The sequence below is a fragment of the Chryseobacterium rhizosphaerae genome (assembly GCF_003385455.1).
Lineage (GTDB): Bacteria > Bacteroidota > Bacteroidia > Flavobacteriales > Weeksellaceae > Chryseobacterium > Chryseobacterium rhizosphaerae.
The window spans coordinates 1-57,671 of record NZ_QNUF01000029.1; the positions used below are offsets into that span (position 1 = coordinate 1).

Annotated in this window: 42 protein-coding genes (1 of these 42 running past the window's edge); 28 read left to right on the forward strand and 14 right to left on the reverse strand. The window is 38.4% G+C overall.

The window, feature by feature from the left end; translation table 11 throughout:
• Positions 1–743: 743 nt before the first annotated feature.
• From DRF57_RS19450 to DRF57_RS19510, 13 genes are all read right to left on the reverse strand, one after another.
• Positions 744–1,565: an alpha/beta fold hydrolase gene (locus DRF57_RS19450; RefSeq protein ID WP_115920349.1), complete on the reverse strand. Its 822-nt coding sequence runs from the start codon at positions 1,563–1,565 to the stop codon at positions 744–746.
• A gap of 359 nt (positions 1,566–1,924) precedes the next feature.
• Entirely contained in the window at positions 1,925–2,443 is a 519-nt protein-coding gene (locus DRF57_RS19455; protein WP_115920351.1) for a DsbA family protein, read from the reverse strand.
• Positions 2,444–2,446: 3 nt separating this feature from the next.
• Positions 2,447–2,908: a redoxin domain-containing protein gene (locus DRF57_RS19460; protein WP_115920353.1), complete on the reverse strand. Its 462-nt coding sequence runs from the start codon at positions 2,906–2,908 to the stop codon at positions 2,447–2,449.
• Positions 2,909–2,912: 4 nt separating this feature from the next.
• Positions 2,913–3,614, reverse strand: a complete 702-nt coding sequence (locus DRF57_RS19465) for a YoaK family protein (RefSeq protein WP_115920355.1) — start codon at positions 3,612–3,614, stop codon at positions 2,913–2,915.
• A gap of 25 nt (positions 3,615–3,639) precedes the next feature.
• Positions 3,640–4,683, reverse strand: coding sequence for a cupin domain-containing protein (locus DRF57_RS19470; protein WP_115920357.1), 1,044 nt, complete (start codon positions 4,681–4,683; stop codon positions 3,640–3,642).
• A 350-nt stretch (positions 4,684–5,033) separates the two neighbouring features.
• Complete coding sequence (locus DRF57_RS19475; protein ID WP_115920359.1) at positions 5,034–5,684, reverse strand: YoaK family protein; 651 nt, start codon at positions 5,682–5,684, stop codon at positions 5,034–5,036.
• A gap of 20 nt (positions 5,685–5,704) precedes the next feature.
• Positions 5,705–6,673, reverse strand: coding sequence for an NAD(P)H-quinone oxidoreductase (locus DRF57_RS19480; RefSeq protein WP_115920361.1), 969 nt, complete (start codon positions 6,671–6,673; stop codon positions 5,705–5,707).
• A 27-nt stretch (positions 6,674–6,700) separates the two neighbouring features.
• Entirely contained in the window at positions 6,701–7,129 is a 429-nt protein-coding gene (locus tag DRF57_RS19485) for a lipocalin-like domain-containing protein (RefSeq protein ID WP_115920363.1), read from the reverse strand.
• 52 nt (positions 7,130–7,181) lie between these two features.
• Complete coding sequence (locus DRF57_RS19490; RefSeq protein ID WP_228450251.1) at positions 7,182–7,709, reverse strand: SRPBCC family protein; 528 nt, start codon at positions 7,707–7,709, stop codon at positions 7,182–7,184.
• A gap of 493 nt (positions 7,710–8,202) precedes the next feature.
• Positions 8,203–8,754, reverse strand: a complete 552-nt coding sequence (locus DRF57_RS19495) for an antibiotic biosynthesis monooxygenase (protein ID WP_167449390.1) — start codon at positions 8,752–8,754, stop codon at positions 8,203–8,205.
• Positions 8,755–8,764: 10 nt separating this feature from the next.
• Entirely contained in the window at positions 8,765–10,960 is a 2,196-nt protein-coding gene (locus DRF57_RS19500; RefSeq protein ID WP_115920369.1) for a hybrid sensor histidine kinase/response regulator, read from the reverse strand.
• A gap of 305 nt (positions 10,961–11,265) precedes the next feature.
• Positions 11,266–11,961 carry a LytR/AlgR family response regulator transcription factor gene (locus tag DRF57_RS19505; protein ID WP_115920371.1) on the reverse strand — a complete coding sequence of 232 codons (696 nt, stop codon included), beginning with the start codon at positions 11,959–11,961 and terminating at the stop codon, positions 11,266–11,268.
• Between the two features lie 54 nt (positions 11,962–12,015).
• Positions 12,016–12,492 (reverse strand): Dps family protein, encoded by a 477-nt coding sequence (locus DRF57_RS19510; RefSeq protein ID WP_115920373.1) that lies wholly within the window; start codon positions 12,490–12,492, stop codon positions 12,016–12,018.
• Positions 12,493–13,367: 875 nt separating this feature from the next.
• Here DRF57_RS19510 and DRF57_RS19515 point away from each other — a divergent pair.
• Both DRF57_RS19515 and DRF57_RS19520 read left to right on the forward strand, forming a co-directional pair.
• Positions 13,368–13,559, forward strand: a complete 192-nt coding sequence (locus DRF57_RS19515; protein ID WP_115920375.1) for a cold-shock protein — start codon at positions 13,368–13,370, stop codon at positions 13,557–13,559.
• A gap of 179 nt (positions 13,560–13,738) precedes the next feature.
• Positions 13,739–14,362: a hypothetical protein gene (locus DRF57_RS19520; RefSeq protein WP_115920377.1), complete on the forward strand. Its 624-nt coding sequence runs from the start codon at positions 13,739–13,741 to the stop codon at positions 14,360–14,362.
• Positions 14,363–14,444: 82 nt separating this feature from the next.
• Here the strand turns inward: DRF57_RS19520 and DRF57_RS19525 are convergent, their stop codons facing one another.
• Entirely contained in the window at positions 14,445–15,398 is a 954-nt protein-coding gene (locus DRF57_RS19525; RefSeq protein ID WP_115920379.1) for a PDDEXK nuclease domain-containing protein, read from the reverse strand.
• A 719-nt stretch (positions 15,399–16,117) separates the two neighbouring features.
• Between DRF57_RS19525 and DRF57_RS19535 the strand changes: the two genes are divergently transcribed.
• The 26 genes from DRF57_RS19535 to araA form a co-directional block, all read left to right on the forward strand.
• Positions 16,118–16,384 carry a hypothetical protein gene (locus DRF57_RS19535; RefSeq protein WP_123863360.1) on the forward strand — a complete coding sequence of 89 codons (267 nt, stop codon included), beginning with the start codon at positions 16,118–16,120 and terminating at the stop codon, positions 16,382–16,384.
• 327 nt (positions 16,385–16,711) lie between these two features.
• Positions 16,712–18,031 (forward strand): aspartate kinase, encoded by a 1,320-nt coding sequence (locus tag DRF57_RS19540; protein WP_115920383.1) that lies wholly within the window; start codon positions 16,712–16,714, stop codon positions 18,029–18,031.
• A gap of 1,429 nt (positions 18,032–19,460) precedes the next feature.
• On the forward strand, positions 19,461–20,186 hold the full coding sequence (locus DRF57_RS19550; RefSeq protein ID WP_115920387.1) for an NUDIX hydrolase: 726 nt from the start codon (positions 19,461–19,463) through the stop codon (positions 20,184–20,186).
• Between the two features lie 16 nt (positions 20,187–20,202).
• On the forward strand, positions 20,203–21,687 hold the full coding sequence (locus DRF57_RS19555; protein ID WP_115920389.1) for a xylulokinase: 1,485 nt from the start codon (positions 20,203–20,205) through the stop codon (positions 21,685–21,687).
• A gap of 105 nt (positions 21,688–21,792) precedes the next feature.
• A complete protein-coding gene (gene xylA, locus DRF57_RS19560) occupies positions 21,793–23,121 on the forward strand; it encodes a xylose isomerase (RefSeq protein ID WP_115920391.1) in 1,329 nt (442 codons plus the stop codon).
• 94 nt (positions 23,122–23,215) lie between these two features.
• Positions 23,216–26,101, forward strand: coding sequence for a SusC/RagA family TonB-linked outer membrane protein (locus DRF57_RS19565; protein ID WP_115920393.1), 2,886 nt, complete (start codon positions 23,216–23,218; stop codon positions 26,099–26,101).
• A 12-nt stretch (positions 26,102–26,113) separates the two neighbouring features.
• Complete coding sequence (locus tag DRF57_RS19570) at positions 26,114–28,072, forward strand: RagB/SusD family nutrient uptake outer membrane protein (protein WP_115920395.1); 1,959 nt, start codon at positions 26,114–26,116, stop codon at positions 28,070–28,072.
• 79 nt (positions 28,073–28,151) lie between these two features.
• Positions 28,152–29,327: a mannonate dehydratase gene (uxuA, locus tag DRF57_RS19575; RefSeq protein ID WP_115920397.1), complete on the forward strand. Its 1,176-nt coding sequence runs from the start codon at positions 28,152–28,154 to the stop codon at positions 29,325–29,327.
• Between the two features lie 31 nt (positions 29,328–29,358).
• Positions 29,359–30,174 (forward strand): SDR family oxidoreductase, encoded by an 816-nt coding sequence (locus DRF57_RS19580; protein WP_115920399.1) that lies wholly within the window; start codon positions 29,359–29,361, stop codon positions 30,172–30,174.
• A gap of 133 nt (positions 30,175–30,307) precedes the next feature.
• Entirely contained in the window at positions 30,308–31,726 is a 1,419-nt protein-coding gene (gene uxaC / locus DRF57_RS19585; RefSeq protein WP_115920401.1) for a glucuronate isomerase, read from the forward strand.
• A complete protein-coding gene (locus DRF57_RS19590; protein ID WP_228450253.1) occupies positions 31,716–32,729 on the forward strand; it encodes a sugar kinase in 1,014 nt (337 codons plus the stop codon). Before uxaC ends, DRF57_RS19590 begins: the two co-directional genes overlap by 11 nt.
• Entirely contained in the window at positions 32,726–33,361 is a 636-nt protein-coding gene (locus tag DRF57_RS19595) for a bifunctional 4-hydroxy-2-oxoglutarate aldolase/2-dehydro-3-deoxy-phosphogluconate aldolase (protein ID WP_115920403.1), read from the forward strand. Before DRF57_RS19590 ends, DRF57_RS19595 begins: the two co-directional genes overlap by 4 nt.
• Positions 33,362–34,636, forward strand: a complete 1,275-nt coding sequence (locus DRF57_RS19600; protein WP_115920405.1) for an MFS transporter — start codon at positions 33,362–33,364, stop codon at positions 34,634–34,636.
• A 55-nt stretch (positions 34,637–34,691) separates the two neighbouring features.
• Positions 34,692–36,410 (forward strand): glycoside hydrolase family 43 protein, encoded by a 1,719-nt coding sequence (locus DRF57_RS19605; RefSeq protein ID WP_115920407.1) that lies wholly within the window; start codon positions 34,692–34,694, stop codon positions 36,408–36,410.
• Positions 36,411–36,531: 121 nt separating this feature from the next.
• A complete protein-coding gene (locus tag DRF57_RS19610; protein WP_174772357.1) occupies positions 36,532–38,139 on the forward strand; it encodes a glycoside hydrolase family 43 protein in 1,608 nt (535 codons plus the stop codon).
• Positions 38,140–38,255: 116 nt separating this feature from the next.
• Positions 38,256–39,128: an alpha/beta hydrolase gene (locus DRF57_RS19615; protein WP_115920411.1), complete on the forward strand. Its 873-nt coding sequence runs from the start codon at positions 38,256–38,258 to the stop codon at positions 39,126–39,128.
• Positions 39,129–39,154: 26 nt separating this feature from the next.
• Positions 39,155–40,531: a glycoside hydrolase family 43 protein gene (locus DRF57_RS19620; RefSeq protein WP_115920413.1), complete on the forward strand. Its 1,377-nt coding sequence runs from the start codon at positions 39,155–39,157 to the stop codon at positions 40,529–40,531.
• A 2-nt stretch (positions 40,532–40,533) separates the two neighbouring features.
• Entirely contained in the window at positions 40,534–42,471 is a 1,938-nt protein-coding gene (locus DRF57_RS19625; protein ID WP_115920415.1) for a glycoside hydrolase family 97 protein, read from the forward strand.
• A gap of 235 nt (positions 42,472–42,706) precedes the next feature.
• On the forward strand, positions 42,707–43,927 hold the full coding sequence (locus DRF57_RS19630) for an SGNH/GDSL hydrolase family protein (protein WP_115920417.1): 1,221 nt from the start codon (positions 42,707–42,709) through the stop codon (positions 43,925–43,927).
• A 17-nt stretch (positions 43,928–43,944) separates the two neighbouring features.
• Entirely contained in the window at positions 43,945–46,470 is a 2,526-nt protein-coding gene (locus tag DRF57_RS19635; protein ID WP_115920419.1) for a glycosyl hydrolase 115 family protein, read from the forward strand.
• 262 nt (positions 46,471–46,732) lie between these two features.
• Positions 46,733–49,471, forward strand: a complete 2,739-nt coding sequence (locus tag DRF57_RS19640) for a T9SS type A sorting domain-containing protein (RefSeq protein ID WP_115920421.1) — start codon at positions 46,733–46,735, stop codon at positions 49,469–49,471.
• Between the two features lie 131 nt (positions 49,472–49,602).
• Positions 49,603–52,236 (forward strand): beta-glucosidase, encoded by a 2,634-nt coding sequence (locus DRF57_RS19645; protein WP_115920423.1) that lies wholly within the window; start codon positions 49,603–49,605, stop codon positions 52,234–52,236.
• A gap of 52 nt (positions 52,237–52,288) precedes the next feature.
• Positions 52,289–54,277, forward strand: a complete 1,989-nt coding sequence (locus DRF57_RS19650) for an alpha-L-arabinofuranosidase C-terminal domain-containing protein (protein ID WP_115920425.1) — start codon at positions 52,289–52,291, stop codon at positions 54,275–54,277.
• A 128-nt stretch (positions 54,278–54,405) separates the two neighbouring features.
• Positions 54,406–56,106: a ribulokinase gene (locus tag DRF57_RS19655; protein WP_115920427.1), complete on the forward strand. Its 1,701-nt coding sequence runs from the start codon at positions 54,406–54,408 to the stop codon at positions 56,104–56,106.
• A 26-nt stretch (positions 56,107–56,132) separates the two neighbouring features.
• On the forward strand, positions 56,133–56,843 hold the full coding sequence (locus DRF57_RS19660) for an L-ribulose-5-phosphate 4-epimerase (RefSeq protein WP_002978734.1): 711 nt from the start codon (positions 56,133–56,135) through the stop codon (positions 56,841–56,843).
• A gap of 39 nt (positions 56,844–56,882) precedes the next feature.
• Positions 56,883–57,671 carry the 5' portion of an L-arabinose isomerase gene (gene araA / locus DRF57_RS19665; protein ID WP_115920429.1) on the forward strand. It continues 708 nt past the right edge of the window, so 789 of the gene's 1,497 nt are visible here — the first part of the coding sequence; the start codon lies at positions 56,883–56,885; the stop codon falls past the right edge of the window.

Sequence of the window (57,671 nt, forward strand, 5' to 3'; positions counted from 1 at the left end):
TATAAAAAATTTACATAGAAATTATTATCTATTAAATTAGAGACGTTTTCATAGTGTTGTTGAGATATGGTAAAAGAACCATTGATATCAATATAATGTTCTATTGAAGACCTGAATACATTATATGACGATGAAGATAAGAAGCTTATCAAAGCAAAAGCATGAGATAGGAAGGACAATTGATAATTCTATTGACCGAAGTTTAAATGCACATCAGTTTTTTTCAATGGAAAAAATTGATAATGATAATTATTTCCTTATTAAGAACAGATGTAAAGTTTATCTAAAGAATTATGCTTCGCAATTACGGGAGCAAAAAAGGTCAAACCATAAAATATTAGGTTGTAAAAGTTTGATATATATATTCTTATATGTAAAAAAAAGAGACAACTATCAATAGTTGTCTCATTCAGTGACTCGACAGGATGTTATCCAAGCTCTTTTATTATTGACATTGAAAAGATATTAGAAATAGGTGCTTGATTAATAGGTTTTTGTGTATCCTAGCAGACTTTGTAGGATGTTTGATGCGAAGCGATCACATAGTGAATTTGGCAACCATCAAAATTTATAATGAAATGAGACCCCATTTTTCAAACCATAATTTAACTCCAAATCAAATGCATAATCAATCAGAAATCAGGATGAAAACCTATAAAAGCAAAAAGAAATTTGCTCTGGTTTAATTATTTATTTTTGTCCTTTGATGTATATCGGATTTTCAGGACTAGTCATATTCCCGATTAACCTTCAATAAATTCCAAAAGATCTTTATTAATCGTTGCAGCTTCGGTAGTTGGCATTCCGTGAGGAAAACCAGAATATGTTTTTAAAGTTCCGTTTTTCAACAATTTTATAGATTTCAACGCGGCATTTTGATAAGGTACAATCTGGTCATCCTCACCGTGAAGGACCAGAACCGGAATATCAACATTTTTCAAATCTTCTGTAAAATCAGTCTCAGAAAACGCTTTGATCCCGTCATAATGAGCTACAATTCCGCCCATCATTCCTTGTCTCCACCAGTTTCTCTGTACGCCTTCTTTCACGTCTGCACCTTCTCTGTTATAGCCGTAGAATGGGAAAGTCAAGTCGATGTAAAACTGTTGTCTGTTGTTCAAAGTCTGGTCTCTGATGCCATCAAAAACAGACATCGGAACACCATCAGGATTGCTGTCGCTTGCTACCATAATTGGTGGCACTGCACTTATTAAAACTGCTTTTTTAGCTCTTCCGGTCGCATATTTATTCACATAACGAATTACTTCGCCGCCACCAGTTGAGTGACCGATGTGAACTACATCTTTCAAATCTAAGAATTCTACCAATTCAGCTGCGTCAGAAGCGTATTGCTCAATGGTGTGATTGTAAATATCCTGACTAGAACGGCCATGACCTCTTCTGTCGTGCGTCACCACTCTGTAACCTCTTTGCAGAAAGAAAATCACCTGTGCATCCCAATCGTCTGATGATAAAGGCCATCCGTGGTGAAACATCAAAACTGGTCCTTCGCCTTGGTCTTTGTAAAAAATCTCTGTTCCGTCTTTTAATTTAAGTGTGCTCATTGTTTTAATTTTTTAATGTTGTGATTAATTTATTTTAATATTTTGTTGTCTTAATTCTTCAGCAAATGTAGGATGGTTCAATCCATTTCTCGTTAATCTAGTTTAATATCGTACATTTTTGATAATTTTATTTTGGGCAGCTTTATCCACCTTCCGTTCCCGCTTTTTTTGTCATTGCGAACAAAGTGAAGCAATCTGTAGAACTTTTGCACAATCGCCATGACAAAAAAGAGCTCCACTCAAGCCGGGCTGCAGATTCGGTGTAAAATAAGGTTCAACCTCAAAAGAAAACTTAAGTGTTCCTATCTGCGTTCTGATGGAAACTTATATTTACTTAAGTGTTAAAAGCTTCCTTGGTTTCAGTTTCCAGTATTCTCCCTCAAAAGCTCAAACAAATCTTTTGCGCCACCATCAAATTTCTTCCCATTCACAAAGAAAGAAGGTGTACCGTTCACGCCGCTTATGATGCCGCTTTCGAAGTCTGAATCAACTTTCTCAGCCAACGCAGTATCTTCCAAATCCTTTTCAAATTGAGGAATATTCAGTTTTAATTTCTCTGCCAATCTCATCAGCAAGTTATTATTCAAATCTTGCTGATTTTCATAAATCGCATCGTGCATTTCCCAGAATTTCCCTTGCAGATTGGCTGCTTCCGTTGCTATGGCTGCTGGCCTCGCATACTGATGCATCTCAGATAATGGGAAGTTTCGGAAAACGAATTTGATCTGACTTCCAAATTCTTTTATTAACTCTTTCAGAACCGGATAAGCAGCGCCACAGTATGGACATTGGTAATCGCCGTATTCTACGATAACTAAATCGGCTTCTGAGTTGCCTTGTGCGTGGTCAGCCTGGCTGACGTTTGGTTTTAGTGACATAATTTATTTTGTGTTAAGAGTTTCTAAAGCCTCTAGAATTCCTTCTGCGCCAGGGTTGATGGCTGTTGGTGACAGATAACTCCATTCGATAATGCCATCTTTGTTGATGACGAATAAGGCACGTTTACATTCGCCTTCTTCGTCATCATAAGCACCATATTTTTTTGCGATTTCTCCTTTAGCTTCAAAGTCTGCGAGTAAGGGAAAATGTAAATTTCTTGACTGTGAGAATGCAAGATGACACCATTTGCTGTCGACAGAAATTCCGAAAATTTCTGCATCATATTTTTTGAAAAATTTCAAAGTTTCATTATACAACGCCATCTGGTCGCTGCAAACCGGACTCCAGTCTGCGGGATAAAAAGCGAGGATGACATTCTTCCCTTTGAATTCTGATAATGTAATTTTCTGGTCTGGCGTTGCGTACAATGTGAAATCTGGGGCAACATCATTTTTCTGTAACATAATATTAGTTTTTAGGGTTAATTTTTGAAATCAATATTCCGCAAATCATTAGTAACAATGCAGGAATCATCAAAGTCCATTTTCCAAAATAATCGAGTAGGAAAGGAGCGATAAATGAACCGGATAAAAATCCTATCCACAAAAACAAAAGATGAATGGCGTTAGATTGATATTCTGCTTTTTCCGCCTTATCATTAGTCATACTTAGCATTGCGGTATTTCTTGCCAAACTGTTCAAAGTTCCTGTCACGAAGTCTGTGTTCACCTTTTGGTTTCCGACGGAAGTTACAATCGTGTTCATCATTCCCATTGAAAATCCGACAATTGTGATGGATGATAGTGTATTGATATTAAAGAAATAAGCAATAATGGTGTACAAAATCAGAATTCCGGAAACCAAGTAAAATATCAATCTTTGGTTCTTTATTCTCCTCGATAATGACAAACAGGTTCCTGCGTAAATTCCTGATATAAAACTACCTATGACAGTAATTGATGTGATAACGATTTCCAATTTATCTGTTGAAAGCGACGCTCCCAGTGAAGTTGTATTTCCGCTCATAAACGAAACGTAGGTTTTCCATTGAATCAGTCCTGTTGCATCAATATAACCCGCAATCAAAGCTAAAAATATCGCCAATCTCTCTTGCATCTTAATCGAATGAGATGAAACGGAAATGTTTGTTTTGATGACAGAATTATCCATTATTTCGAGAGATTTAGTTTTAATCTTATTTAGGTTGAATGAAAACTTTCTCAGTCGGGAATTTTTCAATTTCACCTTCTTTCAAACCGAAATTAGTAATAACAACATCCTTTGGATTTCCAGCCAGCCATTCGCTCAAATCAATCGATTCATATTTTCCGCTGTTGAAACCTATCAGAATTCGACAAACCGTGTCGCCTGTATTTTTGATGTAATGTCCGGCTCCCATTGGAACGTAACCCACGTCTCCTGCATTAAATCGCTCTGTAACACAGGTAGATTCGGCCAAGAAAACTGACATTTCTGCTTGCCCAGAAATAAAATATTGCCATTCGTCTGCATTCGGATGCCAGTGCATTTCTCTCAAAGCGCCCGGCTGAAGTTCCAATATAGAACCCGACATTGTACTGCTGATAGGGAATTCCTTACTCGTTACCAATCTCTGTAAACCTCCACCTGGAACAATTCTTGGCTGTTGAGAATGCAAAGGATAACGATGGAAGCTCGTTAATTCTATATCTGATTCATCAGGTCTTGCAGCTGCAACAAATGACATTTCATCTGGAACAACTCCCGCTGCGAAGTAGGCTTCTTTCTGAGGTAAAGCGACTACTTCTTCTAAAGTTAAACCTAGATTCTGAGCCACAATTTCTGGAGGTACAGATGAAACAAAATCAGTAACACTGAACGTATGGTCTTCGGAAAAATTACCGTTATCAAAAATCAAAATGAAATGACATTCTTCTGTTCCTGTCGCCTGAATCGAGTGACCGTAACCTTTTGGAAAATACCAAACGTCGCCTGGCTCAAAATTATCTGTATAACTATGTCCATCCGGATGAATGATCGTGGTACGAACCGTTCCGGAAATCACATATGCCCATTCTGCGGCGTTAGCGTGCCAGTGTAATTCTCTCATACTTCCCGGTTGCAATCTCATAGAAACACCTGCAATGCCTATAGAAGCTGGGAAATCTTTTACGGAAGCACCTCTTGTAGTTCCGCCGTCGTTGGTTCTTGGTTCTTTTTTTTCTAATTCGTATTTGAAACTTAATGATGCAGTATTCATAATGATAAGTTTTTGTGATTAATGATAATTTGTCTTTATTTCTACTGTAAAGCTACCCAGGAATCAAAGGATTTCGAAGTGGTTTTCGGTGAATGGGCAAAATGAGTCGACGGGAAATTGAAAGGAGTAGTTGATGAATTGTTAGGATGCCGCGAATGCACGAGTTTTTTTTAAATCAAAATATACTTTCAATAAATTAATTCGTGCATTCCTTGCCGTTATCAGATGAAAAGAGACAGATTCGATATTCATCTTTTTACTTTAAAGAACGATATTATTTAAAATAATTTAAAAAAAACAAACCCTTCCCAATTTGACTTGAGAAGGATGATTATTTAAATTAGAAAAATTTATTGCAAGGATAGATATGTTTTTTTTGAAGGTACCGTGTAGTAAACAGAAATCAAAACACCTGGAATCAACATTGAAACCAATCCGAACCAATCCGAAATCAAATTGCCAAAGATGCATCCAATCAAAAAACCTGTCAGAAGCACCAATGATTTCTTTATTTCTACTAACTTTTCAAGGGTATGTTTTGTAGAGATGTATGAGAAAAAATCAAGAATGGCTTTGGTCACATTGCCCGTCATTACCGTCGTTGGGGCAAAGGCGGAATTGGTGTATAAACGGGTCGCCGTATTTTGGATACCCATCGAAAAAACAATCAGCATCAGCATAGAATGGTACACAAATCCTGTTGCAATCTGATTTTGTTTTAATAAAAAAGCGATACAACCTGCACCAATCAAAAATATGCCAATGGATTCAAATATTCCTTTTTCATTCTTATAAAGGCTATCTATTTTTCTGGTTAAGATGACCGCCAGTATGAAAACGGGAAAGACTGATGAGATTGATAAAATCATGCAATTGCGGACGGTTCGATAATTTGTACGCAAAAACCACAAAATTTCCTGTAATATGAAGGTACTTGTGTCCACAAAACCTGCACTGAAATTCATAATTAGAGACGAATAGAAGACAGTATCTCTTTTCATTGATTATCAGTTTAATTTTTTTATCTCACAAGAATAACCTTTCCTGTATGCGAACCGTCTTCAAGCAATCGATGTGCTTCTGCAGCCTCTGAAAAAGGAAACTTTTTATAAATAACAGGTCTGAACTTTTTAGATTCAATCAAAGGCCAGACATTTTTCTGAATCTCTTTGGCCAATTGTTTTTTGAATTCATATTCCCGGCTTCTCAAAGTACTTCCTGTGACAGTAAGGCGCTTGGTCATCACTTTCCAGATGTCCAAATCTACACGACTACCACTTACCGCATTGATGTGAACCAATCTTCCCTCAGGTTTTAGAATATTAATGTTTTTGGCCAAATAATCACCGCCAATCATATCCAAAATGACGTCGACACCTTCATCTTGAAGTTGAGTTTCAAAATTCTGAGTTTTATAATTAATGTAAGAATCTGCGCCAAGTTCAAGACATTTCTGGCCTTTTTCATCGGAACCAACCGTAACAATTACTTTTGAACCCAAAGCGTGAGCAATCTGAATTCCCGTGATTCCAATCCCGCTGTTTCCACCGTGGAGCAAAAGGGTTTCTCCACGTTGAAGATTTCCTCTCTGAAAAACATTAGACCAAACCGTAAAAACCGTTTCCGGTAAGCTTGCCGCCTCAGCAAAATTTAAACCTGAAGGAATTGGTAAACATTGACCTTGTCTCACAGAGACATATTCTGCGTAACCGCCACCTGCAAGAAGTGCACAAACTCTGTCTCCAATGGTAAAATCGACGACAGCAGGTCCGCATTTTACAATGGTTCCTGCAACTTCCAAACCTGGAATTTCTGAAATAACACCTGCAGGAGAAGGATAATTGCCTTCTCGCTGGAAAACATCCGAACGGTTGAGTCCGGCGGCTTTCACTTCGATTAAAACTTCATCCCCGGATATTTCGGGAGTAGGATATTCTTGTAATTTCAATACTTCTGGAGCACCATATTTTTTGATAATGATTGCTTTCATTTTTTTTAATTTTAATTTAGATTAATTTCAAACTCTCTTCCATGTCAATTTATGAATCACCAACCTTGAATTGCTGGTGAATGGTTTCTCACTTTCAATATCCAGAAAACCATCTTTAAAGATAACGATTCTATTCTGCGTTTGTCCCGTCCAGTTTGGGAAAAGCGAGATGTACATCGTGTGGCTCACCAACTGTTTTTCATCGTCCGTTTTGAATGGCCCCGAATACGCAAGATAGGTTGAACCTTCTTGCGTGGCATTGGTCCAATGTTCTTGATGAAAGTTTTCCCGGTGCGTATCCATAATTTGTGCCGACATATAACCGTCTGGATTGTAAATAATCAAACCTTTCGGATGTTCACCCATCGGATGGGTAATTTCTCCACCGTTGACAGGAACTTCGATGAGTTCTACCAAGGTCCAGGTTCCTACAAGTTTTTCAAAAAGTGTTTCCATAATTTTAAAATGAAATGGGCGTACCGAAATACGTCCATTATATTTTTTTGAATTAGAAAGGTTGATTGTATTTTCCTGTCAACGCTTTGTTTTCGATGCTTTTCGCAAAGTTGGGAGTTTCTTCGTGGTTGTGGGCGTCAGAAGCGGCTTGTCTGGAAGCTGCTGCATCAACAAGATTCACGTTGTGTTCTTTTAAATACTCGAACATTTCAGGAGTGGCTGTTGCGTGGATTTCGTTGGTGTACAATGTCGTGTTATCATCGATTTTTGTGGCTTTCAGTTCCCATAAAACCTGAACCTTTGTACGTCCGCCTTTGGTGATAGAATCTGAAATCGATAACATTCTACAGTAATCCGGACGGTGTTCTACCGCCACATAATGCTGAACCATTAAAGCATCTCCGATTGTTTCGACGTTTAAAGAAACTGGCTCGCCATCATAAGTAGTAGAAATCGCCGCGCCAATGTGCTGCGTTGAGCATCTTTGATATTCAGCATCAGGAAGATTTAATAACCAATCTGCGATGTTTACTTTTTCTATTGGGGCATTGATAATGGCTGTAACTGTAGAGTGAGACAATGCGTTTTCTGGTGTTTGAATAATTTCCATAATGTTTAAAGTTTAATTGTTTGTATATGTTAATTTGATGATGTAAAGCTACATTCAACAAATTTCAAAATCAATTGGTGTTCGATGAACAGGCAAAAGCACTCGGTGGAAAGGATGATATAAAGACTAAGTAAACTAAGTTTTTTAATAAAAGTGAAAGTCATTTGATTATAAAACCTTTGATTTGCGACCAAAGTAAGAGTTGTTTTGTTTCCCGTAAACCGTGTGATACTTCCGCCAAAGTTTTGTAGGTTACAAAAAGGTAGTCGGGAACAATAATAAAAGTATTTTGTTTTCAAACAGGCTGTTTTGAAGAAAAGCAAACTGTGTTTTGGTTTAAGTAAGTTGTTAAGGGAGAATGCAAGTGAGTTTTAGTTTAAACAGACTGTTTGAAGAAAGTTTAAAAATATAAAATCCATCCCAGTTTGCTTGAGATGGATTCTATTTTAAATCAGATTTTCTTTCATTGATAAAGCCATTTTCTAATCAGCTTCGTATAATTCGGCATCACCACATAAATCACCAGAAAAACCAGACAGCCCGTACTTACCAATGTATCAAAATACCTATTGGCAGGAATATTCATTAATCGTAAGGAGGGCAATAACAGCAATTGCATCAGCAATGATAAAGGATAAATGGCAGACCAGGTTGCTAAATATTGTTTCCATCGAACGGGAACTTTGTTGTCTGTTTTTTCTCCATAAAAAAGAAAATCCAGTCCCGATTTGATCTCATAATTATCTTCTTTTGTGAATAACGGATGGGCTTTGTCAATCAATTTTCTTCTGGTATCAGATTCCATCCAATTTCTGAGATTTTCAATCGTATCAAATCGGATAATCACAGTGTAAACAAAAGTCAGATTCGGAATCGGGCGAACGATTTGCCAATTGATAAAACCTTTGGCTCTTTTGGAAACGGGCAGAATTTCATCCAGCCATTTTTCATACTCGGATTGTTTGCCGTCGAGAACATGATGGGTAATAACCACAGATGCACCTTGAGTTTCCATAATTTTTGATTTATAGCTGTTTGAGAAATTGTTTCGCCTCGTCAATTGAAAAATTGAGAATGTTTTTTACTTGTTCTAAATCATTTTGCACTTTCTTATTTTTTTCTTTCGACATTTCAAGTGCTGTGAGATTTTCCTCCAAAACAGGTAAAAGTCCCATTATCGCCACACTTGATTTCAGGTCGTGTGCTCTAAGTTTTACAGTGGTAAAATCCCAGTTTTCGCAAGCGGTTGAAAGATCCTCCAAATGTGGAGGTATATTATCAATAAATTGTTTGGTAACGGTTTGTTCGAAACTTTTATTGCCACCACTTATCAATTGCATATAGGTTAAATCAATATATTTAAATGCTATAGGAGTTATTTCTGGTGATTCTGTTTTCTGCAATCCGAAATTGGTTATTAGTTTAAATAATTCTTCTTCATTTATCGGTTTGGAAATATATTCGTTCATTCCACTGCTCATACATCTTTCGCGTTCACCAGCCAAAGCATGTGCGGTCATTGCAATGATTGGCGTGTTTAGTTTCAGTTCTTCACGGATTGTTTGCGTGGCAACATAACCGTCCATTTGTGGCATTTGGATGTCCATTAAAACCAAATCACAGTCATTGTTTTTGAGAAATTCTACTGCTTCCAAACCGTTGTTTTTGGTATCAAAATCGATATTCCATTGAGATAGAATATGTTTCATCAGACTTTGATTGATAGCGTTGTCATCAACGATTAACACTTTCAAAGGCGCCTTTGTTTTATCTTTAAAATGATCTGTATCAATTTTAGGAATCACATTAAGCTGTTCTTTTGCAATCGTATAAGGAATATAAAAATGGAAAGTCGTGCCTTTCCCTTGTTCACTGACAACTTCAATATCGCCATTTTGCAACTGAATCAGGTTTTTTACAATCGATAATCCAAGTCCGGTTCCTCCATAATTTCTCGTTGTAGAATCTTCTCCCTGATTGAATCTTTCAAAGACTTCACTCAGTTTTTCTTTATCGATTCCGATTCCTGTATCTGAAACTTTGAAACCGATAACAATTTTGCTATCTGATTGTTGTTTATTATAAATTTCTATATTAATTGTTCCATGAGGCGTAAATTTGATGGCATTTCCGATGAGGTTGACCAAAATTTGTGTCAATCTCGTGGCGTCACCATTTAAAGTATCTGGTATCGAAGTATCGATTTTGCTGGAAATCGTTAAGCCTTTTTCTTTGGCTCTTTCCACAAAAAATGTTTCGACAGAATTTACCAATCCATTGATGCTGAATATGCCTTTGGTAATGCGCATCATTCCAGCTTCGATTTTTGATAAGTCTAAAATATCATTAATAATTGCCATCAGATTTTCCCCAGAACGTTGAATTGATGAAACAAATTCTTTGGAAGTTTCATCTAAAGGTCTTTTCTGCAAAAGATTGGTGAAGCCTAAAATTCCGCTTAAAGGCGTTCTGATTTCGTGACTCATATTGGCTAGAAAATTTTCTTTAGTTTGTGCGGCAACCGACGCTTTTTTCTCTGCAACATCCAATTCCTGAATTAACAATCTCTGACGTTTGAACTGACGAAGAATGTGATAACCGACAATTGAACCGCTTAAAATCAAAAGAATCAATAAGGAAATATCATACAATCTTGCTTTTTGTCCCATTGCTTCAGTCTCTTTACTGAGGCTAACCATATGAAGTTTTCTGCTTTCGTAGATTTTAGCAGTGATGGAGGTGATTTCGTTCGAAATTTTTCGAGCTCTTGGATTGGCAATGGAAGTGTTGTCGTCCATATTTCCAAGGGTGTGATAACGGAGCAATAATTTATCCTTCGTTGTCTTCTTTTCCATTGCAAGAACGCTCAATCTGTGAATCAATTTTTCTTCAACGCCGTCTGAATTATCTTTCGAAAGTGAATCGAGGAAGTTTTCTATCTGATTGATTTTTTGGTCGATTCCTTCGAGATGAGTTGTGTCATTGGTCGCAATAGAAGCTCGGATTCTACTTTCAACGCCCAAAATGTCGCGGTCGATTTCACGTAAATGATTGCTGGAACGTAATTCGTTGAGAAGTCGGTTGTTGTTTTGAATGAGTCCTTTGGTATTTTTAGCCGAATTGATTTGAACAGCTATCAATAGGAGAGAGCCCGCAATAAACGTGAGGATAATGAAGTAACTAAACCGTCTGTTTCCCATTACTGAGGATATTTTTTTCATAAGTGTTTGTACTTATTTTGAATTGTTGAAAACGACTTTACAATTTATAAAAAAACACTCCGTCAAAAATTCTTCGAATTTTCGTCACCAGTGCCTTAATATTTTTTATTTATTTAATTCGGCAAATCTCGTTCATCGATTTCCAAAGGAGGGGAATTTGTGCACATCTACCAACATCGAATTACTGCAGCCCGACTTGAGTGGAGATTTTTTTTTTGCTTGTTCTGAGGATCTATTTAATCTGAAATCGTGTGCAAAAAAGATTGGGAGCGGAAGATGGAAATAACTGCCCAATTAATATTCAATTAGAAAACATTCATTCTCGCATTGAGTGCCTTTCTGTAAGCGTCTGCAACGGGAATAAATTTTCCGTTTATCATAATTCCGCCGTCCTGAAGCGTATCTATCTTGCCAAGAGAAACGATGTAAGAGCGATGAACTCTTATGAAATGGTTTTTTGGGAGACGCTCTTCTGCTGTTTTCATCTTGCCGTGAATGGCAAACATTTTTTCCCTAGTGTAGAATTTTACATAATCGCCCATCGCCTCCGCATAAAAAATATCATCCAGCTTCAAACGTCTTGTGATATTGGAATCTCTCACGAAAAGGAACTCATCTTTGGTGACTTCCACATCTTCTTTTCTGCTTTCCAGAATCGATTGTGCTTTGCTCACAGCTTGTAAAAATCTTGCAGGCATCACTGGTTTCAGGATGTAATCTGCGATATTCAGTTCGAAAGCTTCGAGTGCGTAATCCTTATTTGAAGATGTGAAAATAATGATAATGTCTTTCCCTGAAAGGTTTTTGGTGAGTTCTATTCCGGTCATTTCCGGCATTTCGATATCCAAAAATATCAAATCTACCTGATTGTTTTGCAAATGATTGTAAGCTTCAATAGCGTTGGAATATTCGTTGACAATCGTCAAATTCGGAACTTGTTTTGCCAAGTGTGCGAGAGTGGTTCTTGCGATATCGTTGTCATCAACAATCAAGGCTTTCATAGGGATAGTTTATTATGGTTGACACAAATATAATTATTCCTTTTCTTATTTTCTTTAATTTCTGAAGTAAGAACGAATCATCCAGGCCATTTCTTCGTGCGTTTCTATAAGGCTTGTGATGAAGTCGCTGGAGCCGTAATCTTTGTATTTTTCAGCAAAAGGCGTAACATTTCCTCTTAGAAAATCGATGATGCTTTCGTGGTCTTTTAATAAATCCTTCATAAAGCCCAATCCGTCATTGGTTCTCTCGCTGTATTCTGTAAGATGTGTCAATTCTAGATAGATTTTCATTGTAGCAGGTGCATAATGTCCGATTTTTCGTAGACGTTCTGCCACGCTGTCAATCAGTTCATCTAATTGTTTATATTGCTCTTTAAAGAAAATGTGATTGGCGTGGAAGTTATCGCCAGTCACATTCCAATGGGCGTTTCTTGTTTTGATGTAAAGTACGGTTTCGTCTGCCAAAAATTTTGCCAATTGTTCCGCCACAGCTTCTGTGTTTTGCTTTGTAAGTCCGATGTTTGTTTTCATAATAATAGAATTTTAATTGTTATTTTTAATGATATAAAGTTCGGTAGGAGGGATGTTGTTTTTAGAATTTTTTCGTTGAATGGGCAAAATCAGTAGTTAAATTTGGGATAGAAAATATTTTGGTGAGAATATACTAAAATGTACCTATAACTATATCATAACCAAAATTTATGCTTAGAAGATTTTCAAGTCATCAGAAAAAAGTAAAAAAGTGCGCCAACTAAAGACAGTTGGCACAATTTGGTAAACTTGTGATCTCTACTAGCTAAGTAAAATTGCTAAAGCAGGTAAACAAAATAACTGCTATTTTTTTAACAGCATGGGGCTGTCTACTTATAACGTTCAGTAGTCGGTTTTAAATAATTCCACTAATTTGATAGGATAGTTATATATGTCAGTACAAGCTAGTTTTTTATTCAATTGACTCTCCATTTAAGCACGGACTCATGCAGAATTATTCAGTCTCTTACATTTTGTAATTATTTAAGTCTTATGTATTCAAATGTATGAAGATACTTGGAATTATAAAGAATGGAAAGACACTCCCTATTCTTCCATTCAAGAAAAGTTAATTTGAATTTTAATAGCTGAGTGAGAAATATAATTGCACAGGTCAATTATTTAACATATATTTGTAGAATAATAAGGCAACTGCATAATATCAGATTTTAATTTAATCTTACGTGTAATGTCAGCCGCTCAATTTTGTCATTAATATTTTAGGTGTTCTACCTTTTAAGAAGTTCGATTTTCACTCTTAAACTTTATTCATCCAATTTTTTCTCTCAAAAATTATTATTGTTTTGATTTACATCAGGACACAAGGATAATTGATCCTTTAAAACAGAATACAATAATTTTATAATACATATACAATGCAACAAGGAACAGTGAAATTCTTTAACGATGCCAAAGGATTTGGTTTTATTACTCCATCAACAGGTGGTCAAGACGTTTTCGTACATACTTCAGGTTTAGTAGATAACATTCGCGAAAATGATGTCGTAACATTCGATTTACAAAATGGAAACAAAGGTGTTAATGCAGTTAACGTTAAAATAGCGTAACTTCAATTAATAACTATATACGTTATTGAGAGAGCAAATAATTTATTTGCTCTCTTTTTTATTTTAAACTTCTCAGTACATAATTATTTCTGCCTCAGTTCAAATACGTTAAATAGTCCTGCCTCTGGTCCATCTAAAATTTATATACAATACCGTCCCATCTTTTAATATCACATCTTATGGAACAATTAATTATCATAGGTTTGTTAATCACTATCATCCTAATTTTGTGGGATAAGAAGTTTTCAAACTACCATCCTGAGGAAAAAAATGCCGAAACTCAGCTCGAATTACCCTCTATTATTGGAGAAACAAAGAAAGAAGAGAGAAAACCAGTGCCATCTGATGCTGATCAAGGTCAGAAAGAATCTATCGTAACAAATGCAAATAATTTTGATTCAGAAACTAAGGAGGAAGTATTTGAACATATTGCTTCAAGGAAAGAACTTGGCGGCATACTGGTCAAAAATAATGATTGGGATGACGAGGAAGAAGACTGGCAATATCAGGATGATTCTAAAATTGAAAGCTGGTTTGCTACAGGGGTTACCTTCCAGGAATTGAGTACTGCGGGTCAGCTGCTTCAACAGGATTTGCTGGAGCCTGACTTAGAACAGCAAGCAGTCGATATTATTCAAAAAATTCAGGGAACCGAGCTTTTTGATCTTTTAGAGAATTCATTAAGAGATGCTTCAAAAAGAATTGCCAGTTTGTTAAGCTCGAGCATTTCGAATGATGACGAGATCGTTTCTTCTAAGCGAAGTAATTCTTCGGACAGTTTCGATATTAGGGAGTTTGTTTAGGCAAATTCCCTTTTTCAATATTTTTTTAAGACTCAGATCCTACAATCCAAGCCTTGAATTGGACGATATTATATTTAGAGATTTATCTTGTATGGTCAAACAACTCATGCAATTTCTTCTGCAGAACTTTTTTGTCCGGAAGCTGGGTCTTGTATTCAGAGACCATGGTTGGAGACAGACTTCTGCTAAGCGCATATTCTACCACCTCACTATCTTTGTCTTTACAGAGCAGTACGCCAATGCTTGGGTTTTCATTCTGACGTTTGACATCCCGGTCGAGAGCCTCCAAATAAAAGTTGAGCTGTCCTAAATGCTCCGGCTTGAATTTATCAGCTTTCAGTTCAAATGCGACCAGGCATTGCAGGCCTCTGTGGAAGAATAATAGATCAATATAAAAATCAGAATTTCCCACTTGCACTTTGTACTCCTCGCTGATAAAAAGAAAATCTCTACCTAATTCCAGTATGAAATTCTTCATCTGCTGTATCAGTCCTTTTTGGAGATCATTTTCATTAAATGTTTCAGGTAAATTCAAAAAGTCAAAGACATAGCTGTCTTTAAAGGTATTGGCAATGTCTGCGTTGGTTTCTCTCAACAGTGTTGAGAGTTTTGAATTTCCGATCATGGTTCTCTCAAAAAGGCTGCTGGAAATTTGCCTCTCAAGTTCCCTAAAACTGTAATTTTCCTGCTTTGTGAGTTTGATGTAAAATTCTTGTTCTTCAATTGTTTTGCAACGTGAAAATATAGCCAGATTATGGGACCAGCTGATTTCTCTCAACAGTGTTGAGATTTTTGGAAACTCCTTGTAGGTTTCATAAAACTGCTTCATTCTCCAAAGGTTTTTATCCGAAAATCCTTTGATGTCAGGTTCATTGGTCTGGATATATAGAGATAATTCTTTGACCACAGATTGTCCCCATTCACTTAGCTCCATCTTTCTACTGATATATTCACCAATATTCCAATATAAGGTGATCAATTCTGTATTGATTGTTTTGTTTTTTTTGAAATTCCATACAAATTTACAATTAATTATAAACGAATGCTGACACGTGTCTTGTTAGTTTAAAGTCAAAAGATTCCTGATGATGCCATTAGCCTAAAATAATTCCAAGGCTCAGACACCTTTGTCTCATAGTTCCGCAAAGTGCGGCACACCATAACAAATTGATGTGTTTCAATTATGAAAAAACAAAAAAAAAAACTACTGGTATCAGGTTTAACCTTTATAGCAGTAACAGGTGTATTAAAAATACATTTTATCAACAATTGTTATCAGTGATAATTAAAGGAATCATTGAAAAGACTTTGTTTAAATCTAAGCGGCTATAATTTTTATTATAGAATTATTGTTTTGTTCTATGTAAGGTCGTCCAGTTCAAGTTTTAATCGATCAGTTTTTCAATAAGTTGCTTTAATTCTTTCTCATCTGGTATGTATGTGCTATATTTACTTGCAAACAGTTTCTCATTTTCAGACATAACAGAATATTTTACCACTGTTCATCTTTTTCAGTGCACAGGATTATACCAATAGTAGGATTGTCATTATCTCCTTTTTTAAGATCATTGTACTGCTGGTAATCTTAACGGGTATGGTGATAGTTACAATGAATGGTAAAGCGAGGTTTCATAAAAAAGTTCCGCTTTACCGGATATTTTTGCAAGGTTTACCGGTTTTACGACAAGCTTAGCACTTAATAATGAACTTCAACTATATACTAAAGGTGAGGCCAGAGAGATAATACGTGAAAATGTGAATGAAACAAATCCCCAACTTTTCATTACTCTGCAGAATGCTTATCAGGCATATATGAATGCTGGAAATGATATTTATACAGCAAAGAATTCTTCTCCCGGATATATAAGCAGTCTGCTAAAAGAACATGTATTGGTAAATGCTACCCGGAATTATTACAACCTGATGCTTGGTGGGATATTATGCGTTATTATGATCGTTTTATTACTGCCGCAGGTTCATAAGGTAGTACTTAAACTGAAGAAAAGGCAGGTTCCTTATTAGGACCTTAGCAGAGATGTTTTATTTGTTTTTACTAGCAAATTTAAAATCCTGTTTGAAATATAATTAGAATCCAAGTATACTAAAATTATATTCTTGACAAAGTAATATTCTTTTTAATAAGCTTTTATATGTTTTTTACAAAAAAAATGTATATTTGCCCAGCAAAAAAAGAAAATGATATTATCTAACTTAAAAAAGGGAAAGAAACAGTACTTACGTCAAACGTCGTGAGTCATTTTCCTATTGGTTAGAAACTAAATACACACAGGAGCTTGTCATCACGACAAGCTCCTTTTTTTTGAAAAAATTTTAACAATTTAATCTATTATGAAAGTATTGAAATTTGGTGGAACTTCGGTAGGAAGCCCAGAAAGGATCGAACAGTTATTACCCATTATCAGATCTCAGGCTTCGGACAAACATCTGGTTGTTTTATCAGCCGTTTCCGGTACCACAAACGATTTGGTGAAATTATCGGAGCTGTATGAGAACAAGGATATTGAAGGAGCCTACAAACATATTGATGTACTATATGAAAAATATAAAAAATTTGTAAATGAATTATTTAAGACTGAAGCGGGGATTCTGGAAGCTTTATCCTTTATTGATGAAATTTTTGATCTGTTTTATCAGTTCAAAAATAAAAACTTCACTTCCAGTGCGGAACGTATCATTCTTGCCCAAGGTGAAATTATTTCAACAACTCTGTTTCATTTATATTTAAAGGAAAAAGAAATATCGTCCGTATTACTATCAGCATTAGACTTTATGTTGATTGATGAAGATAAAGAGCCCGATATTGACTACATCAGAAAACAGGCAGGTCTTGAAATTGCAAAATATCAGGAAGAAATCCTATTTATTACTCAAGGATACATATGCAGAAATGCTCAAGGTGAAATCGATAATCTGCAAAGGGGAGGTTCTGATTACACAGCTTCATTATTAGGAGCAGCATTGCAGGTAGAAGAAATCCAAATCTGGACGGATATTGATGGATTCCATAATAATGATCCGAGATATGTTCAGAATACAAAATCTATTGCCAGACTCAGTTTTGATGAAGCGGCAGAACTATCATACTTTGGAGCCAAAATCCTCCATCCACAAAGCGTTTTCCCTGCAAGAAAATACAATGTTCCTGTAAGATTATTAGATACAATGAATCCTGCTGCAGCCGGAACGTTGATCTCAGGAGAAATAACCAATCAAAATCAGATTGTAGCAATTGCCGCTAAGGATGGGATCACGGCGATTCGTATTCAATCTTCCCGTATGCTTATGGCTTATGGCTTTTTGAGAAAGGTTTTTGAAGTTTTTGAACGGTATAAAACACCTATAGATATGATTACTACTTCTGAAGTAGCTGTATCGCTTACAATTGACCAAACGGATAATCTTTCTGAAATTATAAGAGAATTGAACTCTTTTTCAGCAGTTGAAATTGACAGTGAACAGTCGATCATATGCATTGTCGGAGATTTTAGAAAAAATAATCACGGATATGCAACTATCGTCTCTGAAGCGCTAAAGCATATTCCAATACGAATGATTTCCTACGGAGGAAGTGAAAATAATATTTCATTATTAGTTCCATCTTTTTTTAGGATAGAGGCCTTAAGGTCATTGCATAACCGATTGTTTTAGAAAAATGAAGTAAGTAGTGAAGCATTATAGAATGATAGGCAAAAACTGTTTTTTTAGCTATTAGAATTGTTACTATTGCTTTTGGAAGCAGTCAATGATGAGACATTTCTGAAAAATGATATAAAGCTGGATTCACGAATAATCATATCAAAATATACCACACAAAAATATATTTCTATAAATAGTGATGAGAAGGGCATATACATTGTTAATGTTAAAGCAGGTTTTTAAGACAAACCTTTGTTTAACACATATCACTTTTATATAAATTTCATTTATCACCTTCCTCTTTCGGGAGGTTTTTTTATGGAGTAAAGATATCCAAAGCCAAATACGATCTCTAGCTACCATTATTGTAAGAAAGCTGACTGATTTTATAATTTAAAATCTGCATAAATTATAAAAGCATAGATATTAAAATGAATGAAGAACTTAATATAATTAATAAAGTAAGAGATAACTTATTTGATTTATATTCTGAAATGGGTATTGCTACTTTATTTTTAATCAGAAAAGGAATTATGAGAAAGTAATAGGACAATATGGAAAGGTTTAAAAAGATAGAGAATTAACCGTTTTTTTGTTAATAAAGTAAAAGAAGTTAATAAGCTTGAAAGTGAAAATACTTACGTTAATCAAAATTATATCAAGATAAGTTTTTAGAATACAGTTTTTTCCTTCAATAATATTGTTTTGCGTTAAATGTGCCTCCGCAAGGAAGAAGATTAAATTCCTTTTCCAGTTTCAATCCTTCTTTTGCATAGTAAATAGCTTTTTTTGTCCAAAAAAGTATTGTAATTACTTTAATTTTTCTTGATTTTATTATAACAAAAAAATATTCAAGATTTGACTTATATAATAAGTTCAAGGATGAACCAATTCGTATTAATAGCTTTGTGTTCTGTAGCTTACTGCTTTTAATTTCTTTAAAAAAAAACTTTTTCAATCAATTAAGTATTATTACCAATATTAATGATGCTGTATCAACAGATACAATTACGTTGTTGTTTTGCTTTGTAACTATATAAACTTAGCTTATAAATTTATTGTTTTGTGAAAATATAACATTATAGTAGTGAAATTGGTGAAAAAAAATGGTGTTTTATTTAGTTTTTGATAATGAAAAATGCGTTTTTTACATTTTTTTCTTAGAGAAAATAAAAAAAAAATAAAATCTTCTTATCATAATATTTATTCTTAAAATTAAAATTTTTTTTGGTGCTGATTGATATTGCAATTAATTGTGAATTCATGTCTTATGAAATAAGTAAGTGTAAAATTAATGATAACCTTATCATAATTTTTATACAATTGATATCATTAAAATTCGATATGTAATGTATTGATAAGCAGTAGATAGTGGAGGATTTATTTTTTTTATTCAGATGAATTTTTATATTTGTAATGTTACCAAAATGTTAACGAACTAATGAATCAGAACTTTATCCATACCTATGTCTCTGTAGATTGTGTTGTCTTTGGATTTGACCATGAAAACCGATTGAATATATTATTAGTACAACGCCATGTTGATGATGTACCGTTAGAAAAACAGATCAAACTTCCAGGAAGTCTGATTTTCAGTGACGAAGATGTAGATGATGCTGCACAAAGAGTACTTCATGAACTTACGGGGATTAAGAAAATGGTTCTGAAACAATTCAGATGCTTTGCAGATCCTATGAGAGCAAGCAATCTTCATGATATCAAATGGATGGATCAGGAATACAAACATCATATAGACAGGATCATTACAGTGGCCTATCTTTCGCTTTGTAAAATAGATCATAAGATCAACAGTACAAAATATGATACTGTAGACTGGTATCCTATTGATGAGGTTCCTGTATTGCCGTTTGATCATAACAAAATTATCAATGAATCTTTGATGGAGATCAGAAAATGGATTGAATCAGATTTCTCGATTATTTTTGAGCTGCTTCCTAAAAGATTTACTATAAGACAGCTCTATCAGCTCTATAGTGCTTTAAGTGAAAGAAATATTGATATTAAGAATTTCCATAAAAAAATATCTTCATTCCCCTATATTGTTCCTTTGGATGAAATTCAAAAAGATGTATCACACCGTGCGGCAAGATATTACAGATTTGACGCTAAGATTTACAAGAAAAACAATACAAAACTTATAAAATAATCTCTTTTAAAAAATTATGTACTTACTAGGCTATGACATTGGCAGTTCCTCTGTGAAAGTGTGTCTCATTGAGGCATCCAGTGGAAAAGTGATTGCTTCTGAATTTTCTCCCAAAAAAGAAATGAAAATCACTGCTATAAATCCGGGATGGGCAGAGCAAAACCCAGTTGACTGGTGGATTAATCTGAAATTGGCGCATGAAGCTGTTATGCATGAATCCGGAGTACATGCTGAAGATATTAAAGGAATTGGAATTACCTGGCAGATGCATGGTCTGATCCTGGTAGATAAAGACCAGAACCTTTTAAGACCGTCCATTATCTGGTGTGACAGCCGTGCTGTACCTTATGGCGAAAAAGCTTTCAAAACAATAGGAGAAGAAAAATGCCTCTCTCATCTATTAAATTCACCGGGAAATTTTACAGCATCAAAGCTTGCATGGGTAAAAGAAAACGAACCTGAAATTTTTGAAAAGATCGATAAAATAATGCTCCCTGGAGACTATATTGCGATGAGACTCTCAGAGCAGATAGGAATGACCATCGAGGGACTATCGGAAGGAATTTTCTGGGATTTTAAAAACAACTGTATTTCGGAAGATATTATTAATTACTATGGAATCCCGAAAAGCTTTTTTCCTGAAATTGTACCTACATTTGGTATTCAGGCAACTGTTTCAAGGACAGCAGCTGAAGAATTAGGCTTAAAAGAAGGAACGCCCATCTCATACAGAGCAGGAGACCAGCCCAACAATGCTCTTTCCCTGAATGTCTTTAACCCAGGAGAAATTGCCTCTACAGCAGGAACTTCCGGAGTGGTATACGGAGTTCTCGATCAGCTGGAATATGATAAGTTATCAAGGGTTAATACATTTGCCCATGTCAATTATACATCAGAACAGATCAGGCTGGGAGTTTTACTTTGTATCAATGGAACTGGAATTTTAAATTCCTGGTTAAAGCATAATTTTGCAACTTCACTTTCTTCTTATGGGGATATGAATGATATGGCTTCACTTTCACCTATTGGTTCAAAAGGATTAAGTATTATTCCTTTTGGAAACGGAGCAGAAAGAGTATTGGAAAATAAAGATACAAGTTGCTCTATTCACGGAATTAATTTCAATATACATTCTAAAGGAGATATACTGCGTGCGGCGCAGGAAGGTATTGTATTCTCTTATGAATACGGAATGGATATCATGAGAAATATCGGAATGGATATCCAGATGATCCGTGCAGGAAATGCCAACATGTTTTTAAGTTCTATTTTTCGTCAGTCACTTTCCAGTGTCAGCAATGCAGTTATTGAACTTTATGATACAGATGGGGCGGTGGGAGCAGCAAGGGCGGCCGGAATGGGAATAGGATTTTATTCAGGTTCCAGAGAAGCGTTTTCTTCACTTGAAAAAATAGCGGTGATAGAGCCTGAACACGAAAAACAAGAACAATATTTAGAAGCCTATGAAAGGTGGAAACATCATCTTAATGAAATAATCTAGAACAATTACAACAGCATTTTTCATTCTCTTACTGACTTTTAACAACCAGTGAGAAGGGATTTTTTACGCAAAAAATTAAAATAAATTAAAAATAATCAAATAAATATGGACACTTTAACAGGTACAAAAGAGTTTTTTACGGGTATTGAAAAAATTAAGTTTGAAGGGAAGGATAGCAAGAACCCGTTGGCATTCCGCTATTATGATGCGGAAAAGATCGTGATGGGAAAACCTATGAAAGACTGGACACGATTTGCGATGGCATGGTGGCACACCCTATGTGCAAACGGAAGCGATCCATTTGGAGGGCCTACAATTCATCACCCATGGGATATAGGAAATGATGCTGTAACCAGAGCAATGCATAAGATGGATGCAGGCTTTGAATTCATGTCTAAAATGGGCTTCAATTATTACTGCTTCCATGATATCGATCTGGTAGACCCTGCCAACAACTGGAAGGAATATGAGAAAAACCTTCAGGCTATTGTGGAATACGCAAAACAAAAGCAGCAGGAAACTGGAATTAAGCTTTTATGGGGGACAGCCAATGTTTTCACGCATGAAAGATACATGAACGGAGCCTCAACCAACCCGAATTTTGACGTTTTGGCCTGTGCAGGAACTCAGGTAAAAAATTCAATAGATGCTACAATAGCACTGGGAGGTGAAAATTATGTTTTCTGGGGTGGAAGAGAAGGATATATGAGTCTTTTAAATACTGATATGAAACGTGAAAAAGATCATTTGGCCCGTTTCCTTTCTGTGTCAAGAGACTATGCACGTCAACAAGGCTTTAAAGGAACTTTCCTGATCGAGCCAAAACCAATGGAGCCTACGAAACACCAGTATGATTATGACTCTGAAACCGTAATAGGATTCCTGAGACATTACGGATTAGACAAAGATTTCAAACTGAATATTGAGGTTAATCATGCTACATTGGCAGGCCATACGTTCGAACATGAACTTCAGGCTGCTGTTGATGCAGGCCTTTTAGGAAGTATTGATGCCAACAGAGGCGACTATCAGAACGGCTGGGATACGGATCAGTTCCCGATCGATTATTATGACATGGTTCAGGCATGGCTTGTACTGCTTCCGTCAGGAGGTCTGGGAACCGGAGGCGTAAACTTTGATGCCAAAATCAGAAGAAACTCTATTGATGCTGAAGATTTATTCATTTCACACATTTCAGGAATGGATGTCTTTGCCAAAGGTCTTCTTGCAGCAGCTGATATTCTTGAAAATTCAGATTACAAAAAACTGAGAACAGACCGCTACGCATCTTTTGATAAAGGAAATGGAAAAGCATTCGAGGATGGCACGCTTACACTGGAAGATCTTCAGAGAATCGCTCACGAAATCGGCGAACCACAGCCAAAAAGCGGAAAACAGGAATTGTTTGAAGCCATCGTGAATATGTATATATAATGAAAAAATAAAAGGCTTATAAACACTAAGGATTCTTATACACTATAATTATTAAACAGCCTTTTATTCAACAACTAATACTAAAATAATAATTATGAACCGATTTTATTTCAATAAAAGCAATAGAGCGGCACTATTTTTTGCAATGACTTTATTGCCTTCCGGTATAGCATATTCACAGGTTAAGAAAGATACAGTAGCTAAAGAAAATAAAATAGATGAAGTTGTTGTGATAGGATATGGAACCCAGAGAAAAGAAGCTGTGACAGGTTCTGTAGCCACTGTAAAAGGAGATGCCCTGCGTGAAGTACCTTCTGCCAATATTACTCAGGCATTGCAGGGAAGAACGGCTGGGGTCGATATCTCACAGACTTCCACAAAGCCGGGTGCTGCCATGCAGATCCGTATCAGGGGAACAAGATCTCTGACAGGAGATAATAACCCTCTGATTGTATTGGATGGTATTCCTTTTGTGGGATCACTGGGAGATATAAGCTCAAGTGATATCAAAAGTATTGATATCCTGAAAGATGCTTCTGCTACAGCGATCTACGGATCCAGAGGTGCAAACGGGGTTATTCTCGTTACCACCAACAGAGGAGCAAAGGGGCAAAAACCCAAATTTTCTTACAATACGTTCACAGGAGTCCAGACCTTGTTCTCAAAATATCCGATGATGGATGGTCCTAAGTTTGCGCAGCTGCGTGCTTATGCCATTCCTGCGGGAAATACAACACCTTTATATTCAAATGGAGCTGATGAAAATAACGGTGTTAATACAGATTGGCAAAGCCTGTATTATAAGCCAGCTATGATGACCAGCCATGATATTGGTGTTTCAGGCGGAACGGAGGGAGGGAATTATAATGTAGGGTTGTCATACTTCAAACAAAATGCACTGATTCCTATTCAGAGTTATGAAAGATTTGCCCTGCGAATGGCCATTGACCAACAGGTAGGATCTATCTTTAAATTCGGTTTTACAACCAATACCAATTATTCCGTCTCGGAAGGAAATGGAGTAAACCCGGGAGCTGTTTTAGGATATTCTCCTATTGCTAATCCTTATAATCCGGACGGAACCCCGAAAAGAGTTATGAGTACAGCAGGTGGTATCGATCAGACATGGATTTATACAAGGGGAAGCCTGGGAGATAAATATATCGACGAGACTAAGGCCTTTGCATCCTATAACAATCTTTACGGAGAAGCCAGCCTTCCGATCAAAGGACTGAAATACAGATTAAATATAGGTTTGGATTACCGTACTTCAAACAGTGGAAATTACTCAGGTGTAGGAGTCTTTAATACGAACCCTTTAGGACCGTCAGCTGCAGGAAGAGGAAATAACCAGACGTACCATTGGGTATTGGAAAACCTTTTAACCTACGACCGTACATTTGGTAAACATAAGATTAATGCGGTAGGATTATATTCCGCGGAGGGCAATAAGTATACAAGCTCATACATGAGTGCAAAGAACGTTCCTGCAGATTTTTTCCAGTATTATAATCTTGGGCAGTCACCGCAGGCAGATATTACGGTAAGACCAGAAGACCAGGTGTATTGGAAAACCGGTTTGCTGTCTGCCATGGGAAGAGTAATGTATACCTATGATAACAAATATATGCTTACGGCAACACTTCGTGCCGACGGATCTTCCAGGCTGGCTCCGGGAAATAAATGGCATACCTATCCCGCATTATCATTAGGATGGAATGTTACCAATGAATCCTTCATGCAGAATATTAAGGGTATTAATCTCCTTAAATTCCGGGCAGGATGGGGGCAGACTTCCAACCAGGCAGTAGAACCATACTCTACAATGGGAAGATTCAACGTGGCACCTTACAATTTTGGAGGGGCTGGAAGTACAGGGATTTATGGAAATCAGCCGCCCAACCCGAATTTAGGATGGGAATATTCAAAAACACAAAACTACGGGGTAGATTTCGGAATACTGAACAACCGTCTTACGGGAAGCGTGGAATATTACAAGACCCATACCTATGACCTGTTGACGCAGAAAAGTCTTCCGGCGACAAGCGGATGGTCTTCCATTGTTTCCAATGTAGCAGAAACAGAAAATAAAGGAGTTGAAGTTTCCTTAAACGGGGTCATTTTTGATAATCCGGATGGATTTACCTGGGAAGCTGGAGTTAACTTTTATACCAATAAAAACAAAATTTTATCGCTTGCATCCGGAACACCACGTGATGTCAATAACTTATGGTTTGTAGGACATAATATTAATTCATTATATGATTATCAGTATATCGGTCTTTGGCAGGCTGGTGACCCTTATCAGAATATTCTGGAGCCGGGAACTGCTGCAGATGTTACAGGATCTATTAAAGTGCTTTACACCGGAGGTTATAATGCTGACGGAACGCCGGTAAGAGCAATAGGACCGGATGACAGACAGATATTTGATACAGCACCGAAATTCCAGGGAGGATTTAATATGCGCTTTGCTTACAAGAATTTTGAACTGAGCACAGTAGGAGCTTTCCAGCATGGTGGAATTCTGGTAAGTACCATTTATGGATCTGCAAGTTACCTTAACAGATTAACAGGAAGAGGAAATAATGTGGATGTAGATTATTGGACAGAAGATAATACTGGAGCCTATTTTCCTCGTCCAGGACGTCATTTGAGTGGAGATAATCCGAAATATTCTTCTACCCTGGCAATGTTTGATGCTTCTTATCTTAAGCTTCGCACCATTACCTTAGGCTATAATGTTAATAAAGATTTTTTAAAGGATTTAAAAATCACCAGCTTAAGAATTTACTTTACTGTAACCAATCCTGTAGTATTATTCTCTCCTTATCACAAGTTCTCAGGAATGGATCCGGAACCAAACTCTTTTGGAAATGAAAACCAGGCAGTAAGCGGATATCAAAACCGCCAGCTTGTTATTGGAACCAATAACCCTTCTACAAGAAATTACTTAATGGGACTAAACTTAACCTTTTAAAACTGTACTGTCATGATAAATTTTAACAAAAAACTGCTATTAGGAGCAATCTTTTTATCCTTAACATTTACAGGATGTAACGAAATTCTTGATGAGCAGCCAAGAGCAATATATACAGCTGATTATTTTAATACACCGGATGGAGTTAATCAGGGATTTACAGCTTTATACAGACAGATGAGATTACTGTATGGCAATGGCTACTTTATGAGCAATTGTCAGAACGGAACTGATGAATCTACCTGGGCGCAAAGTGCGGATGGTAACTTTAAAGAGCTCGATATGTCCGGAAATGGTATTATTAATTCCAATACGTTTCCTACAAGCATGGTTTGGAATTCAGTCTTCCCATATATCAATACTGCCAACGGAATTATTGAAAAAGGGCCCGGTTTCGGAATCGCAGAATCTATGATTTCTGAAGCCCGTTTCTTCCGTGGATTTTACTATTTCATGCTGGTGCAGACCTATGGAGGAGTTCCTCTGGATTTAGGTGCAGGAGAATTGAAATATAACACTCTGCCATCCACAACTTCTGCAAGAAGTACTGTTCCGGAAGTCTATACAAAAACAGTTTTTGCTGACCTTAAAAAAGCTATTGAGAATCTGCCTGCCTCACCAAGGGTAACAGGAGGTGTGACCAAAAATGTAGCAAGACTTATGCTTGCCAAAGCTTATCTTACCTATGGATGGTGGCTGCAGAATCCCAACAATATTCCAACTTATCCCGAAGCGACAAGAAATGATCCTGATGGGCACAATGCCCAGTGGTATTTTCAGCAGGCTTATGATATTGCCATGGAAGGAATCAACAATCCCGGACCTTATGCGCTTCAGCCTACTTTCTATGATGTCAATGTAGGTTCAAATGACAGAAATACTGAATCTATGCTCTATGCAGACCATACGCAGTCAAGCACATACTATAATGAAAGTGACCCTGTAGGGTTTGGATCAGGCTGGGCGCCGGATAATTTTGCAGCATGGATGCAGACATGGAACTACACAGCCATCAAAAGCAGTAAAACGACAGCGTGGGCTGGGGCAGACGTTGTAAGTGGAGTACAGAGAGAAGCGGCACAGCCACTGGGACGTCCGTGGGTTCGTATGTGTCCTACTTTGGGAGTTATTAAAAATACTTTTGCAGATAAAACCAACGATTCCCGTTATGATGGGACTTTTGTAACCACTTACAGAGGAAACTGGAACAAAAATGGAACAGGGTTAACAACGGTTCCTGTACTTTATAATGCCAATAATCTGCCTGTACAGCCCGGAGGCGCCATTTTAAGTTTTCTTAATGATGACAGCCAGACTCCTTCTTATCCTTCAGGAGCAGGACAAAGCGGGGTAGGTGCAGGGACGCTGTCAGGAAGAGCAGATTGGGTAATTGCACCGAATGGAATCAGCAGAATTGTATACCCTGGCTTATGGAAAATTGGAACTTATCGTACTGATGATCCGAACGGCTTAGGATATCCGAATGCAGGATTAACCCGTCCATTCAGTGTTGCCAAATTCTCAGAATTCTATTTTATTGCAGCGGAAGCAGCCGTAAAAGGAGCTTCAGGAGCTATGACAGCCAGAGACCTTATCAATGTTATCCGTGCCCGTGCCGGAAAATGGAAATTCAATAATGCCCAAAATACCGCTTATGTAGCAGATAACAGTGTAGCTATGACTGCTGCCACACCTTCTGCAATCACCATCGATTATATTCTTGCAGAAAGATCCCGTGAATATTACGGAGAATTCTACAGATGGTATGATCTGGTGCGTACTCAGAAGTGGGGAGATTATGCCGCCAGTTATCAGATCGGAGGAGCTTCTTATGGAGATCACAATCCGCAGACAGTTACAAGAACGATAAAACCTTTTCATTATCTGAGACCAATTCCTCAGAATCAGATTGATGCTATGGAAGTATCTGCAGATATTAAGGCAAAATACCAGAACCCCGGATACAACTAATTTCATTCTTCATTCATATCAGTAACAGAGTAGGTGTGAAAGCACCTGCTTTGTTTAACTGAATTAAATTTTAAAAAATATGGAAAAAACCTGGCGTTGGTTTGGCAAAAAAGACAAAATACAACTCAATATGCTCCGTCAGATCGGAGTGGAAGGAATTGTTTCTGCACTGCATGATACCCTAAACGGAGAAGTCTGGGATCTGAAGGCCATCAATGATTATAAAAGCTATATAGAAAGCCACGGACTTCGCTGGTCTGTTGTGGAAAGTCTTCCCGTAAGCGAAGCGATCAAATACGGAGGTGAAGACCGTGACTCTTTAATAGAAAATTATATCACAAGCCTTGAAAATCTGGGTAAAGCAGGCATTACAACAGTTTGTTACAACTTTATGCCTGTTCTGGACTGGGCAAGAACCGATCTCTTTCATGAATGGGAAGACGGTTCATCATCACTTTATTTTGACAAAGCCAAGTTCGCATACTTCGAAATTCATATTCTCAAAAGAGAAGGAGCAGAAAATGATTATAACCCACAGATCCTTCAAAAGGTAGAAGAATTAAAAAATACCTTAACAGAAAAAGATAACAATGCTCTGATAGACTCTGTCATTGTAAAAACACAGGGATTCGTTAACGGAAACATCAAAGAAGGAGATGATAATCCGGTAGCTATTTTCAAAAATTTACTGGCATTGTATGATGGTATAGATAAAAACCAGCTTCGCCAGAACATGAAATATTTCCTTGAAAAAATAATGCCTGTCTGTGAAAAATGGAATATTCAGATGTGTGTACATCCTGATGATCCGCCATTTTCATTACTGGGCTTACCAAGGATAGTAACCAATGAAGAAGATATTGACTGGCTTCTGAAAGCTGTTGATAATCCTCACAACGGATTGACCTTCTGTGCAGGTTCTTTAAGTGCCAACCTTCAGAATGATGTTCCGGAACTGGCTCAGAAATTTGCCCACCGGACTAAATTCGTTCACCTGAGAAGTACAAATGTCTTTGAAAACGGGGATTTCATCGAGGCTCATCATTTGGGAGGAAGAGGAAAGCTCATAGAAGTAATCCGTGTATTCGAAAAAGAAAATCCAGATCTGCCCATGAGAATTGATCACGGAAGACTTTTAACAGAAGATATTGATAAAGGGTATAACCCCGGTTATTCATTTTTAGGACGAATGCTGGCATTGGGACAGATAGAAGGAGTAATGGCAGCAGTTCAGTCGGAATTACAGAAAAATTAATCTGCGTTTGTAATAAATAGTAAAAAGTAAAATGAAAGACCTGTTTAGTATTAAGAACAAAGTGGCAGTTATCACAGGAGCTTCAGGCGTTTTGGGAGGTAGTCTTGCTAAAAGTTTTATCGATGCCGGAGCAAAAGTTATCGCATTGGGAAGAAACCAGGAAACACTGAACGCCTGTGTAAAAGAGCTTACAGACTTGGGAGGAGAGGCACTCGCTGTAGAAGCCAATGTGATGGATATTGAAAGCCTTGAAGCCGCCTCAGAAAAAATAAAAGAAAAATATGGCAGGATTGATATTCTGCTCAATATAGCCGGCGGAAATATTCCCACAGCTACCTTATCTCCTGAACAATCATTTTTTGATATGGACATCAAAGGATGGAATGACGTTACTGATCTCAATATCAACGGAACTGTTTATCCAAGTTATGTTTTCGGAAAAGTAATAGCAGAGCAGGGAAACGGAAGCATTATTAATATTTCTTCTATGGCTGCTTACTCAGCTATTACAAGAGTCGCCGGATATTCTGCAGCTAAATCTGCAATTACCAACTTCACACAATGGCTTGCATCTGATCTGGCATTGAAATTCGGAGATAAAATACGTGTTAATGCAGTGGCGCCGGGATTTTTTATTGGTGATCAGAACCGGGCCATTCTCCTGAACCCTGATGGAAGTTTAACCGAGAGAAGCAAAAAAGTAATCGCCAAAACACCCATGCAGAGATTTGGAGAAGTAGAAGAACTGAATGGTGTTATACAGTTTCTATGTTCAGATGCCGCAAGTTTCATCACAGGAGCACTGATTCCTGTTGACGGAGGTTTCAGTGCATTCAGCGGAGTATAAAAAAAACTAATTTCTTCATATCCAATGAACAGGACCTTAATGGTTTCATGCAAGGTCCTGTTTTTTAAATGTTGACTTTCTTAAAGTCTGAATATCTAAAGAGAATTAAAATTCTGAATTGTAAAAGTAAATAATGAGTAATTCCATTAAAAATAAAGAAGTTTTCGGAGAATCGTTTTTGCTGGAATCAGCAAAGGCAGAGAATCTGTATTTTGGCTATGCTAAAGATATGCCGATTATTGATTATCACAATCACCTTGAACCGGACATTATTTCTGCCAATCAGAATTTCCGCTCTCCAACGGCTATTTGGCTGGACGGAGACCATTACAAATGGAGGGCTATGAGAAATTTTGGAGTTCATGAACAGTTTATTTCAGGGCAGGCTTCAGACCAGAAAAAGTTTATGAAATGGGCAGAAGTCGTACCTTATACACTTCGTAACCCATTATTTCACTGGACCCACTTGGAATTAAAAAATCCTTTTGGAATCAGCGAATATTTATCGCCAAAAAATGCAAATGCGGTGTATCATCAGATGAATGAAAGTCTGCAGACCTCTGGTTTTCTGCCACAATCCATTCTTCAGAATTTTAAAGTGGAGGCTTTATGTACCACAGATGATCCTGCTGATGATCTCGTTCATCATAAAGCTTTAAAAGATAGTGGCTTTAAAACGGCTGTTCTTCCGGCTTTCCGCCCTGATTCTTATATTAATATGATTAACCCTGAACAGTATATTTCAGGAATTAAAAAGCTTGAAAAAGTCTGCGGATTTCCAATTACATCAGCTTATGATCTGTTGAATGCACTCCAGTCCAGAATCAATTATTTTGTGGAAGCAGGGGCAAAAGTAGCCGATCATGGCTTTGAATATTTCCCGGATACTACGAAATGGAATCATAGTCTTGAAAAAGAATTTTCTGAATTCCTTAAGGGGAATCTCTCATCATTTTCCGATCCCGAAGCCTTGTGCGGTTATATGCTGAAAGAGCTTTGCAAAATGTACGCAGAAAAAGATTGGGTGCAGCAGTTTCATGTAGGGGCAACCCGAAACAACAATTCAGAAATGTTCAGAAAAATGGGTGCCAACGCAGGGTATGATGCTATTGGAGAACAATATCATGCACAGAGACTGAGCATTCTGCTTGATGAACTCAACACAGAAGGAAAACTGACCAAAACCATTATCTACAATTTAAACCCGGCATTTAACGAAGTTCTGGCAGCTCTTGCCGGAAATTTCAACGAAGGAGGAATCAGATCTAAGGTACAGTTTGGGGCAGCCTGGTGGTTCCTGGATCAGCTTGACGGAATGACAAAACAGATGAATACGCTTTCAAATATTGGATTAATCAGCACTTTTATCGGTATGCTTACCGATTCCCGAAGTCTGTTGTCGTTCTCAAGACACGATTATTTCAGAAGGCTCTTATGCAATCTGTTCGGAAATGAGATGGAAAGAGGTCTCCTTCCCGATGATGAAAAATGGGTTGGAAAGATCATTCAGGATATCTGTTATCACAATACAAAAAATTATTTTGAAATCTAATACCATGCAGGATTTGTCTAAGATATTATGTTTCGGAGAACTGCTTCTCCACTTTGCTCCGGATTCCGAAGGAAACTGGCTCAATGAGCAGTCTCTGAAAATCTATGTGGGCGGAGCTGAATACAATGTAGCGGCAGCACTTTCCCAGTGGGAAAATTCTGTGAAATTGTTAACAGCTTTACCTGAGAATTTTGTTGGAAACCAATTAGAATTTCAACTTAAAAATAAAGGAATAAAAGTTCTGGCAGGAAAAACTCAAGGGAGAATAGGAACATTTTATCTTTCTTCCGATGGAGATATGCAGAATGCTTCGGTGGTTTATGATCGCTTTCCGTCTGTTTTTACCCAATCGGATTTTGAAGCATTCAGTGATGATGAAATATTTTCAGATGTAAAATGGCTGCATATCAGCACCATCACACCGGCTTTGAGTGATCATGCATTTCGCAAATGTTTACATATCATGAAAGAAGCCAGGGCAAGAAATATTACTGTTTCTCTCGACTTGAATTACAGAGCGTTACTCTGGCAAAATCAAAATCCTCATACAATTAAAGAGCTGATGCCTTTTGTAAACGTTCTCATGGGAAATATCTGGTCTGTTGAGCAGTTCCTGAATATTCCCATTGAATATGAGCTTAACGGAAATTTTGATGATGAAAATCTTCTGAAACAGGCTGGAAAAACAGCATTGGAAATCAGAAGACAATTCCCGGAGGTGGAAAAAGTTGCGAATACTTTCCGCTTTACAAACGGAGAAAAGGTCAATTATTTTGCCACCTTATTTGCTGATGAACAGCTTTTGGTTTCAGAAAAATATAATGCAGACAAAATTGAAGAAAGGGTAGGAAGTGGCGATTCTTTTATGGCCGCTTTGATTCATGGAATTTTAAGAGGAAATCCTGATCAGCAGATCCTTGAGGATGCCGCAAAAGTTGCTTTTAAAAAGCTTTTTGTAAAGGGAGATACCATTGATGAAAGCATTAATATCGAAAAATTATGAATGAAATAATACAGAAAATAAAAGACCATAAAATAGTTCCATTATTTTATAACGAATCGTTTGAAGTCTCAAAAAATATCATAAAAGCTTTATACGAAGCAGGAATCCGTGTAATAGAATACACCAACCGCGGTCATCAGGCATTGGAAAATTTTACAGAGCTGAAAGCAATTTCCCATACAGAATTTCCCGGTCTTTTGTTAGGAATTGGAACAGTAAAAAACATAGAGGAAATGGATGATTTTGCCAATGCAAAGGCAAATTTTATCATTACACCGGTTATCAGTGAAGCATTGGTGAAATATTCTTTCGAAAGAAATCTCCTGCTGATTCCGGGCTGTTTTACTCCTTCTGATATCAATATTGCCTATCAGAATGATTTAAAGCTGGTTAAAATATTTCCGGCTGACGGTTTAGGAAAGAATTACATCAAATCTGTGAAACCTGTTTTTCCGGGAATGAATTTTATGCCAACCGGAGGAATCCATGCTGATTATAAAGATATCACGGAATGGCTCAATGGTGGTGCCATAGCAGTAGGACTGGGCAGTTCGCTCATCGGAAAAGATTTTAATGAAGAAGAACTGACTCTGAAAACAAAGGATTTATTACAACAACTTAATCATAACTAAATGCAGACCCCTCACAACCGAAATATAAGATGGTGGATGCTGTCTCTCGTTTTTCTCGCCACTACGATCAATTATCTTGACCGTCAGGTAATGGGTTTGCTGAAACCTGTTCTGGAAAAAGAATTCAGCTGGGATGAAAAAGATTACAGCTATATTGTAATGGCATTTACCACTACTTATGCTATCGGATACATGGCCATGGGAAGGTTTATAGACAAGGTGGGAACAAAAATCGGGTATGCTGTTTCCCTTATTGTATGGAGCTTTGCCTCTATAGGACATGGGTTTGTCAAAAGTACAGTAGGATTTATCATAGCGAGAAGTACGTTGGGAATCAGTGAAGCCGGAAACTTTCCTGCCGCCATCAAATCTGTGGCTGAATGGTTCCCAAAAAAGGAAAGGGCATTGGCTACAGGGATTTTCAACTCGGGAGCAACTGTAGGAGCTATTTTAGCACCGCTGCTGGTTCCTTTCATTCTCGGGCATTACGGCTGGAGGCAGACTTTTGTGTGGATTGGTGCTTTGGGTATGGTTTGGATTATCCTTTGGTGGAAATTCTATGCCGTACCGGAAAAAACAAAAAATCTCAGCAAAGAAGAACTTCAATACATAAAAAGTGATCAGGCTGAAAAAACAGAGGAGAAAACCAAAATTCCTTTATCGGAATTACTCAAATATAAAGTAACATGGTCATTTGCTATTGGTAAAATATTAACTGATCCTATCTGGTATTTCTTCATGTTCTGGCTTCCGGCGTATTTCTCGGATGTGTTCAAAATGGATTTAACAAAACCATCCCTTCCGTTGATTATTATTTACAGCGGAACCACGATAGGAAGCATCGGTGGAGGATATCTCTCATCATTTCTGATCAAAAAAGGCTGGGCAATCGGAAGAGCAAGAAGTTTTACGATGTTACTGTTTGCTTTGATGGTTGTTCCGGTCATGTTCTCAAAATATGTAGATAATATGTGGCTGATTACCCTGATTATAGCTCTTGCTACGGCTGCGCATCAGGGCTGGGGAGCCAATCTTATGACTACGGTCGGGGATCACCTGCCTAATCATTATGTAAGCTCTGTGATAGGGTTTGGAGGTATGCTCGGCTCAGCAGCAGGAATTATTTTTCCTCTTTTTATCGGAATCGTTCTCGATACCTTTAAAAAATCAGGAAATATCAACGGAGGCTATAACATCATATTTTTCATAGCTGGAATATCCTACGTTACAGCCTGGGGATTGATTAAAATTATCAACCGCAGGAAAACCGTTTAGAATAGAATTAAGCTTAAAAATTGCAAAATATTAAAAACTATAAAAAAGAATAACAATGAAACAGAATATAATGGATTTAACTTTTTTCAGGAATAAAACTCATGTCCTTGCGGCAGCGGCTTTACTTTCAGTGACTACTATTTCTGCCCAAACATTCTCCGACTTTACTTACCACGGAAATGATAAAATATATAATGACAACCCTCTCAAGCCGGATGAGTTCTACTCGCCGATCCTTCAGGGATGTTATCCCGATCCCAGCATTACCAGAAAAGGGGAAGATTATTATCTCGTTAACTCCTCATTTTCAATGTTCCCGGGCGTCCCGATTTTTACTTCTAAAGATCTGGTGAACTGGAAACAGGTAGGGCACGTCCTGGACAGACCTTCACAGCTTAAAGTTGAAAAATCAGGTGTTTCGCACGGAATTTATGCGCCGGACATCAAATACAACAAGCACAACGACACTTTTTATATGATCACTACCCAGTTTGCGGGAGGTATTGGAAATATGGTCGTAAAAACAAAAGATCCGTCAAAAGGATGGAGCGAAGTTCAGAAACTGAATTTTGACGGTATTGATCCGGCTATTTTCTTTGATGATGATGGAAAAGCATATGTCGTTCACAACGATGCTCCGCCAAAAGGCACCGAACAGTATAACGGTCACCGCGTTATTAAAATCTGGGACTACGATCTCGAAAAAGATCAGGTAGTTCCGGGTTCGGATAAAATTATTGTCAACGGCGGGGTGGATCTTTCCCAAAAACCGATCTGGATTGAAGGCCCTCATATTTACAAAAAGAACGGTAAATATTACCTGATGTGTGCAGAAGGAGGAACTGGAGGGAATCACAGCGAAGTTATTTTTATGTCTGATTCTCCAAAAGGACCTTATGTTCCGGCGGGTAATAACCCGATTCTGACACAGCGTTATTTCCCAAAAGACAGAAAAGAAAAGGTAGACTGGGCGGGCCATGCAGATTTGGTGGAAACACCAAATGGCCAATATTACGGAGTATTTCTGGCGATACGTCCCAACGAGAAAAACCGTGTTAACAAAGGCCGTGAAACGTTCATTCTTCCGGTTGACTGGAGCGGAACCTATCCTGTTTTCCAAAATGGGCTGGTTCCGATGAAACCAAAACTGAAATTGCCTGAAGGAGCTCAGAATCACAACGGACAAAACGGATTTTTTCCCAACGGAAACTTTACCTATGCTGATAAGCTGACAGATAAAAATCTTGATTACCGATGGATTGCCATGCGCGGACCTCGTGAAAGCTTCATCAATATTACCAAAAACGGTGTGAAAGTAAATCCTTTTGCAACCAATATCAAAGCATTGGCCCCGGTTTCAGCACTGTTCCACAGATTACAGCATGAATCTTTTGAAACCTCTGTAACCCTGGGTTTTAAGCCTAAATCAGAAAAAGAGCTGGCGGGAATTACCTGTTATCAAAGTGAAAAATTCAATTATGTTTTCGGAATCACAAAAAAGGATAAAGATTTCTACATCGTATTGGAAAGAACCGAAAAAGGAGAATCAAAGTTAATTGCAAGCGAGAAAATTTCATTATCCAAACCGGTTAAACTGCAGGTGGTGGCTGATAAGGATGAAAATAGCTTTAATTATTCTGTGGATGGTAAGAGCTACAAAAATCTAGGAGGACCGGTTTCAGGGGATATTCTTTCTACTGATGTGGCGGGAGGTTTTACAGGAAGCCTTATTGGCCTGTACAGTACCTCTTCCAATGATATCGTACCGGAATAGTAGGAAAGACCTTTGTCATTATGAATATGGGAGGTCTGACAACATAGAAAAAACATTCATTTGTTGCATAAATGTTTTAATTAAAAAAACTAAGATTAAAAACCAAACATCACAGTACATTTTGAAAATCAAAAAATCTTATATAGTTTCTTTATTGGGGTTTATCGGGCTGAATCTTCTTTCAGCCCAGGTAAATCCTTCCGGAAAACAGAGTACATCCTTTACCAATCCCATCATATGGGCTGATGCACCTGATTTATCGATTACCAGAAACGGAAGTGATTTTTACCTGATCAGTACCACTATGCATCTGATGCCGGGAGCTCCGGTGATGCACTCCAGGGATCTGGTACATTGGGAAATGTCAGGTTATGTTTTTGATACTTTAAATGATAATTCAAAATATAATCTATTGAATGGAACGGTTTACGGGAGAGGTCAATGGGCTTCTTCAATCCGCTACCATAAAGGAAAATACTATGTTTTATTTTCTCCGAATGATGAACCTTTCAAATCTTATTTCTATGTGACGGATAATCCTGAAAAAGGAAACTGGAAGCTCATCACCAGAACACGGCATTTTCATGATGCTTCTCTGTTTTTTGATGATGATGACAAAGTATATGTTTTCACTTCCAACAAAGTTTTTGAACTGAGTCCTGATTTTAAAGAGGTCATAGGAAATCCGGATGGAACTGAAGTGTTTCAGAAAGATGCTTCGGAAACCGGACTTCTGGAAGGAAATCAGATTATCAAAAGAAACGGAAAATACTACATGATGATGATTTCATGGCCCAGAAACGGAAAACGCCGTCAGGTAGTCTACAGAGCGGATAAAGTGGCAGGCCCTTATGAGAAAAAGGTAATTCTGGAAGACAATTTTTTAGGATTTTCCTATGCAGGTCAGGGAGCTTTAATAGATGATAAGAACGGAAACTGGTATTCCCTTATTTTCCAGGACAGAAATGGGGTGGGGCGCGTCCCGATTTTATTGCCTGTTCAATGGGAAAACGATTGGCCGGTCTTGGGAGATAATGGAAAAGTTCCTCTGAAAGGTGAAGTTCCTCTTCCGCCATTCAAAGCAAAAAATCATCTGGTGGAAAGTGATGAGTTTTCTGACAAAAAAATGAAGATCCAGTGGCAGTGGAATCATAATCCGGTGAATGAAGCATGGTCTTTATCCGAAAGAAAAGGATTTCTCAGACTGAAAACCAGCAGAGTCGTAGACAATCTGTATGCGGCACCCAATACTTTAACCCAGAGAATGGAAGGTCCGACTTCTTCAGCGGTTGTCACGATGGATCTTAAAGGAATGAAAGACGGAGATGTTGCAGGCTTCAGTGCTTTCAACGGTGATTCCGGCATCTTGTCAATAGTGAAGGAGGGTAATGAAAAATTTATCGTTTTTTCAACCAATGAAGTGAGCCTGGATAGTAAAACAAAAGCCATTACGGAGGTTAAAAAAGAAGAAAAAAAACGCATTCGTATCAACTCAGATAAGGTTTTACTTCGTATTGATGCCAATTTTAACCTTGGGAAAGATCTTGCAGACTTTTATTACAGCACCGATCAGAAAAACTGGACGGAAATGGCAAAAGACTACAAAATGATTTTTGATTACCGTAGATTTTTTATGGGGTCGAAGTTTGCAATTTTTAATTATGCCACTAAAAATACCGGAGGATTCATAGATGTAGATTTTTTCAGAGTCAATGAAGCAGGAAAATAGAAATAGTAATAAAAGTCAGAAAGTCAGAGAAAAGTCTGCGGAACTATGTACATAAAATAATATGTTATTATTTTTTTATCCGAAATAATAAGTGTTAAAAATACAAATAAAAAATCATGAATAAATCAGTTGTATTATCATTAGGTTTCATGCTGTCAGGAGTTTTTATTTCTGCGCAAGTTTTTGAGAAAAAAGTACCACAGGATTTTGATACGGAGAAAAAAGAAATTCTACACGGAAAGATTGATACCATACAATATTCTTCAGTAACGGTTGGTACTACGCGAAAAGCATTGGTGTATACTCCTCCCGGATACAAAAAAGGCACTAAGTATCCTGTTTTATATCTGCTTCATGGTATTGGGGGAGATGAAAAAGAATGGTTCAGAAACGGAAATCCCCATATTATTTTAGATAATCTGTATACCAAAGGAAAACTTACTCCAATGATTGTTGTACTGCCTAACGGAAGGGCTATGAAAGATGACAGAGCAACAGGAGATATCATGGCAAAAGATAAAGTAGAGGCTTTTGCAACATTTGAGAAAGATCTGCTGAATGATCTGATTCCATTTATAGAAAAAAAATATCCGGTTAAAAAAGACAGAAATGACAGAGCCATTGCCGGACTTTCTATGGGTGGTGGACAGACCCTGAATTTCGGGTTGGGAAATATCGACAGGTTCGCCTGGGTAGGTGCTTTTTCCGCAGCTCCGAATACCAAAGAGCCTGAACAGCTTCTTCCTGATCCGTTCAAAGCTAAAGAATTAAAGCTTCTCTGGATTTCATGCGGAGATCAGGACAGACTGATGCCTTTCAGTAAAAGAACAAGCGACTATCTTACAGAAAATAAGATTCCTCATATTTTTTATGTAGAGCCGGGTGGTCACGATTTCAAAGTCTGGAAAAATGATTTGTATCTGTTTTCACAACTTCTTTTCAAACCCATAAAGCAGGAAGATATTAATCTCATGCTGAAGTCAGAATAAAAGTTTACATCCAAATTCTCTGTTCTATGAATATCCGCAAAATACATATCAGTTGCATTGCTATAGTAGGTTTATTTTCGATGGGATTTGCTCAGAATCCTATCATTCAGACCAATTATACCGCAGATCCCGCACCGATGGTTTATAATGACAGACTGTATGTGTATACCACACACGATGAAGATGAGTCCACCTGGTTTACCATGAACGACTGGAAAGTCTATTCCACCAATGATATGGTCAATTGGACAGACCACGGAACGGTTCTTTCCTATAAAGATTTTGATTGGGCAAAACGTGATGCCTGGGCCGCACAATGCATAGAAAGGAATGGGAAATTTTTTATGTATGTTCCGATGTGGTCAAAAACCAATAACAAAGGCGCTATAGGGGTTGCTGTAGGCGACAGTCCGTTGGGGCCTTTTCATGATCCATTGGGAAAACCTCTGGTTCAGAGCGAATGGGGAGATATTGATCCTACAGTTTTTGTGGATGATGAAGGCCAGGCCCATATGTACTGGGGAAATCCCAAATTGAAATATGTCAAGCTGAATGAAGATATGATTTCCTATTCCGGAAATATCATAGAAGTCCCGATGACAGAAGAATCATTTGGAAAAAGAGATGGAAAACCCAATCCGGAAAGGCCAACAAAATATGAAGAAGGCCCGTGGCTGTACAAAAGAAAAAATCTGTATTATCTTTTCTGGCCGGGTGGTCCGCTTCCTGAATTCATAGGATATTCTACCAGCAAAACTGCGCAAGGCCCTTGGAAATATGGAGGAATTATCATGCCTGCTGAAGGAAAGTCATTCACCAATCATCCCGGTGTTATTGATTTCCGGGGGAAAACCTATTTCTTTTATCACAATGGTGCGTTGCCGGGCGGAAGCGGGTTTACAAGATCGGTAAGTCTGGAAGAGCTTACTTTCAATAAAGATGGCTCTATTTCACCCTTTAAAATGACCAATGGAATTACAAAAGCTATTGCTGCAGTTAATCCCTATTCGTTCAATCAGGCAGAAATGATTGCCTGGTCAGAAAATGTAAAATCTTATCAGAATAAAGAGGCTGGTGTTTTCATCAAAGCAAAGAAAAATGGTGCTTATACCAGTGTAAAGAATGTGGATTTCCGAAAAAAAGGAGCCAGTGCTTTCTCTGCAAGGGTAGGAACAACCCATAACAGTGACGTCACAATGACCATTCATCTGGATGCTGTGAACGGACCGGTTGCCGCGACGGTAAAGGTTCCGATGACTGGTGGAGATGACCGCTGGGAAACGGTAAAAGTTCAGATTACCGAAAAGATTACTGGTGTTCATGATCTGTACTTTGTATTCAATGGCAAAGCCTCAACAGATATTATGTATTTCGATTACTGGACCTTTCTTGAAAATAATTAATCATGAGAAAAAAAGTTTTATATCTTCTATTCAGTTTTTTTCTGATCAGCAAAAGTTTTGCGCAGGTAGCAGAAGTTGCAAGCCCTGATGGACACCTGAAGCTTCATGTCTTTTCAGAAGATGGAAAAGCATGGTATAATGTTATCCTTCAGGAAAAAATAATGCTTGAAAAATCCCCGCTGGGCCTGGTAACCAATGAGTCCGATTTTTCAAAGAATCTGAAATTTACTGACAGCCAAAAAGACTTGGTTTCTAAGAAATATACAAATGCAAAGATCAAAAAATCTGAGATTGATTATAAGGCAAATACTTTATCGGTTAATTTCATCAATGCAGACCAGCATCAGATAGGCATTGAATTTCAGGTGAGCAACAACAATATTGCTTTCCGCTACCATATTCCACTGATGAAAGAACGGCTGAGTGTTGTGGTGCAGTCAGAAACTACAGGTTATAGATTCCCGATACAGACAACTACTTTTCTTTCACCTATGATGAAGCCAATGACAGGTTTTGCCCGTACAGCACCAAGCTACGAAAGCGGTTATAAAGCCGATGCTGAGATGGGAATGTCGTCTGATTACGGATACGTTTTCCCTGGTCTTTTCCATATCGGAAATGAGGGTTGGGTATTACTTTCCGAGACAGGAGTGAACAGTTCGTATTGTGCTTCACACCTTGAAACCACAGCAGAAAAAAATCTTTACAAAGTAGCTTATCCGAACATTGCTGAAAATAACGGTTTCGGAAGTATCGGAGCAGCAGTCTCACTTCCCGGAAAAACACCCTGGAGAACAATTACCGTGGGCAGTTCTTTGAAACCTGTCGTAGAAACCACCATTCCTTTTGATGTGGTAGATCCGATGTATGAGCCTTTACATGATTATCAGTTCGGAAAATCTACCTGGAGCTGGATTCTTTGGCAGGATAAAAGTATGAACTATGATGATCAGGTGAAATTCATAGACCTTGCTGCTGCATTGAAATATCAGTTTATTCTCATTGATGCGCTTTGGGATAAAAATATAGGCAAAGACCGCATAAAAGAACTTATTCAGTATGCAAAATCCAGAAATGTAGGGGTATTGCTTTGGTATAATTCCAACGGAGCGGCCAATGATGCGCCCATGGGACCCAGAAATAAAATGAGCTCATCCGTTGAACGTAAAAAGGAAATGAAATGGCTGAAGGAAGCAGGAGTAAAAGGACTGAAAGTGGATTTCTTCGGAGGAGACAAACAGGAAACCATGCGTCTTTACGAAGATATTCTGTCGGATGCCAACGATTATGGATTAACCATTATTTTCCATGGAGCCACTGTCCCGAGAGGTTGGGAAGTGATGTACCCGAATTACGCAGGAAGTGAAGCCGTTCTTGCCTCAGAAATGCTTTATTTCTCAGAAGATGTACGGAAACAGGAAGCTTTTTTTGCCACACTTCATCCTTTCATCAGAAATACAGTGGGAAGTATGGAATTCGGAGGTACTTTCCTCAATAAATACCTGACAGAATCCAACAGGGACAAAAATAAAAGACATACCACAGATGGTTTTCAGCTGGCTACAGCAGTCCTGTTTCAGAATCCCGTTCAGATGTTTGGCATCATGCCGAATAACCTGACCGATGCTCCGGAATTTCAGCTCAGTTTTATGAAAGAAGTTCCGACACTTTGGGATGAGACAGTTTTCATAGACGGCTATCCCGGGAAATATGCTGTGGTTGCGAGAAGACATGCGGATCATTGGTATGCAGCTGGTGTGAATGCAGAAAAACAATCTAAAAAGCTGAAAATGAAGCTTCCGATGTTCGCCGGAAAAACCATAAAACTGATCAATGATGATGCAAAAGGAAATTCATCAGAGAAAGAAGTAAAAGTGAATGCAAAAGGTGATTTTACGATTGAAATCCAGCCGCAGGGTGGTTTTGTACTGAAAAATTAAAGAAGTAAACCTTATAGGTTTTTAAAACCTATAAGGTTTGAAGAGATTAAAAGAATACAGATTTTTTAAGGTTAAATAAAAACTGATTATGAATCATTTAAAAATATTTTTCTTATTGCATTGTTTGGGTTTTGCCTGCAGATCTATGCTGCAGAACCGTTTATCAGTACTGAGAAAATCCCCGACGGAGGATTTGTAGTAAGAAATTAAAGATTGATAACGAAAAACAGAAAAAATGCGCTTCAAAAACTTATACATCTTTATCATTTCGGGATTTTTGGTTTCCTGCTCTTCCTCCCAGAGTTTGGAGAAGCATTCATCCAAAGATCAGTGGCTCACTACCTGGGCAACGGCTCCCCAATTGGTGGAACCCAAAAATCTTCCGCCGGAACCGGGGCTTTCGGGGAATACCCTGCGTCAGATTGTCCGTGTATCTGTGGGTGGAAAAAAATTACGGTTACGTTTTTCCAACAGGTACTCTGCAGACAGCCTTGCAGTAAAAGCAGTTTCTATTGCTGTGCCGTCCGATAGCAGGAATGTGGATGCAGCCACCATCAGATCATTAACGTTTGAGAAGAAAAACAGTTTTAAAATTGCTCCCGGATCTGATATTTATTCTGATGAAGTGAACTTTAACCTGAAGTCTAATTCGTTGCTGGCTATTACAATTTCCTATACAAAAGTAACCCAATCTGTCACCGGACATCCGGGTTCAAGAACAACCTCTTTTATTGTTAAAGGTGAGCAGTCCAATGCTGCGGTATTTAAAAATCCTGTAAAAACAGATCATTGGTATTCGCTTTTTAACATCGATGTAAAGACCAGTGAACCCTCACATGCGGTGGCTATTATGGGAAATTCTATTACCGACGGAAGAGGATCAGGAACCAACAGACAGAATCGCTGGCCGGATATTTTTTCGCAGCGGTTACTGGCAAATCCTTCAACCGGGAATGTAAGTGTTCTTAATTTCGGAATTGGTGGGAATTGCGTAGTGCGTGGCGGTTTAGGCCCTACGGCATTAGACCGTTTTGATTATAACATCCTCAATCAGCAGGGCGTAAAATGGTTGATCATTCTGGAAGGAGTGAATGATCTGGGAGGAACAAGAGATCCTGATGACGCCTCCAAAAGAACAGAAGAACTGATTACCGCTTACCAGGTGATGATCGATAAGGCACATGCTAACGGAATCAAAGTGTACGGAGCAACGATTCTTCCTTTCGGAAAGTCATTCTACGACAAACCTTTCCGTATCGAGGCCTGGAAAAAAGTAAACGACTGGATCAGGAACAGCGGGAAGTTTGATGCCGTCATAGATTTTGCAAAACAAATGCAAAGTGAAAATCCAGAGGTCATCTTAAATGATATGCACGACCATGATTTCCTTCATCCCAATGAAGCCGGTTACAAAAGAATGGGAGAACTTGTGGATCTGAACTTATTTAAAAATTAAAATCAAAAAGATATAGTATGAATTTTACAAAAAACATTTCGCTGTTTCTTACGTTGTTGTTTATATTTTTTGTAAAAGCAGCCGAACCATTTATTTCTTTTGCCAAAACAGAAAATTCGGTGGTATTGAAAGAGCGCAATTCAGGTTTGATGCTTTTTTCAGACAGTGATTCGGATAAAGGAATTCTGCGTGCTGTTGCGAATCTTCAATCTGATTTTCAAAAAGTAACCGGTGTTCAGCCTCATCTTATTTCCCAAAACTCTGGATTGAACGGAATGATCATTATTATTGGGGAAGCAGGTAAAAGCAAAGCCATTGATGATTTAATCAGGCAAAAAAAGCTGGATGGAAAAATATTAACAGGGAAAAGAGAAAAATATATCATTCAGAATGTCAGTAATCCTTTTCCGGGTGTTTCCGAAGCTATCGTGATCGCAGGAAGTGATAAAAGGGGAACCATTTATGGGATCTATGAAATGTCTCAGCAGATAGGTGTTTCACCATGGTATTACTGGGCAGATGTTCCGGTTGAGAAAAAAGATAATCTATACTTTAAAAAAGGAATCTATACCGATGGAGAGCCTGCGGTAGAGTATCGCGGTATTTTCCTTAATGATGAAGAGCCTTCGTTGGGAGGATGGGCCAGAGCAACATTTGGCGGAGTAAACAGTAAGTTTTATGAGAAAGTTTTTGAGCTGATCCTGCGCCTTAAAGGAAACTATATCTGGCCGGCAATGTGGGGGAAAGCATTCTATGACGACGATCCTCTGAGCGGCCCTTTAGCAAATGAAATGGGTATTGTCATGGGAACTTCCCACCATGAGCCTATGGCTTTGGCACAGACCGACTGGCACAGGTATATTAAAAAAAATAATCTGCCGAATGTCTGGGATTACTCTAAAAATGCTGAAGTTTTACAGAAATTCTGGAGATCCGGAATGGAGAGAAGCAAAAACTGGGAAAAACTTGTTACAGTAGGAATGCGAGGTGATGGTGATGAAGCAATGGGAGAAGGAACCAATATTTCCCTGCTCGAGAAAATTGTAAAAGACCAGCGTAAAATCATCGCTGATGTTACCGGGAAAAAGGCTGAGAAAACTCCTCAGGTCTGGGCATTGTATAAAGAAGTTCAGGACTACTATGATAAGGGAATTAGGGTTCCGGATGATGTGATCCTGCTGTTCTGTGATGATAACTGGGGAAATGTAAGAAAGCTTCCGGACCTTTCAAAACCTTTGCATAAAGGAGGCTATGGAATCTATTACCACTTTGATTATGTAGGTGGCCCGAGAAACTCCAAATGGATTAACATCAGTCCCATCCAGAGAGTCTGGGAACAGATGAATCTTTCCTATGAACATAAAGTAGATAAGCTTTGGGTCGTGAATGTAGGAGATTTAAAACCCATGGAGTTTCCGATCAGTTTTTTTCTGGAAATGGCCTGGAATCCACAGCAGTTTAATGCTAAAAACCTTTTGGAATATACCGAAAAATGGGTTGCCCAGCAGTTTGGAGATAAACACGCAAGAGAAATTGCGAGGATGATTAATCTTTATGCCAAATACAACAGAAGAGTAACTCCTGAAACCCTTGACAGTAAAACGTACAGCCTTCAGAATTATCATGAATTTGAAACAGTTTTAAATGATTACAGAGCATTGGCTGTAGAAGCCTTACGGTTGAAAGAGCAGATTCCTGCTGAATACCAGGATGCCTATTATCAGTTGGTTTTGTATCCGATTGATGCATGCAGTAATTTATACGAAATGTATTATGCGGTGGCAAACAACAGGGAACTGGCAGCGAAAAAAGATCCGGGAGCCAATTTCTACGCAGATAAAGTGAAGACATGTTTTGAAAGAAACGCTTATCTGGATAATCAATACAATAATGTGATTGCCGGCGGCAAATGGAAGCATATGATGGATCAGATGAGAATAGGATATAAAAGCTGGGCAGACGGAAAAAAAAATATAATGCCTGAAGTTACCTATATTTCTGAAGCCAAGGTTCCCAAAGAAAAAATATTTCAGGAGAAAAACGGCTATGTTTCCATTGAAGCAGAAAATTTTGCAAGAATGAGTAATTCTGACCGAATCCATTGGGAAGTGATTCCTGATTTTGGAAAAACAAAGTCGGGAGTGACAACATTTCCGCAGAATGCATATCCTAAAAGCGATGAAAATATCTGGCTGGAATATGATATCAATTTTGAATCAAAAGGTGAGTTTGAAGTCCAATTATTATTAGCTCCGACTTTAAATTTTAATCATAATAAAGGACTCCGCTACGAAATTTCTTTTGACAACGAAACTCCGCAAATTGTCAACTTCAATGGCCATTATAAAGGAGAATTGGGAAGATGGCAGTCCGAACATATTATTAAATCCATTACCAAACATTCGGTTCTGCAGTCCGGAAAACATACTTTACGTTTCAGAGTGCTTGAACCTGGCATTGTCCTGGAAAAAATATTGATCAATACCGGAGGTTTAAAGCCTTCTTACCTGGGAGCTCCCGAAAGTGAAATGTTAACTAAATAACAATATTAATAAGAAACAACACTTTAATTATGAATCAGTAATCTCAATTTACATTCCAATCTAAAATACAGTTCCCTGACAGAGAATGAAGAAAAAGAACAGCGGATGATTTTGTAAGCAACTTTATTTAACAGATCGCTGCCTGATATAATTCGGGGTATTTTCCTGATGGTTTTTGAAAATTAACTGTCTTGAGGGGGATTCTATTGCCTTTATTTCAATTGTTTACACACAAAATTACGAATATTTAAACCAAAACATTATGAAAAAAATTTTAAGTCTTGTTACCATTCATTCTATAGCTCTGTTTTGCAGTCTGATGCTGCAAGGCCAGCTTACTACAGTGAAAATTGATAAGAATACTGCTTATCAGAAAATCAGAGGATTCGGAGGATTTGTCTGCAGCCCTCAGTTTGCTTACAACCATATGTCTACAGCAGAAATTCAGAATCTCTGGGGAGCTTCCAGTGAAGGCGGGTATAATATTATGAGACTTTATATTCCCGAAAACAGTAGCAACTGGAGCTCCGTATTGGCTACAGCACAGCTTGCCAAATCAATGGGGCTTACCATTTTTGCTTCGCCATGGACAATGCCTGCAGCCTGGAAAACCAACAACCATGTAAATGCAGTGTACACCGATACCAATGGAGTACAGCAGATCGGATATTTAAAGCCGGAAAATTACCAGGATTATGCCCTTTATCTCAACAGCTTTGTTACCTATCTTCAGAATAACGGAGTGGAGCTTGATTATATTTCTATTCAAAATGAGCCGGATGAAATGGCACAGTATCAGGGATGTATCTGGACTCCTGCGCAAATTACCACTTTCATCAAGAATTACGGACAGCTTATCAATTGTAAAGTGATTGCCCCGGAAAGTGTGGGATTTACGGATAATTTTGCCAGTGCTTTGCTGGATCCTGCGGCAATGGCCAATTTCGAAGTGTACGGCGGGCATCAATACGGGCTTATGCAGTCTACCTACAAACAATTCCAGAATTACAACAAAGAAATCTGGCAGACAGAATATCTGATCAACTGGAACTCTTCATCCACACAGCCGGCAAGAGATTTCAGCTGGAATACAGATGCATTTACTTTTGCAGGCAGCGTCAACAATGCATTATTGGGAAATATTAATGCATGGATTCATTACTCTGCCAAACGTTATTATGGCTTGATGGGTGATGGAACTTACGGAACCCCCGCAGGTGTAATGACCAAAAGAGGCTATATCCTTTCACATTATGCCAAATACACAACTGGAAAGACAAGAATAGAAGCTAAATGGGATGACAAAACCGGAGTTTTACAGGGATCTTCCTACATTTCCCAGGATGGGAATCAGGTTGTTCTTATGGTCATCAATTCTTCTCAGAATTCCTATAGTTTAAAGGTTGATCTGCCTTTTTACACTACTTCAGGAACAAAAGTACTGACCAATACACAATCCAATATGGTGAGCACACCTATTTCTTTGAGTACGGCAACATTCCGGCCCACTGCTGATATCAGCCCTTCCAGTATCATGACTTTCGTTTTTAATAAAAGTGGTGATAGGCCTGCTTCTCTCATGACAGGCGGTGATATTCATTATAATAAAATTGAAACACAAACTCCTACCATTGCAGCTTTTGGTACAGGATTCAATATAAGCAATACAACGGTGACGTTCTCCAATCCAAGCCCTCTTATCAGTAATAATATGACTGCGGCTAACGGATATCTTCAGCTTAATGACAGGTACAATAAACTGATCCTGCATGTAAACAGCTATACAACTGCGGGGCAAAGCTATTCAGACAATACAACTTTATATTATGTCAACAGTCAGGGGGTAACAAAATCGTATAATTATGGCAAGATTAATTTTCCACAGGGAGGAAACTTCGATATTACATTAGATATTTCAAGACAGGTGCTTACAGACGGATGCAAAGGAATTTTAGGATTGAGAAATTCCAATTACAGCTCTGTGCTTACGATTAATCTGGGAGATGTTTATTTCAATGTGGGTAATGAAATTGCTTCTAAATTTGGAGGGACCTATTCCGCAAGCGACAGCTATCTGATGGATGCGCTGGAAAATGGCTACTACACTTCTGTAGACTTCAGAAATGCAGCAGGAATTACTTCCTCCAATAACTGGCAGCCTATGAGTGCTAACACTAATAGCATTTATTATGTGAATTCAAACGTAAGTTCATCTGCCAATAATGTGATTTCAGGTACAGCTTGTTCAAATCTTGTCCTTTCCGGCCAGGGTATGGATTTTCAGGTGCCGTTTAACTTCACAGCCAATACAGCTTCTTACAGCCGTACCTTTAATGGTTATGACGTCCTTATCTTGCCATTCCAGGCTAATATACCTTCCGGAGTTACTGCTTATCTGATGTCTCCAGATACAAGTAATATCAACTGTACTGCAATCTCAAATGGAATCATTCCTGCAAATACTCCGGTAATCGTCAATGCGACAGGGAATATTACTTTCAGCGGTACAGGAAATGTTTCCACACCCAAAGCAATCACGGTCAATCAAATGAACGGAGTTTACCAGGGCATCAAAGTTCCGGCGAATGCCTATGTTTTAAAAACAGAAAACGGAGTAACAGGATTCTATAAAGTAACTGCAGGAAGTGAACCTGCAATAGGATCTTTCAAAGCATACCTTACAGAAGAGAATGCCTATTCAGCCAACGTTCTTCCTTTAAATTTCGGATCATTAAGTGCCAGAAATATTTCTACTGGAACTAAAAAAGAGATTATAAAAATATATCCTAATCCGGTAAAAGCAGATCTTTTTATTGATTCTGATTTTTCAGAAGCTGTTGCCAATATTTTTGATGGAAAAGGAAGTGTCATCAGATCCGGATTGAAAATAAATTCAGGGAAAAACCAAATTAATGTGGGAGATTTCCCGGCTGGTATTTACTTTATTGAGGTTACTCAAAAAAATAATGCAGTGGTGAAACAAAAATTTGTCAAGGAGTAAATTGTATCCAAAGCCATCATAAGATCAGCTTATGGTGGCTTTATTCATATCCATCCGATGATGGGGTAAAGTAAAGATTGAAACAGAAAGCACTTTGTATAAAAGTTATTAAGAATGAAACCATAATATTTATGAAAAGAATTGTATTAACCCTATATGCAACATTGGCGGCACCTTTATTATTCGCTCAGAGCCATTATAAATATCCGTTCAGGAATCCGGATCTCCCGGTTAATGAAAGAATAGAGAACCTTCTTAATTTACTCACAACAGAAGAAAAGATAGGAATGATGATGGATAACTCCCAGGCAGTTCCGCGCCTTGAAATTCCTGCCTACGGATGGTGGAATGAAGCACTTCACGGGGTGGCAAGAGCAGGAACAGCTACTGTTTTTCCACAGGCAATCGGGATGGCGGCCACATGGGATGTTCCGGAGCATTTTAAAACTTTTGAAATGATTTCTGATGAAGCACGGGCAAAATACAACAGATCTTTTGATGAGGCCTTAAAAACAGGGCGGTACGAAGGACTTACTTTCTGGACACCCAATATCAATATTTTTCGTGACCCAAGATGGGGAAGAGGCCAGGAAACCTATGGTGAAGACCCTTATCTTACCTCTGTTCTGGGCGTTGCTGCAGTAAAAGGTCTGCAGGGAAACGACCCAAAATATTTTAAAACCCACGCCTGTGCCAAACATTTTGCGGTACACAGCGGACCGGAATGGAACCGTCATTCCTATAACGCAGAAATTTCTAAAAGAGATCTGTATGAGACGTATCTTCCCGCTTTCAAAGCATTGGTTCAGGAAGGGAACGTAAGAGAAGTAATGTGTGCCTACAATGCTTTTGACGGGCAGCCATGTTGTGCAAACAATACTTTACTTACTGAAATCCTCCGTGGAAAATGGAAGTATGACGGAATGGTGGTCTCAGACTGCTGGGCACTGGCCGATTTCTTTCAGAAAAAATACCATGGCACCCATCCTGACGAAAAAACAACCGCAGCAGATGCCCTGAAACATTCGACAGATCTGGAATGCGGAGATACCTATAACAATCTGAGCAAATCTCTGGCAAGCGGACTGATTACCGAAAAGGATATTGATGAGTCGATGCGCAGAATCCTGGAAGGCTGGTTTGAACTGGGAATGCTTGATCCGAGATCTTCCGTTCACTGGAATACAATTCCTTATTCTGTAGTCGATTCTGAAGAACATAAAAAGCAGGCACTGAAAATGGCACAAAAGTCAATTGTGCTGATGAAAAACGAAAAGAATATTCTGCCTCTCAGCAGAAGTATTAAAAAAATTGCCGTTGTAGGACCAAATGCCAATGACGGATTGATGCAGTTAGGAAACTATAACGGAACCCCTTCTTCAATTGTCACGATTTTAGACGGAATCAAAACCAAATTTCCAAATGCTGAAATTATCTACGAAAAAGGAAGTGAAGTAACAGATCCTTCATCCAGAACCTCACTCTATCAGAATTTCATCAGTCAGAAAAACGGCGCGAAAGGAATAAAAGTAGCGTTTTTTAATAACAATGAATTCAAAGGCCAGCCGGCAAACATTTCCGTAAATTCCACTGCAATCAGCTACAACAGTTTTGGAGGAACCCAGCTTGCGCCCAATGTAGGAAGAGAAAATACCTCAGCCATCATTTCAGGGATTTTCAAAAGTACCTATACAGGAGAGGTTGTGTTTTCTGCTTCCACTTCCGATATCTATACTCTTTTCGTGGACGGAGAAGAAATCGCAACAAGAAAAGGCCCTGATGCAAGACATCCTTCGGAGTTTCCTGTAAAAATGGAAAAAGGAAAAGAATACCAGATAGAACTGCGTCATACACAAAAAGGAAAATATGTAAGCATCAGTTTTGAAGTGTATAGAAAAGACCCTGTTAATTTTGCTTCGGTGAGGGAAAAGGTGAAAAATGCAGACGTCATTGTCTTTGCAGGCGGACTTTCTCCAAGTCTGGAAGGTGAAGAAATGATGGTGAATGCAGAAGGCTTCAAAGGAGGTGACAAAACTTCGATTGCCCTTCCTAAAGTCCAGAGGGACCTGTTGGCGGAGCTTAGGAAAACCGGAAAACCTATTGTTTTTGTTCTTTGTACCGGAAGTGCGCTGGGATTGGAACAGGATGAGAAAAATTATGATGCCCTGTTGAACGCCTGGTATGGCGGACAATCAGAAGGAACGGCCGTAGCAGATGTTTTGGCAGGTGATTATAACCCTTCCGGAAAATTACCCATTACCTTTTACAAAAACCTTGAACAGCTGGACAACGCTCTTTCAAAGACAAGCAAGCACCAGGGATTTGAAAATTATGATATGCAGGGAAGAACCTACCGTTATATGACGGAAAAACCTCTTTATCCTTTCGGGCATGGTTTGAGCTATTCAAAATTTGCTTACGGAGATTCAAAACTGAGCAAAAATACAATCAGTACCAATGAAAATGTGATGATCACAATTCCGGTCACCAATATTTCAGATAGAGACGGCGAAGAAGTAGTGCAGGTGTATATCAAAAGAAATAATGATTCCCAGGCCCCGGTAAAAACGTTAAGGGCTTTTGAAAGAGCTTTAATCAAATCTAAAGAAACAAAAAATATTCAGCTGACTCTCTCTAGAGACTCATTTGCGTTCTACGATGAAAAAGCAGATGATCTGGTTTCAAAACCTGGCGACTATACCATTTTTTATGGCGGAACTTCTGATGATGCGGGGTTAAAAAGTATTCCGCTAAAAGTAAAATAAAAATTGATTCAGGACAAATTGAGACATGCTTTAGCTTCAAAATATACGATCTATGACAACAAAAAATAAAATATTTTCCATCGCGATTTCCCTTAGTGCTGCTTTTTTTTCGGCTCAGAATAATACGGTCCGTACTTTTAACTTGGATCTGAAAGAAACTTCTACAGCTGTTAAAATACAGCCCACCATGTATGGGATTTTTTTTGAAGATATCAATTTTTCAGCAGATGGCGGATTGTATGCTGAACTGATTAAAAACCGCAGCTTTGAATTTGACGAACCATTTACAGGCTGGAAACAGCCTAACACAAAAACACTTTCTCCTAATCTGGATTCCGGGTTTCTGACCATTTATTCTGACCCTTCCAAGACCAATAAAAATTACGCACGAATTACCGTTTTCAATGATAAAAATTACATTCTGGAAAATGAAGGATTCAGGGGAATAGGGCTTCATCAGGGAGAACAATATGATTTCAGTTTTGACCTGGAGAATGTTTCAGGAAATATTGCTGCGGTAAATGCAAGTCTTGTTGATGAAAATGGAAAGGAAATTTCTTCAGTTTCCACGCTCATAAAAGGAAAGGGATGGCAGAAATATACAGCCGTTTTTAAATCACCACAAACTGTAGAAAAAGCAAAACTGCGAATTACATTTACCGGAAACGGCATCGTGAACATGGATATGATCTCCCTCTTCCCTCAAGATACCTGGAAAGGCAGAAAAGGAGGCTTACGAAAAGATCTCGTTCAGAAACTATATGATTTGCAGCCCGGATTTTTGAGGTTTCCGGGTGGCTGTATTGTAGAAGGAAGAACTTTGGCAGAACGCTATCAGTGGAAAAAAACAATAGGAAATGTGGCAGACCGTAAATATCTTATCAATAAATGGAGTACAGGATTTCCGCATCGTCTTACACCGGATTACGGACAGTCTTTCGGGCTGGGATTTTATGAATATTTCCAGCTTTCCGAAGATCTGGGTGCAGAACCGGTTCCTATTCTGAGTTGTGGTATGGCATGCCAGTTCAACACAGCAGAACTGGTCAAAATGGAAGACCTCGATCCTTATGTTCAGGATGCTTTGGATCTGATTGAATTTGCCAACGGAGATTCCGGAACAAAATGGGGGAGAATCCGTACTGAAATGGGGCATCCAAAGCCTTTTAATTTAAAATTTATCGGAGTGGGAAATGAACAGTGGGGAGCAGATTATATCGAACGCTATAAAGTATTTGAAAAAGCCATTCATGCAAAATATCCTGACATTAAGATCATCTCCGGAAGCGGACCGTCACCCGATGGCGAGTTCTTCGAATATGGCTGGAAAGAGTTGAAGCAGCTTAACGCACAGATTGTAGATGAACATTATTACAATTCACCAGAATGGTTCATGAAAAATGCAGGAAGATATGATCAGTATGACCGTTCCGGGCCCAAAGTTTTTGCAGGAGAATATGCAGCCCAATCAGTAGGAGTGGTAAAACCTGATAATAAAAATAACTGGCTGACAGCCCTTTCAGAAGCCGCTTTCATGACCGGTCTTGAAAGAAACGCAGATGTGGTTTATATGACTTCCTACGCACCGCTTTTTGCCCATGCTGATGGCTGGCAGTGGACTCCTGATCTCATCTGGTTCAATAATTTGAAATCCTATGCCACCCCGAATTATTATGTTCAGAAATTATTCTCCAACAATAAAGGAACAGATTTATTGAAAATAGAAAATGACGGAAAAACTTTATCTGGGCAGGATAAGTTATATGCTACGGCGGTGAAGGATACAAAAGCAAATGAAGTGATTATTAAAATGATCAATACTGATACTCAGGCAAAAACGGTAAATATCAACCCCGGAACTCTGAAAATTGGTAAAAAAGTGACCCAAATTCTTCTGTCTGCCCCACAGCTTTCCAGTGAAAATAATTTCGATGCTGAACCTGTGAAACCCAAAGAGGAGAATTCAGAAGCTAAAAAAGGTAAAATTTCAACAGAAATTCCAGCCAATTCTCTGGTTGTTTTAAAGGTGAAAACAATTTAATAAACTGTTATGTAGTATGTTATAGAAAATAAGTGTGTTTTTTACATTTATTTAAAATAGAATCTTATATTTGTTTTTATCTCATCAGGAGAATTTAAAATCTCAATAATCAAAAACGTTTCACCACCATGAAAAAATATGTTATCGGGCTGGACTACGGTACAGATTCCGTACGGGCTGTCCTTATTGATACTGAAAACGGTTCCGAAATAACTTCTTCAGTCAGCTACTACCAGAGATGGAAGGAAGGCCTGTTTTGTAATCCCTCAGCCAACAGTTTCAGACAGCATCCCTCAGATCATATTGAAGGACTGGAAAAAACTATTTCAGAAGTAGTAAAAGAAAGCGGAATACCGACAGAACAGATCGTCAGTATTTGTATTGATACTACAGGTTCCTCACCGTTACCAGTAACAAGTGACGGAGTAGCCTTAGCACTGGTTCCGGGATTTGAAGAGAATCCCAATGCCATGATGGTTTTATGGAAAGACCATACCGCTATCCGAGAAGCCGAAGAAATCAATACCCTTGCAAGGACCTGGGGTGGAGAAGATTATACAAAATATGAAGGCGGTATTTACTCTTCAGAATGGTTCTGGGCTAAAATACTGCACATCAGCAGAGCAGATGCAGAAGTAAAAAATGCAGCTTATAGCTGGATGGAACACTGTGATTATCTGACTTTTCTTTTATCAGATCATAAAGACCTGGCAACCTTTAAAAGAAGCCGTTGCGCTGCTGGACACAAAGCCATGTGGCATGAGTCATGGGACGGTCTACCTTCCGAAGAATTTCTCAACAGGCTTGATCCTTTTCTGGGAATGCTCAGAGCAAGATTATACAGGGAAACCTATACTTCAGATGAAATTGCTGGTTATCTGAATGAAGAATGGGCTGCAAAAACCGGTCTTACCACCAAAACCATCATTACCGTAGGAACCTTTGATGCCCACTCAGGAGCTGTAGGAGCCAGGGTGGAAGAAAATACACTGATCAGGATCATGGGAACTTCAACCTGCGATATTATGGTGACCTCACAAGAAGCTATCGGGGATACAACAGTTAAAGGAATATGCGGACAGGTTGACGGCTCCGTAATTCCCGGATTAATAGGGCTCGAAGCAGGACAGTCTGCATTTGGAGATGTGTTGGCCTGGTATAAAGATATCCTGATGTGGCCGGTTCACCAGGTTATGATGCAATCTGAAAGTATTTCAGATGAACAGAAGACAAAGCTCGCAGATGAAATGGAGGCAGGACTTATCAGGAAATTAACCCTTGAAGCAGAAAAAATTCCTCTTTCAGATAGTATTCCGATTGCATTGGACTGGGTAAACGGAAGAAGAACACCGGATGCAGACCAGGAACTCAAAGCGGCGATCAGCCAGCTTTCTCTGGGAACAAAAGCACCCCATATTTTCAAAGCTTTGGTTAATGCCATTTGTTTCGGAGCTAAAAAGATCGTTGACCGTTTTGAAGAGGAAGGGGTGAAAATCAATAAAGTGATCGGAATCGGAGGAGTAGCAAGGAAATCGCCGTTTATCATGCAGACACTCGCTAATGTTCTGGATATGCCAATTGCGGTAGCTGCTTCAGATCAGACTCCCGCATTGGGTGCTGCTGTTTATGCTGCTGTATCAGCAGGGATTTATCCTACCGTTCAGGAAGCCAGTATGAAAATGGGCTCCGGATTTGAAGCGGAATACCAGCCGAAAGCTGAAGAAGTACAGCAATACAGAGAATTAATGCAGCAATACCAGAAGCTCGCTGATTTTGTAGAATACAATACTAAGCTGAAAAACAACAGAAAAGAACTTCAGAACTCCTGAATATTAACCTTTTGAATGACACTCAAATGAATACCTATAAAGAACTCCAAAGAGAATGTTATGAAGCCAATATGCAGCTGGATGCCCTGAAGCTGGTGGTCTATACTTTCGGAAATGTAAGTGCTGTAGACCGTGATAAAGGCATTTTTGCCATTAAACCAAGCGGTGTTCCCTATGACATTTTAAAGCCGGAAGATATGGTGATTTTAGACTTTGATGCCAATGTCATTGAAGGCAGGCTCAGACCTTCTTCCGATACCAAGACCCATGCTTATCTGTATAAGAACTGGGAAAATATCGGTGGGATTTCGCATACTCATGCCATCTATTCCGTGGCGTGGGCACAGGCACAAATGGATATTCCTGTTTTCGGGACCACCCATGCAGACCATTTAACAACAGATATTCCCTGCGCTCCACCTATGCGGGATGAGCTGATTGAAGGAAACTACGAATACAATACAGGAATCCAGATTCTGGAATGCTTTAAAGAAAAACAGCTCTCTCCGGAAGAAGTAGAAATGGTTCTTATCGGCAATCATGGTCCGTTTACCTGGGGGAAAAATGCAGAGAAGGCTGTCTACAACAGCAAAGTGCTGGAAACCATTGCCGAAATGGCTTATCTTACCAGACAGATAAACCCTGATGCGGAACGACTGAAAGACTCGCTTATCAAAAAACATTATGAACGTAAGCACGGCAAAAATGCTTATTACGGACAGGAATTTAAACACTAAACACTTCAATATAAACAACTATTAACGATCAACAAAATTATGTTAACACCTCTCAATACCAAAGAAGTCTGGTTCATCACAGGAAGTCAGCATTTATACGGACCAGAAACACTGGCGCAGGTAGCAGACCACTCACAGAAAATTGTGGCAGAATTGGAAAAATCTTCTTTCATCCCGGTAAAAGTTATTGTAAAGCCAACGGTAAAAACCACCGAAGAGATATTTGAAACCATTGCAGCAGCCAATCATGCAGAAAACTGTATAGGAGTAATCACGTGGATGCATACCTTTTCACCCGCTAAAATGTGGATCAGAGGATTAAAAATTTTACAGAAACCTCTTCTGCATCTGCATACCCAATTCAACAGAGATATTCCTTGGTCTACTATGGATATGGATTTTATGAATCTCAACCAGGCGGCTCATGGGGATCGTGAATTTGGTTTTATGGTAAGCAGGCTCCGAAAGAACAGAAAAGTAGTGGTAGGGCACTGGTCAGAAGAAAGAGTTCAGAAGCAGATCGGTGACTGGAGTCGTGTTGCTGCAGGCTGGGACGACTGGCAGGGAGCTAAATTTGCACGCTTCGGGGATAATATGAGATTTGTAGCCGTAACAGATGGAGATAAGGTGGAAGCTGAAACCCAATTCGGCTTTTCAGTCAATACCTGGGGAATCGGTGATCTTGTAGGCGTTATCAATTCTGTAAGTGAAGGAGAAATAAAAAGCCTTATGGAAGAATATGAATCTTCTTATCACATGGCTGCATCTCTTTTGGCAGGAGGAGCCAACAGAAATTCACTGCACACCGCCGCAAAAATTGAATTAGGA

What these genes read in the sequence shown, in the direction of transcription:
- DRF57_RS19475 (WP_115920359.1), bottom strand. Translation starts at nt 5,684, where the DNA reads ATGAAAAGAGATACTGTCTTCTATTCGTCTCTAATTATGAATTTCAGT.
- DRF57_RS19495 (WP_167449390.1), bottom strand. Translation starts at nt 8,754, where the DNA reads ATGGAAACTCAAGGTGCATCTGTGGTTATTACCCATCATGTTCTCGAC.
- DRF57_RS19465 (WP_115920355.1), bottom strand. Translation starts at nt 3,614, where the DNA reads ATGGATAATTCTGTCATCAAAACAAACATTTCCGTTTCATCTCATTCG.
- DRF57_RS19555 (WP_115920389.1), top strand. Translation starts at nt 20,203, where the DNA reads ATGTACTTACTAGGCTATGACATTGGCAGTTCCTCTGTGAAAGTGTGT.
- DRF57_RS19450 (WP_115920349.1), bottom strand. Translation starts at nt 1,565, where the DNA reads ATGAGCACACTTAAATTAAAAGACGGAACAGAGATTTTTTACAAAGAC.
- DRF57_RS19520 (WP_115920377.1), top strand. Translation starts at nt 13,739, where the DNA reads ATGGAACAATTAATTATCATAGGTTTGTTAATCACTATCATCCTAATT.
- xylA (WP_115920391.1), top strand. Translation starts at nt 21,793, where the DNA reads ATGGACACTTTAACAGGTACAAAAGAGTTTTTTACGGGTATTGAAAAA.
- DRF57_RS19580 (WP_115920399.1), top strand. Translation starts at nt 29,359, where the DNA reads ATGAAAGACCTGTTTAGTATTAAGAACAAAGTGGCAGTTATCACAGGA.
- DRF57_RS19540 (WP_115920383.1), top strand. Translation starts at nt 16,712, where the DNA reads ATGAAAGTATTGAAATTTGGTGGAACTTCGGTAGGAAGCCCAGAAAGG.
- DRF57_RS19510 (WP_115920373.1), bottom strand. Translation starts at nt 12,492, where the DNA reads ATGAAAACAAACATCGGACTTACAAAGCAAAACACAGAAGCTGTGGCG.
- DRF57_RS19460 (WP_115920353.1), bottom strand. Translation starts at nt 2,908, where the DNA reads ATGTTACAGAAAAATGATGTTGCCCCAGATTTCACATTGTACGCAACG.
- DRF57_RS19565 (WP_115920393.1), top strand. Translation starts at nt 23,216, where the DNA reads ATGAACCGATTTTATTTCAATAAAAGCAATAGAGCGGCACTATTTTTT.
- DRF57_RS19635 (WP_115920419.1), top strand. Translation starts at nt 43,945, where the DNA reads ATGAATTTTACAAAAAACATTTCGCTGTTTCTTACGTTGTTGTTTATA.
- DRF57_RS19595 (WP_115920403.1), top strand. Translation starts at nt 32,726, where the DNA reads ATGAATGAAATAATACAGAAAATAAAAGACCATAAAATAGTTCCATTA.
- DRF57_RS19650 (WP_115920425.1), top strand. Translation starts at nt 52,289, where the DNA reads ATGACAACAAAAAATAAAATATTTTCCATCGCGATTTCCCTTAGTGCT.
- DRF57_RS19630 (WP_115920417.1), top strand. Translation starts at nt 42,707, where the DNA reads ATGCGCTTCAAAAACTTATACATCTTTATCATTTCGGGATTTTTGGTT.
- DRF57_RS19660 (WP_002978734.1), top strand. Translation starts at nt 56,133, where the DNA reads ATGAATACCTATAAAGAACTCCAAAGAGAATGTTATGAAGCCAATATG.
- DRF57_RS19615 (WP_115920411.1), top strand. Translation starts at nt 38,256, where the DNA reads ATGAATAAATCAGTTGTATTATCATTAGGTTTCATGCTGTCAGGAGTT.
- DRF57_RS19515 (WP_115920375.1), top strand. Translation starts at nt 13,368, where the DNA reads ATGCAACAAGGAACAGTGAAATTCTTTAACGATGCCAAAGGATTTGGT.
- DRF57_RS19620 (WP_115920413.1), top strand. Translation starts at nt 39,155, where the DNA reads ATGAATATCCGCAAAATACATATCAGTTGCATTGCTATAGTAGGTTTA.
- DRF57_RS19455 (WP_115920351.1), bottom strand. Translation starts at nt 2,443, where the DNA reads ATGTCACTAAAACCAAACGTCAGCCAGGCTGACCACGCACAAGGCAAC.
- uxaC (WP_115920401.1), top strand. Translation starts at nt 30,308, where the DNA reads ATGAGTAATTCCATTAAAAATAAAGAAGTTTTCGGAGAATCGTTTTTG.
- DRF57_RS19640 (WP_115920421.1), top strand. Translation starts at nt 46,733, where the DNA reads ATGAAAAAAATTTTAAGTCTTGTTACCATTCATTCTATAGCTCTGTTT.
- uxuA (WP_115920397.1), top strand. Translation starts at nt 28,152, where the DNA reads ATGGAAAAAACCTGGCGTTGGTTTGGCAAAAAAGACAAAATACAACTC.
- DRF57_RS19550 (WP_115920387.1), top strand. Translation starts at nt 19,461, where the DNA reads ATGAATCAGAACTTTATCCATACCTATGTCTCTGTAGATTGTGTTGTC.
- DRF57_RS19570 (WP_115920395.1), top strand. Translation starts at nt 26,114, where the DNA reads ATGATAAATTTTAACAAAAAACTGCTATTAGGAGCAATCTTTTTATCC.
- DRF57_RS19655 (WP_115920427.1), top strand. Translation starts at nt 54,406, where the DNA reads ATGAAAAAATATGTTATCGGGCTGGACTACGGTACAGATTCCGTACGG.
- DRF57_RS19470 (WP_115920357.1), bottom strand. Translation starts at nt 4,683, where the DNA reads ATGAATACTGCATCATTAAGTTTCAAATACGAATTAGAAAAAAAAGAA.
- DRF57_RS19600 (WP_115920405.1), top strand. Translation starts at nt 33,362, where the DNA reads ATGCAGACCCCTCACAACCGAAATATAAGATGGTGGATGCTGTCTCTC.
- DRF57_RS19485 (WP_115920363.1), bottom strand. Translation starts at nt 7,129, where the DNA reads ATGGAAACACTTTTTGAAAAACTTGTAGGAACCTGGACCTTGGTAGAA.
- DRF57_RS19605 (WP_115920407.1), top strand. Translation starts at nt 34,692, where the DNA reads ATGAAACAGAATATAATGGATTTAACTTTTTTCAGGAATAAAACTCAT.
- DRF57_RS19645 (WP_115920423.1), top strand. Translation starts at nt 49,603, where the DNA reads ATGAAAAGAATTGTATTAACCCTATATGCAACATTGGCGGCACCTTTA.
- DRF57_RS19625 (WP_115920415.1), top strand. Translation starts at nt 40,534, where the DNA reads ATGAGAAAAAAAGTTTTATATCTTCTATTCAGTTTTTTTCTGATCAGC.
- DRF57_RS19500 (WP_115920369.1), bottom strand. Translation starts at nt 10,960, where the DNA reads ATGAAAAAAATATCCTCAGTAATGGGAAACAGACGGTTTAGTTACTTC.
- DRF57_RS19480 (WP_115920361.1), bottom strand. Translation starts at nt 6,673, where the DNA reads ATGAAAGCAATCATTATCAAAAAATATGGTGCTCCAGAAGTATTGAAA.
- DRF57_RS19505 (WP_115920371.1), bottom strand. Translation starts at nt 11,961, where the DNA reads ATGAAAGCCTTGATTGTTGATGACAACGATATCGCAAGAACCACTCTC.